Genomic DNA, 55,921 nt, shown 5'->3' with positions numbered 1-55,921 from the left:
CCCACAAAGCTTGAAATACGCGAACATGACGAAATTCAGCAAACCATCCGCCGGTATCGACCAGAAAAGTCAGGAAGCGACAAATCCCCATAGTCCCGTGGTGGATTTTGGCGTCGATAAGCCGTTGCATCTCGACAGCGGCGTTTCACTCTCTCCCTTCCGCATCGCTTATCAGAGCTACGGCGAACTCAATGCCGACAAGTCCAACGCCATCCTGATCTGTCATGCGCTGACCGGCGACCAGCATGTTGCCAATGTGCATCCGGTCACCGGCAAGAATGGCTGGTGGGAAACGCTGGTTGGCCCCGGCAAGCCTATCGATACGGATCGCTTCTTTGTCCTGTGTTCCAATGTGCTTGGCGGCTGCCTCGGCTCGACGGGTCCGGCTTCGATCAATCCTGAAACCGGCAAGCCCTGGGCGCTTGACCTGTCGATCATCACCATTGCCGACATGGTGCGGGCGCAGGCCATGCTCATCGATCACTTCGGCATCAAGCAGCTCTTCGCCGTCGTCGGCGGCTCCATGGGCGGCATGCAGGTGCTGGAATGGGCGTCGAGCCATTCAGACCGGGTTTTTGCTGCTGTCGCCATTGCCACAGGTGCGCGCCACTCCTCTCAGAACATCGCCTTCCATGAAGTGGGCCGTCAGGCCGTCATGGCGGACCCTGAGTGGAAGGAAGGACGTTATCTGGAAGAAGGCACCGTCCCGCGCAAAGGTCTGTCCGTGGCCCGCATGGCCGCGCATATCACCTATCTCTCGGAAACCGCCCTGCACCGCAAGTTCGGACGCAATCTGCAGGATCGTCAGAACGTGACGTTCGGCTTTGACGCGGATTTCCAGATTGAAAGTTATCTCCGCCATCAGGGCATGTCGTTCGTCGACCGCTTCGACCCCAATTCGTATCTCTACATGACCCGCGCCATGGATTACTTCGATCTTGCCGCAGAACATCAGGGGCGTCTCGCCGATGCGTTTGCCGGTTCAAGGACGCGTTTCTGCATTGTCTCCTTCACCAGCGACTGGCTGTTCCCGACCAGCGAAAGCCGCACCGTTGCCCATGCCCTGAATGCCGCCGGAGCGTCCGTATCGTTTGTCGAAATTGAAACGGATCGCGGTCATGACGCCTTCCTACTGGACGAGCCGGAAATGTTCTCGGCCATAAACGGCTTCATTCGCTCTGCAGCGCGTGCCAGGGGACTTCTGCAACCATGAGCGTGAATACCACTCCGCGTGTTGATTTTGACGTGATCGCCTCGCTGGTCAACCCCGGTGCGCGGGTGCTTGATGTCGGCTGTGGCGATGGCGAATTGCTAGAGCTCTTGCAGAACACAAAGAACGTCGATGGACGCGGTGTTGAGCTGTCGCAAAAAGGCGTCAACGAATCCGTGGCGCGCGGCCTGTCCGTCATTCAGGGCGATGCGGACAGCGATCTGAAATATTATCCCGATGCAGGCTTTGACTATGTGATTCTGTCACAGACGTTGCAGGCCACGCGCAATCCGAAGAATGTCCTGACTGAGCTCTTGCGCATCGGCGAGAAGGCCATCGTCTCATTCCCGAACTTCGGTCATTGGCGCATGCGCGCATCGCTGCTGGTCAACGGCCGCATGCCTGTGACGGAAGAACTGCCCTACAGCTGGTACGATACGCCCAATATACATTTCTGCACCATCAGCGACTTTGTCGACATGACGAAGGAAATCGGCGCGCAGGTCGAAACCGCAGTGGCGCTGAATGCGTTCGGCCAGAGAATCGGCTTCAATATGCCCTGGGGGTTCTGGAACCTCTTCGGCCAGCAGGCCGTATTCCTGCTCCGGCGCTGAACGCATTTATTCTGCACAGTCAAATGGTTCGTGGTTCGACAAGCTCACCAACCGTTCAATTCTCCTCGGGGCCATCCCGCCGCATCGCCGTGCCTTGCGGCGAGAGCACAGGCACGAACACGCGCCGTGATGCACGCTTGGCCACCGGCAGACCCTGATAAATGCGTTTTTGCGCTTCCACGATAAGAACACCGGAGAACACCGGCCAGAAACGCCGTCCGACCCGTTCGAACAGACTGGAAGGGCGCATAACCCAGCGCTTGGATGACGGCGGGAAGAACAGCGCCTCAGCCCATGGACCCGGCGTAAAATTGGTTTCCCGCAGCAGGCGGATCAGCTGCCCGCGGCTATAGGGCCGTCCACTGCCGAAAGGTGTGTGTTCAAAACGCGCCCAGATACCGCGCCGGTTGGGGACGACGATGACCAGCCGCCCGTTGGGGGCAAGCGCCCGCCACATCTCCTTGAGGGTTTCACGCGGGTCTTCCGCATGCTCCAGCGCATGCACCATCAAGATGCGATCCACGGCCGAATCCGGCAGGGGCAGGTCTTCCTCGAACACCAGTGCCGTGGATGAGGCTTCCGCCGGCGGCCAGCTGGCCGCACCCTGCCCGGCCGGCATGAAGGCAAAAGTCCGCTCTGTGTCACCGCGAAACCGGTCAAGATAGGGCACGACGTACCCGAGGCCGACAAGCCGCTCGCCCGGGAGTTTCGGCCAGATCGGCGCAAGTGCCATGGAAATCGCCCGCTCGGTCAGATGGCCAAGGGTGGAAGCGTAAAAGGCGCGAAGATCAATGATATCGAGATGCATGCATTCAACCTAGGTCGTACATTCGTGAACTTGGTTGAAATGGTATGCGGCCATTTGTTCGGATACAAGGAGCAAGGGCGATGGCAATGTGGTTCATTGTCGAGCCTTTGCGACGAAGTAGTCGGACAAATGGACCATATCCTTCGGACGCCGAAACGGCTGCAAGCTGCAGTGTCGAGCCCCTCGGCCGGGGGAAAGGCCCCGCCCTTCACGCCTCTCCTCGCATCTTCTTGCCGTTTCAGGCGCCATTTCAACCAGATTCATGAATGTACGACCTAACACGGCAAATCATAACATCAAGAAAATGGCTGTCAGACGGGTTGCGCCTGCCGGACAGCTGGCTATCCTGATCGCAACGCACAAACCGGACAGGCCCCATGTCAAATCTGCAGATAGAACAATTCACCGCGCTCAGCGACAATTTCGGCGTGCTCATCCACGACCCCGATGCCAATCTCACCGCATCCATCGACGCCCCGGAAGAAAAGCCCATCCTCGAAGCACTGAAGCGCCGGGGTTGGACCCTCACCCATATTTTCTCGACCCATCACCACAACGATCATGTCGGTGCCAACCTTGCGCTGAAGAAGCGGTTCAAACCCGAAATTCTTGGCCCGGAAGCGGAAAAAGCCAATATCCCCGGCATCGACCGCACCCTGAAGCATGGCGACCGCTTCCGCTTCGGCAATTTCGACGTGTTCGTCCTATCGACACCCGGCCATACGGCAGGCGAGATTTCCTATCACATCCCCGATGCCAAGATTGCCTTCACCGGCGATACCCTGTTCTCGCTGGGATGCGGACGCCTGTTCGAGGGAACACCGGCGACCATGTTCAAATCGCTGAACCATCTCATCAAGCTGCCGGTCGACACACAGATCTATTGCGGACACGAATATACCGAAAGCAATGCGCGATTTGCGCTGTCGATCGATCCGGATAATTCGGCATTGAAGGAACGCGCCAAGGAAATTTTTGCCCTGCGCGAGGCGGGATTGCCGACATTGCCCACCACCATCCTGCGCGAGATGGCAACAAACCCGTTCCTGCGCTGGCATGACCCGGCGATCCGCCGCAATCTCAAGCTGGAGGACGCCAGCGACGAAGCCGTTTTCACCGAAATCCGCAAGCGGAAGGATAATTTCTGATGACTTTGACCGCAGAGCAAATCCGTAGCGAACTTGGCCTGCAGCCCCATCCGGAAGGCGGCGCCTATATCCAGATGTTTCGCGACAATCAAAACGGCTGGCCGGTTGGCGGGCGGGGTCACTCCACGGCCATCTACTTTCTGCTCGAAAAGGATGAAGTCTCGGCCTGGCATCGGGTGAAAGACGCCGCTGAGGTCTGGCACTGGTATGGCGGCGCACCGCTGGAGCTGACCATTGCAACTGAAGGCTCCTCGCACGAAATCCATCGGCTTGGCATGGATCTCGCGGCAGGCGAGCGGCCGCAGGGTATCGTCCCCGCAGGTTACTGGCAGACAGCACGATCCCTCGGCGACTGGACGCTTGTTGGCTGCACCGTTGCGCCGGGTTTTGACTTTGCCCAATTCGAACTCGCCGAAGCGGGTTGGAAACCATAAGAAGTCTTCCAACCGGGTGGAAGCCTAGGCGGTCTTCTTCCTGAAAAGCATTTCCTTGGCGGCCAGCACGGCGCCAAGGGTGATCAGCAGGCAGGCCATAAGGACGCGGACCGTCGGTTCGGCTGCACCCGCGATAATCAGCACCAGCGTCGACAGCAGCGGCGCCGCATAGCTCGACGCTCCAAGAACTTGAATGTTGCCGCGCTTGACACCAAAATCCCAGGCATAGAAAGCCGCGCCCACCGGGAAAAGCCCGAGCCCCAGCACCGCAAGCCACTGTGTCAGCGATTCGGGCCAGACGGTCTTCTCCAGCGCCAGATGCGAGATCAGCGACAGAACGGACGTTGCCATGCAAAAACCGGTCACCGCATCGGTCGGCACACTGGCAAAACGCCGTGAGAGCAGCGAATAGGCCGCCCATGTCAGCGCGCAGAGACCGGCCATGGCGTAGCCGAATGCATTTTTTGCCTCGAAGCCAACGTTGCCGCCCTTGGTGATGATCAGAACGGTTCCGGCCAATCCCAACAGGGTTCCCAGCACATGAAACCAGCGCAGCCGCTCGCCCGGCATCAGGGCCGAGCCCACCACGATGAACAGGGGCCAGAGATAGGCGATGAGGCTTGCATCAACAGGCGGAGCATTGCGCAGGGCAGTGAAATACAGGAAGTGATAGCCGAACAGGCCGACAACGCCGAGAAGCCAGACCTTTGCCGGCTGGCGCAGATGCTGCGCCGCACCCGGCCGCCAGAGCCATGAAATCAGTCCAAGGCCGGCACCGATGGCGAATGTCATCGCCGTCAGCTGAAACGGCGGCACCTTGCCGGAGACATCGGTAAACAGCGCGAGCATCGCCCACATGATAACCGCAAGAAACCCGACAGATGTAGCCACGCGCCGCCCCCGTTCGAAAGAGCGGCGCCCCTGCCGCTTCTACTGCATTTTTTCAAAACGCGTCGCGTAAACCGTAACCGTTCCGATCTGCGTGCCGATCTTCGCCTGCACGGGCGAATAGATACCGGAACTGCCGAGGGATGCAAAGGTGAGACTGATCTTGCTCTTGTTTTTCAGATATTCAATCGCTTCCCGGCCCGCCTGATAGCCGCCGACGGGAACAAACTTGACCGAACAGGTGATGGCATCCCCCTTGAAACCCTTGGTCGAAAAAGGCTGCGCACTTCCGGAAGGAGAAAGTTTGAGATCCACGCGGGTCTGGCCATCATAGAGGTGCAATGTCTGGGTACAGACCTGTCCGATACTGTCCGCCGCCACCATGACGCCGGAAATGGGATCGGCCACGGCTTGCAAGGCGTCCGGCGTGAGCTCAACCCATTTGTCTTTCTTTCGGACAGGGGGAACATTGGTCGTCTCCGTCACGTTGCCGTTGGCAAAGGCAATAGAGGTGCTCTTGTCCTTCTTGCCGTGCCGGTACTTGACCAGATAGGAGTTCGGCACCGCGCCTGTCTTGGCAAACCGGCCTTTGACATCGATAGTGCCCTTGGTGTCATCAAACACCGTGACCAGCCCTGAACTGCGCAATCCGCCTGACACCTCATAGGTTCCATCTGCAACGCGGGTTGAAAAGTTCGCCTTGGCAATCGTCAGGCCAAGCAGGGAAACCCGGTAATCGGACTTGTAGACTTCTTCTGCGCTTGCAGGAAAAGCGTTCGCTGCGACAAGCAGGGAGGCCGCCGCCAGGAGAGTGAGTCTGTAGCCGGGCCGCTGATTGGGACCAATCATGTCCTGCTCCTTCAAATTGGATCACGCACGCGTGAATTGCCTCTCGTGAGACCGTACAAAGCAGGCAAAGTTGTGTTAAACATTGCCTTCGATCGGTTAAATACACAAAACCGGAGCAGAAGCACACTTGACGCGAGCGGCTCATATCACTATAGAAACGCGACTTCCCAATAGGCCGCCTGTCCGAAATGCGCGCCGCTGCACGGCGACGTGTGATGGTAACAAGAACATTCGGGCTATAGGTAATGAATTTTGAAGGTGAGACCCAAATGTCCCGCACATGTGAATTGACCGCTAAATCGGTACAGTACGGCAACAATGTGAGCCACGCGAACAACAGAACGCGCCGCCGCTTCCTGCCTAACCTCTGCCACGTTACGCTGATCTCCGAAGCTCTCGGTCAGAGCTTTCGTCTGCGTGTTTCGGCCCATGCCCTGCGCACCGTTGAACATCGCGGTGGTCTGGATGCATTCTTGAACAAGGCTGACGAGAAGGAGCTGTCACAGCGTGCACGCCTCCTGAAGCGTCAGATTGCCAAGAAGTCGGCTGAAGCACCTGTTGCTGCCTGATCGGCCAACACGGTTCTAAAATCGTAATCGCTTGAGGCCAGCGCTCGCTGGCCTTATTGTTGCTGGTTCCATTACCCAGGATAAAAAAATGCCGCTTTCGCGCGCCTATACCCTGTCAGATTTCATTTTCCCCGTGCTCGCCATGTGCGCGGTGGTGGCTGCATCCAACATATTGGTGCAGTACCCGTTCAGTCACTTTGGACTGGGCGAAATCCTGACCTACGGTGCCTTCACCTATCCCGTTGCCTTCCTTGTCAATGATCTGTCGAACCGACGCTTCGGCCCGCAATTCGCCCGTAAGGTCGTCTATGCCGGTTTTTTCATCGCGGTCATCCTGTCGATCTGGCTGGCAACGCCGCGTATAGCCATCGCTTCGGGCACAGCATTTCTGTGCGCCCAGCTTCTCGACATCACGGTGTTCAGCAAGCTGCGCCAGCTCACCTGGTGGAAAGCGCCGTTCGCTTCGGCTGTTTTTGGCTCGCTGCTGGATACGGTACTTTTCTTCTCCATTGCCTTTGCCACCCAGTTTGCCTGGATCGACACAGCAACGGGACAAGCAGACTCATCTCTGGCCACGCTGGTGCCCTTCTTTGGCAGCGAGATACCGTTGTGGATGTCCCTCAGCTTTGGCGACCTGATGGTGAAGATTGTCATGGCGGTGGTGATGCTGGTGCCTTACGGCGCGATCCTTGCCATTTTCGCCCCGGCGATCTACTCAGCCAACCGGAATTCCAGATAGAGATTTCTCTGCAGGATCGACGTGTTGTCGTCTGACATCATCGAGATGCGCGTCGACCCATCTCTGGCCTGCCAGACATCCAGCCCTTCCATATTGTCAATCTGGTCACGCATATCCGCTTCGAGAATGGACGGACCATCGACCGTCGCGCCCGGCTTGATATCGGTAGCGGCAATCCGGCGGATGCGCAGCGTGACGCCTGTGGCGAAGCTGAAACGCCGCTCCAGCAGCAGCAGATCGCCATTGGGCAGAAAGTCGCCGTCGCTGATATCAAAGCTATCCAGCCGTTTGATATAGAAGATACCCCTGCCGGGCCCTTCAAGCACTGCGGCATAGATATCGCCCGCTTTGTTGATACTTTTTTCCGTCACCGCAACCCGCGCACCGCGCAACGGGCTTGCCGAAGGCGCATAGGTGACAGTTTCAAAGGCGCGATTGTTGCGCAGTTCACTTTTCGGAACTGGCAGCGGCAAATCTTTTGGACGTGAGGCAAAATTCTTCAGATCCAGATCAAACTCGGCGATCCGGTGGACACGCTCGAACGAGACTGTGACCGTCCTGCCCGATACGGCCATGCCCTCCGCATCCGAATTGCGTTTGCCTTCAACGGCATTGCCCTCGGCATCCTGAATCGGCGCCAGTCGGAAATCCGTGATCGAGACGGGAACACCTTTGGCGTCCCGCTGCATGTCTCCCGCATACCAGAAGCCCGTATCGGTAATGCCGAGAAAGGTCTTGCCCGCATCGAGATAGCGAAACGCCGACATGCCGCCGAAATCACGGTTGCTGGAGCGCAGTTCCAGCCCACCGACAAATTCGAGGTCGCCAAACCGCGTTTCGGTGGAGCCTACGCGGAAGTAAGCAACGGGCCGCACCGTGACGACTATCGGCGTAACGCCGTTCGTTTGCGCCAGGGAAGGCGACACGCACAGGATGGCCATCAAAGGTAAAAGCCGCAAGCGCCGGGCAAGCAGCGCGATGCGGCTCATCTCAACGTTTCCGCGCAGATGATCTACCCGCTGCGTGGCGCTGTTCCTGTTCTTCGAACAGCGAAGCAAGCTGCTCTGTCATGGCACCGGCCAGTTCTTCCGCATCCACGATGGTCACCGCGCGTCTGTAATAACGCGTCACATCATGGCCGATACCGATGGCGATCAGTTCGACGGGAGAGCGGGTTTCAATCTCTTCGATCACGGCGCGCAGGTGCCGTTCGAGATAATTACCGGGGTTGACCGACAGTGTGGAATCGTCGACCGGCGCACCATCGGAAATCATCATCAGGATCTTGCGCTGCTCGGGCCGTCCCAGCAAACGCTGGTGCGCCCAGATCAGGGCTTCACCGTCGATGTTTTCCTTCAGCAGCCCTTCGCGCATCATCAGCCCAAGATTGCGCCTGGAACGGCGCCACGGGGCGTCAGCACGCTTGTAGACGATATGGCGCAGATCGTTGAGACGGCCGGGGTTGGCGGGTTTGCCGCGTTCCAGCCACGCCTCACGCGCCTGCCCACCCTTCCACGCCTTGGTGGTGAAGCCGAGAATCTCCACTTTCACACCGCAGCGCTCAAGCGTCCGTGCCAGAATATCTGCGCAGGTCGCCGCGACGGTAATCGGGCGTCCACGCATGGAACCGGAATTATCGATCAGCAGCGTGACGATCGTATCGCGGAAATCCGTATCGCGTTCCTGCTTATAGGACAGGGGCTGCGTGGGATCGATCACAACGCGCACGAGACGCGCCGGATCGAGATAGCCCTCTTCCAGGTCGAAATCCCATGACCGGTTCTGCTGCGCCATCAACCGGCGTTGCAAACGGTTTGCCAGACGGCCGACGACACCGGAAAGATTGGCGAGCTGCTTGTCGAGGAATGCGCGCAGACGCTCCAGTTCCGCATCGTCGCACAGCTCTTCCGCATCGGTGGTTTCGTCGAATTCCTGCGTGAAAATCTTGTAGCCGCTCTCACTGCCGAGATTGGAAAACGGCTGATTCGGACGGCGTGCCTCACCGGGCATTTCCGCATCCGTATCCGCGTCGTCGTCTATCTCGTCGGATGAGGCATCGGCCGCTTCGGTCTCGCCCGACTGGCTGTCATCGCTGGCACTTTCCGAATCATCGTCCTCGGATGCATCGCTGCCCTCGTCCTCGTCGGAGCCACCCTCGTTGTTCTCTTCGGGCTCAGGCGCATCGTCGTTGTTTTCCTGGTCCTCGTCCTGCTCGTTTTCCTGCGACAGCTCTTCGGCCATCTCCATGGAAGCCAGCATTTCGCGGACAACGCGCGCAAAGGCGTTCTGATCGTTGATCTTGTCACCGAGATGCTCAAGATCGGCCGCGGCCTTTTCCTCGATCCAGTCACGCCAGAGATCGACGACATTGCCAGCGGATTCAGGGGCTTTGCGGCCGGTCAGCTTTTCGCGCACCACAAGGGCAATTGCTTCTTCCAGCGGCGCTTCCGCCTTGTCTGTAATGGCAGGGAAATTGGCACGTGAATATTTGTCCGAAAGCATCGAAGTGAGGTTTTCGGCCATGCCATCCATGCGCAAGGCACCGATCGCCTCGACGCGGGCCTGTTCGACCGCATCGAAAATGGCGCGCGCCTGTTTGCCTTCCGGCGCCAGAGTCGCGTGGATGCGATCATTGTGGCACGCCTTGCGCAACGCCATGGAATCGCCAATACCGCGGGTGACCGCAATATCATTCGCCGTCGGGCGTTTTGGCAGATCGGGCAGACGCGCCCGGTGTCCGGTCAGCGCCGGACGATCATTGCCAAACCCGACTTCCATTTCATGGTCACCGGCAATGGCCCGCATGCAGGCCGTAACCGCGCGCTTGAAAGGCTCGGAATCAACCGGACCTTTCGGATTTGTGCGTGAATTGTCTCCCGGGCCCGCCATGCTCTGATGACGCTCAGCCTATGACCACATTGGCCGTCGACTCCGGCAGTTCCTTGCCGAACGCACGCTGATAGAACTCGGCAACGATCGGACGTTCCAGTTCATCGCATTTGTTGAGGAAGGTCAGACGGAAGGCGAAGCCGACATCCTTGAAGATATCGGCATTTTCAGCCCAGGTAATGACTGTACGCGGGCTCATCACCGTCGACAGGTCGCCATTGATGAAGGCCGCACGGGTCATGTCGGCAACGCGAACCATCTTCGAGACGATCTCCTTGCCTTCCTTGTTCTGGTAGTGCTTGGCTTTGGCCGCAACGATAGCCGCTTCATTGTCATGCGGCAGATAATTCAGCGTCGTCACGATGGACCAGCGATCCATCTGCGCCTGGTTGATCTGCTGCGTGCCGTGATAGAGGCCGGTCGTATCGCCGAGACCAACGGTGTTGGCCGTTGAGAACAGGCGGAAAGCCGGGTGCGGGCGGATGACGCGGCTCTGGTCGAGCAGGGTCAGGCGGCCGGATGATTCAAGGACGCGCTGAATCACGAACATAACGTCCGGACGGCCCGCATCGTATTCGTCGAAAACCAGCGCCACATTGTGCTGGTAGGCCCATGGCAGGATACCGTCACGGAATTCCGTGATCTGCATGCCTTCCTTGACGACGATCGCATCCTTGCCGACGAGATCGATACGGCTGACGTGGCTGTCGAGGTTGACACGCACGCACGGCCAGTTGAGGCGGGCGGCGACCTGTTCGATGTGGGTTGATTTACCTGTGCCGTGGTAGCCGGACACCATGACGCGCCGGTTGAAGGCAAACCCGGCCAGAATGGCCAGCGTGGTTTGTTTGTCGAAGAGATAATCCGGATCGGTCTCCGGCACGTAAGCATCGCCTGCCTTGTAGGCAGGGACCATCATGTCGGTATCAAATCCGAAAAGCTTTGCGGCAGAAACCGTTGTATCCGGCAAATTCGCAATATCGCGATCAACCTTATTCATCATGCCTCCAGCGCGACTGCACGCGCAGACGCAATAAGATAGTCACACCCATGAAGCCTCAATGGGGAGGCTTCGAATTCAGCCAAACAAGGTCCTTAGCAAAAACCAGCCTGTTTGAGCAATTGATAAGCCTGGATAACGTCGCGGAAACGATCCTCGGAAGCCCGATCACCGCCGTTTGCATCGGGATGATGGCGCTTCACCAACTCCTTATAGCGCGACTTGATGTCTTCGCCAGTGGCTTTTACGTCAAGACCCAGCGTATCCAGCGCTTTTGCTTCCAAAGGCTTGGCTTTGCGCAAGCGCGCGCTCGGCCGAGCATCCCCGAACACGCTGTTCGGGTCACGGAAACGATTCTGATAGGCGGCCCGGCCCGAACGCAACTTGGAAAAGTCCGGCGACGTCTTGGCACCACCGGATGCTGCAGCCGCAGCACTGGCGCCAGCACCGCTGCCCGGCAGACCTGCAACGGTCCAGGTGGGGCGATCGCCCGTCAGAGCTTCCTTCTGATAGCGCGCAACCTCCACATCGGAGAGGCCTGAAAAATAATTGTAGCCTTTGTTGTACTCGCGGACATGATCGATGCAGAAATGGAAGAACTCGCCTTCTTTCATGCGCCCGACCGGCGCGCGGTGCGGACCAGGCTTGTCACAGCCATCCCACTGGCACACGGGAACGCGCGATTTCTCCTCTTCCGCCTTTTTCGGGCGAATGCGGATGCTGTCAAAATATTTCGAATTTGAGGTCATTGCGTACGATTATCAACGGATTGGTTTACAAGACAAGAATTGACAATTGCCCATGGATCAACCTAACGCCTGAAATGGCGGTAAATTTGTGATCATGTACGGATTTGCCAAATGAAACTACCATATGGGCGCAGGAGAACGAAATGTCCACTCAGTCAGCGATCGAAAACAAACTGACGCAGGCTTTTCATCCTGTTTCACTGGCCGTCATCAACGAAAGTCATCTGCACGCCGGCCACCATCATGAAGACAGCGGGCATCATGCCACATTCGACGGATCCGGTGAAACGCATTTTCGCGTGCGCATTGTCGCACAAGCATTTGAGGGCCTATCGCGCGTTGCGCGCCATCGGGCAATCAATGACGTCCTGAAGGAGGAACTGGCGGGTAGCGTCCACGCGCTTGCGCTCGAACCCTCAGCTCCAGGTGAAGCAACCCGCCGGAAAGCCTAGAGGTCCGGACCTTAGCCTGCCTGCATCAATTGACGTTGCAGGCCGGCGATCATTTCCGCCTGCAACTCGCTCTCCTCACTGTAGGCAGCGGCAGCCTGCCGAAGCATCCCGATCAGTTGAAAACGCTCGTCCACACTCAGACGCGCCCGCAACATCGGCATCATATCCCTGGCAATCGATGGAAACGAGCCTCGACGCGTCGTGTAGCGCCAGGCTTTTCTGAACATCCTATCGGGATCGTTGATCTGCATCGGCCCTCTGACAAGCGCGATGATCTTCAGTCTTTCGTCATTGGTCAACGGCGCGCCGGTGCGCACCAGCTGGATCATCAAGACAGTTGCCGCCAGCCGCGGATCGCGAATGCGCCCGTGACGCGAACCGATGAAACCTTCAAACACGCGTTTGCCTTTGTTTCTCAGGTGATGAGTATCTTTGTCCAGTTCCCGAACGGAACGAGCGGCCGATTGCAGCCTGAAAATCAAATAAAAAAGCGAGGCAATTCCACTTAGAATAGCAACAATAATATGCATTCAACCCCAGCGCATAAGCGGGAATGCGTTTTAAAAACAATATCTTAAAATATCCAAACCAATACAGGCAGCTTAACCCGTTTTGGTTTTCTCGTCATCCTCCAAAGGTCGAATACGAAGCCGCGTAATGCGGTTTTTTTCGCGCTTCAACACTGTGAACCGCTTGCCGTGGAAGGTGAATGCCTGCTTTTCCGTGGGAATGCTCTGGGTTTCATGGATGACGAGACCAGCAATGGTTGTGGCTTCGGCATCGGGAAGGTTCCAGTCCAGTGCACGGTTCAGGTCGCGAATCGGAACGGAGCCGTCGACCAGCACCGAACCATCCGGCTGAGGACGGCAACCCTGAACGTCGATGTCGTGTTCATCCGCGATATCGCCGACAATCTCTTCCAGAATGTCTTCGAGCGTGATCAGCCCCTGCACATCGCCGTATTCGTCCACGACGATAGCTATGTGCGCCTTGCGGCGCAGGAACGCATTAAGCTGGTCCTGCAGGGTCGTTGTATCGGGCACAAACCACGGTTTCGTCGCAACCTTCATGATGTTGATCTTGGAGAAATCCCGATTTGAATCGCGAATGGCACGCACCAAATCCTTCGCATGGACGACGCCAACAATATTGTCATTGTCACCGCGCCAGACCGGGATGCGGGTATGGTGGCTCGCCAGAATCTGGCTGATGATCTCCTCGATCGGATCATCCGCATTGATCGAATCCATATCAGTCCGGTGAATCATGACGTCGTAAACTTCGAGTTCACGCAGATCGAGCAAGCCGCCGATCTGGTCGCGGTCGCGTTTCACCACCGAACCGTCGCGGTGCAGGAGATCGACGGCGCCGCGCAGTTCCTCCTGCGCCGAGAGCATCGACGTCACGGAACCAAGATCAATACCGAACAGGCCAAGGATGCGGCGCACGATCCAGTTGACGAGATCCGACAGTGGCCCAAAGATCATCACCGCAATCTGAGCAAACCGCACAAGCGCCAGCGCATTGCGGTCCGGGCTGGAAATCGCCCAGGATTTTGGCAGGACCTCGGCAAAAATAACCAGAAGCACGGTCATGATCGCGGTGGCATAGGCAACGCCCGCCTGCCCGAACAGATTGAGCAGCATGCTTGTCGTCAGCGAGGACGCGAGAATATTGATCAGGTTGTTACCGATCAGCATGACGCCGATCAGGCGATCGCGCTTTTCGATAAGGCCTTCGACAACGGTTGCGCGGTCATCACCCCGTTTGGAAAGCCGGTGCATACGGGCGCGTGATACGGCGGTCAGCGCAGTTTCGGATCCTGAAAACAGACCAGACATCAGGATCAGAAGGAAGATGATTCCGCAAAAGATCCAGAGTTCCAGGTTCATTTTGGGTGCTTCTCCTGCAAAAAGCTGAGGACTGCCGACGGCGGCACATCCCTGGCGATAAAGGACTGACCAATCCCCCGCGTCAGGATAAAGGTCAGCGCGCCGCGCGCCACCTTTTTATCCTGCGCGATATAATCCATCAGTTTGTCCGCCGGGGGCAACTCGCCTGGAATGTCACCGATGGAAACCGGCAATCCCACATGGCGCAAATGTGCTTCGACCCGCTTGGCATCGTCGTCGCTCGCCAGATTCATTTTGACCGAGAACTGGTGCGCAAGAACCATGCCGATGGCAACGCCCTCGCCGTGCACGAGGCGGGCAGAATCGTAATGCGTGGCCGTTTCCAGCGCATGGCCGAACGTGTGGCCGAGGTTGAGCAACGCCCGGTCACCGGTCTCGCGCTCATCACGGGCCACGACATCGGCCTTTGACTGGCAGGATACGGCGATAGCCTGGATGCGCTCGGGTCCGCCGTCAAAAATGCCCTGCCAGTTCTTTTCGAGCCAAGCGAAGAAATCCGGCCGGTCGATCAACCCGTATTTGGCGACTTCCGCATAGCCTGCACGAAATTCGCGCGGACTCAGCGTGTCGAGCACATCCGTGTCGGCCAGCACCAGTTGCGGCTGATAGAATGCACCCACAAGGTTCTTGCCGTGCGCCGTATTGATGCCGGTCTTGCCGCCAACGGAAGAATCCACCTGGGCCAGCAGGGAAGTCGGTATCTGTACGAAGCCCATGCCGCGCCGGGCGATGCTCGCAGCAAAACCCGCAAGATCACCGATCACGCCGCCGCCAAAGGCGATCACGATATCGCCGCGCTCCAGCCTTGCCGAAAGAATTGCATTGGTGACGGTTTCAAGCGTTGCAAAGCCTTTCGACTTTTCGCCGGGAGTGACAAGTATCGGTGTCGACTCGATCCCGCCCGCCTTCAGACTGTCCGTCAAATGCTGCAGATGCAGCGCGGCAACGTTCTCGTCGCTGACGATGGCAACGCGCCTTGCGCCCGTGCGCGCGGCAATCTCCTGCCCGGCACGATCGATCAGACCCGACCCGATGAGAATATCATAGGAACGGTCCCCGAGTTTCACCGGAACTGTCGTCTGCTCGCTCATCGCGGGAATTCCTTGTCGTCCAGATGCTGTGAAACAGCCTGCATCGCTTCAAGCGCGATGATTTCTTTCTTTTCCTCGCGGGAGAGAATGGTGAGATCCGCCCGCGCGTAGACCGGATAGCGTTCGCTCATCAGCCGCTCCATGACAGCCCGCGGATTGTCGTTCTTCAGGAGCGGCCGGTTCTGCTTGCGCACCACCCGGTTCATCAACACGTCGAGTTCCGCGTTGAGCCAGATCGATATGCCTTCCGATGCGATCGTGCCCCGCGTCTGCTCATTCATGTAGGCGCCACCGCCCGTTGCCAGAACAATAGGTCCGTCTTCAAGCATACGCGCGATGACCCGGCGTTCCAGATCGCGGAACTCTGCTTCACCATAAGCCTCGAACAGTTCAGGAATGCTCATGGTCGAGACTTTTTCAATCTCGTTATCGGCATCAAAAAACGGCAATTCGACCAGCGAAGCCAGTTTTTTACCCACAGTGGATTTTCCTGCGCCCATCAATCCGACGAGCACAATAGACCTGTGTCCAAGGCGTTCGCGGATGGATCGCGCCAACTCCGGAACCTGTGCCGCGCCAAGAATATCGTCAATGCTGTTCATAAATGCGTTTCGACAGGAAAACCGGGCTTTCGTCAAGCAAAGTCCTCCCGTCAGACCTTCATCAATTCATAAGAGTTTCCGTTGCAAGATTATGGAACACGAAAAGCAAGCTTGCAAAGTCGATTTGATGCCAACACTGACCCGATTGATCATCACCCTCGCGGTTCTCGCCGGGCTCGTCTATGCGGGGATGCTGGCGCTCGTGACGTTTGTACACCCAACGCAAACGGATCTCACCATTCGCATTCCAACCGAAAAGCTCAATCCCAAACCGGTCAATCCAAAGTGAAGCCATGCGCGCAGCAGCAGCGATAGAGACGTTTCTTGAGATGATGAGCGCCGAACGCGGCGCGGCCCAGAATACGCTCGATTCCTATCGCCGCGATCTGGAAGATGCGGCAACATTCTCCAGCGCCACCGGGGTACAGCTGACCTTGGCGGAGCCCGGAACAATCCGCGCCTATCTCAATGATATAGCCGGTCGCGGCTATGCGTCCACCTCGCAGGCACGGCGGCTGTCCGCCCTGCGCCAGTTCTTCCGCTTCCTCTATACGGAAAATATCCGCGCTGACGATCCGACGGGTACGCTGGATGCGCCCAAGAAGGACCGTTCGCTGCCAAAAATTCTCAGCGAGGCGGATGTCGAGAAGCTGCTGGGGCGTGCTGAACTGGAAACTCTCGACACGACGACACCTGCAGGCGACCATCTGAGAGCCTTGCGCCTGCACGCGCTGCTCGAAATTCTCTATGCAACGGGCTTGCGCGTTTCCGAACTGGTCGGATTGCCTGTCACGATCGCCCGTTCCGATCACCGCTTTCTGATGGTGCGCGGCAAAGGGTCGAAAGACCGCATGGTGCCTCTTTCGGGCAAGGCACGTGAAGCCATGACCAAATATCTCGCGGTGCGCGATGCTTTGCCAAATCTTGCCGACAATCCCTGGCTTTTCCCCGCGATTTCCGAAAGCGGTTTCCTGGCCCGGCAGGTCTTTGCGCGCGAACTCAAGGGCCTTGCCGCCCGTGCCGGACTTGTTACTTCGGCAATTTCTCCCCACGTGTTACGGCATGCCTTCGCCAGCCATCTCCTACAGAATGGCGCGGACCTGCGTGCGGTACAACAATTGCTGGGCCACTCGGATATTTCCACGACCCAGATTTATACCCATGTCATGGAGGAGCGGCTGCACCGCCTTGTCACGGAGCACCACCCTCTGGCAGACTGAACCCTTCCCCCCGCAAAACAGGCGGGACCATAGACCTTGGCGGGAAATTCTATGTGGCGGCTGTTGAAAAAGCTGTTTTCGGGACCGGAGCCATCGCCTGTCGAGACGGACAGCGAAGTGATCCGCTTTGACGAAAAAGGCTTCATGCGAACCAGCCAGTTGATCCGCTCCATGGGATGGCGGGAACACTGGAACTGGGACGAGATCGATGGCCTTGGCTTCTCTTTCAAACAGGCCATGTTTCCGGACCCGTGGTTCGGCGACTACATGGAGAGCGAGTGGTTCATCATCGTCGAAAACGACAATGGTCCTGAGCATATCTATTTTGACGCGGACTGGCTGAATATCGACCATCTTCCGCCTGCCCTGTCGCAAAACATGCCTGACCTTGACCCGGACGAGTTGCGCAAGGGCCTTCACAACGCATCCCTCGGTTTTCACCACTATGACGGCGCTGGCCAGTGGATCGGCTGGCAACGACCCAAGCCTGCCAAACGCACAAGATCGGCGAAGAAACCGGATCCGAAACCCAAGACAGCACCGGCCAAACGCCTGAGATCAACCAAGAAGCCAGGCGCTTAGTTGCGCCCGTACCTGTCCCCTGAATGAAAGCACGCCCTTGAACCTCAGCCTTATCCACGGGATTCCACCACACCTTCGCCGGAATTATCTCTATAACTGGCCCCGCGAACGCGCCTTGTCGGCCATGCTTCCTTGACATGAGCGTCCGCAACAGCCAGTTAGGTCGTGAAAAATCCACCGTTTTGCAGGCAGACACGTCGTCCATGTACAACTATCTCGATTTCGAAAAGCCAGTTGCTGATCTCGATGGCAAGATTCTCGAACTGAAGAAGCTTGCGGAAGAAGGCGGTGCGCTCGACACCAATGACGAGATCACTCGTCTGGAAAAACGGTCGGCAGAGGCCTTGCGCGATCTCTATCGCAAGTTGACGCCGTGGCAGAAGGCGCAGATCGCCCGCCATCCGGACCGTCCGCATTGCGTCGACTATATCGCCAAGCTCTTCACGGATTTCACGCCGCTCGCCGGCGACCGCAACTTTGCCGAAGACGAAGCTATCCAGGCGGGTCTTGCCCGTTTCAATGGTCAGGCCGTTGCAGTGATCGGTCAGGAAAAGGGCAATGACACAAAGTCCCGACTGAAGCACAATTTCGGTATGGCCATGCCTGAGGGCTACCGCAAGGCCGTGCGTATCATGGATCTGGCCGACCGGTTCAACCTTCCAGTGATCACGCTCGTGGATACGGCGGGTGCCTTTCCGGGTATTGCCGCGGAAGAACGCGGACAGGCAGAAGCCATTGCCCGTTCGACCGCCGCATCCCTCAATCTGAAAGTACCGATGGTTTCCGTCATCATCGGCGAGGGTGGCTCCGGCGGCGCCATCGCCATTGCCACGGCGAATCGCGTCTACATGCTCGAACATGCGATTTATTCGGTAATCTCACCTGAAGGTGCTGCATCGATTCTCTGGCATGATTCCACCCGCGCCAAGGATGCTGCAACCAACATGCGCATTACAGCTCAGGATTTGTACGAGCTCAAAATCATTGACGGCATTATCCCCGAGCCCATGGGCGGCGCCCACCGCGGCAAGGAAGCCGTGATCGAAGCCACCGGCAATATCATCAACGTTGCCTTGAAATCCATGGCGGCGATGGACGGTGAAGCGCTGAAAAAAGACCGGCGCGACAAATTCCTCGCCATCGGGCGCAACCTTTAAGACATGAACAAAAGCCCGGGCACGTTCCGGGCTTTTTCTTTTCCACCGAAATAGCGCGGCCAACCGCAACAGGAACCTGTATTTCCGGCATTAAGCCGCCGAATAAATCAGGGTGCGACGTTCCCGCAAAAAATTGTTGCAGTTTTTTTGCCAAAGCTGCTTGCAATTCACAGCCCAACCGATTACCAACCGCCCTGCGCAGACGAACGCGCATTTGTGGCACGCGCCCGTAGCTCAGCTGGATAGAGCACCAGACTACGAATCTGGGGGTCAGAGGTTCGAATCCTTTCGGGCGCGCCATTCCTTCCCAAAGCCTCGATATGTTTGTCCAACCCGATTGCACGTGCGGCTATGTCATTCCGGCAGCGCGGATTGATGGCAGCATCGGCACGTAAAAAAGTCCCGCGACTATGCCAGTGAGTGGCAGACTTCACAGATCAGCACCGCAATACCCACCACGACGCCGAAGGCGAGCAAATGCACCCAGACGGGTGTCGTGTAATGGAAATATTGCTTGTCATCATAATCTTCGTGCAAGGCGCCGTGCTCTCGTGGACTTCAGAAGCCTTATCCTGACGGAGACTGCCATGAACAAACAGCAAGACCATGCTCATTGCGCGGCCTTTGGAGAATTCGGATTTGCCAAGTCGGCTTGCAGGACGAAAAGTCTGCCCGTAACGGGAGATCGGCGGCTTCCAATATTGCGTCGTCGGTGACGGGTCGGGCTGGCCTAAACCGCTGTTCTTTCTCTTTGATCTCCAGTCCGGCCGGGGAACGAATATGCAGCCCAGCAGTTAAGGAAAGCCGACGATTGAACCGCGGCAGAGACTTGCCGTGGCCGGGCCATCTGATTCTCGTACACTTCAATTCTCTTCAGGATGCACGAAGGGATGGCATGATGCGAAAACTGTTCACCCAAATCGCCAACAAGGTCGCCCTGTTTGCCGGCAAGCCGCTGACGTTCATCCTCTGTTGTCTGGTTGTTGTCGTCTGGGCGGTGAGCGGACCGATATTCGGCTTTTCCGATACGTGGCAACTCGTCATCAACACCGGTACGACAATCATCACCTTCCTCATGGTGTTTCTCATCCAGAACACACAGAACCGCGACGGCGTGGCCATTCAGGCCAAACTGGATGAGTTGGTACGGGTCTCGAAGGGTGAAAATGTCTTCATCGGCATCGAGCATCTGACCGAGGAGGAAGTGGAAGAATTCCGCAACCGGTGCGAGGCTGCCGCGCGCAAAGCCGATAAGGAACTGGCAGCCCGCAACAAGAAGAAGTAGGCCACGCCTTTAGCGGGCCTATAGGGGGCACAATTGACGTGATTCCACCTGCCCCAATTTAGCCATCCACTCCTCACTTCCTGCAAAGCAGCTATGCATTCTTGTCACTGCAAGTTTTGCCGGGCATCGACTATATGCAGCTCACGATCAAGAAATGATCCAACAAACAAGAAGTTACCAAGGTGAGTGAAATGAATCTGATCCGCTCTTACAATAACTGGCGCCGTTATCGTGACACTGTCACAGAACTGAACCGCCTGTCCGCACGTGAACTGAACGACCTCGGCATCTCCCGTGGCGATATCGCCTTCGTTGCCAAGAAGGCCGCAGCTGCGCGCTAATAGAATTTAGAGTTAGCGTTCGGGATGACCTCCTCCCAGGTTCCGAACGTTCAAAGGCCGGCACTCCTCCTCCCAGTCGGCCTTTACAAATAGCACCCACCGCACCTCCTCCCGCGGTGGGTGTTGTTTTTTCAGGCCCCGCCTGATTTTGCTGTGCCTTTTCGCAGCGTTGCACCCCGCCTCCTTTCCCCGTATCAGTCACCCGGTATCAGTCGAACGACGCACCGGCGGAGGAACTTCATGGCAAGCGGCATCCATCACATCACCCTGATCACACGCAACGTTCAGGCGAACGTGGACTTTTATGTCGGCTTTCTCGGCCTTCGCCTTGTCAAGCGTACAGGCGGCTATGAAGATGCGACCCAGCTGCACCTCTTCTACGGTGACGCCGCGGCAACCCCCGGCTCCCTGATCACCTTTCTCGTCTGGGAAGACGGATCACTTGGCCGGGTCGGGTATGGCCAGCCTAGTGAAATCTCGCTTGCCATTACGCCCGAAGCCATCGGCTTCTGGCTGACCCGGGCACTTCAGCACAATGTTGCCACGACCGGCCCCGCACAGGAATTCGGTGAACCGGTCCTGCGCCTGAAAGATCCGGATGGCGTTATCGTCAAACTTGTCGGAACATCGGCGGTGAAGAATGCTGCGCCCTGGACCGGCGATGGCATTTCCGGGGCTGACGCCATCCAACGCATTCGCGGCGCTACCGTCCTCACCGAACAGCCGCAGGCCACCTGCACATTTCTGGAAAGCTATTTCGGTTACAGCGTCGGCGAGCGTACCGACACCATTGTCCGAATGGTTTCAGCGTCGGGCGATTGTGTCGACGTGCGAGATGCCACCGGCTTCTGGAGTTCGGCACCCGGGACGGGAACGATCGATCACATCGCCTTCCGCGCGCCCGACATCGCCCGCATCCAAAAGACATATGACCGCCTGGTCAAGGACGGGTCGGACGCAACAGCTATGCATGACCGCAAGTACTTTTATTCCATCTATGTGCGGGAGCCCGGCGGCACGTTGTTTGAGATGGCAACGGACGGGCCCGGCATGCTGATTGACGAGCCGCCGGAAACGCTCGGCACAAAACTGTTCATTCCGCCGCATTTTGCCGAAGAAACTGAAAACCTCAAGGTGATGCTGCCGCAGTTCGGCCTGCCCGGCGAGGACAGGTTCATCTACCGCGAGCTGCCATTCGTGCATCGTGTCTACACACCCGATCAAGCCGGTGACCTGACTCTTGTGCTTTTGCATGGCTCCGACGGCAATGAGACCATGCTGCTGCCACTTGCCGCCAATGCCGCTGCGCTCGCGACTCTTATTGGCCTGCGCGGCCGCAGCACCGAGGAGGGTATCGGCCGCTGGTTCCGCCGCTTCGGACCGTTGAGCTTTGACCAGCAGGACATCCGCGCGGAAGCCGATGCTCTCGCGGGGTTCATCGAGGGTGCAGTCGAGGCCTACCATCTCGATCTGCAACGTACCGTATTTCTGGGTTATTCCAATGGCGCCAATATGCTGGTTGCAACCATGCTGCTGCATCCAGGCGCAATCAGGAACGCGGTGCTTCTGCGTGCCATGAATGTTCTCGAAGAAACGCCTCGCGTTGATTTGAGCGATGCACGCATTCTGATGGTGAACGGCGAACACGATCTGTTCGGTGCGCAGGCGCCGGATCTGGAAGCGTTGCTGCAGCAATCCGGGGCGGACCTCACCGTTGAGCGTGTTCATGCCGGCCATGAAACCGGCCAGCATGATATTGACGCCGTGCGGCAGTGGATTGCAGCTACTCTTGATCAAGAGGCCTGAAATGCAGGAAGGCCCGGCACTTGAGAGCCGGGCCTTATTCATTCTGGTCAGACCAGAGGCTTCAGGTTGGCCTCGATGGAAGCCCGCTTTCCCTCGAGGAACGGCGGCAAGGACAATCCCTCACCCAGCGTTTCCAGAGGTTCATCCACAGTGAAGCCCGGGCCATCCGTGGCAATCTCGAACAGAATACCATTGGGTTCGCGGAAATAAAGCGAGCGGAAGTAGTAACGCTCGACCTCGCCGCTGGATGGCATGCGGAAGCCTTTCAGCCTTTCTGTCCATTCATGCAGTTGCTGCACATCCGGCGCCCGGAACGCCACGTGATGTACGGCGCCCGCACCTTGACGGGCCACGGGAAGGTCTGGCTGGGCCGCGACATGCAATTCAGCAGCAGGGCCACCCTCACCCATGGAGAAGACGTGGACATGACCCGCACCGTCTGGAGATGGATAGGTGCTGGTCTGCCGCATGTTCATCACATGCAGAAGAATGGCCTCCGTGTTGGTGATGTCAGGCACGCTGATCGTGATCGGACCAAGACCTCTGATCTGGTGTTCGGCTGGAACGGGGCTTTTCTCCCACGGATGCGACGGTGCCGCCCCGCCGTCATTGATCAAACGGAACCGCTGGCCTTCGCCGTCCTCGAAATCGAGCGCGTCACGGCCACCGATTTCGGTGACGTCATCTGACTTGACGCCGAGTTCATCAAAGCGTGCTTTCCACCAGGCGAGGCTGCCCTTGCTGCCAACGCGCAAACCCGTGCGCGAAATACTGTGCGTACCGCGCCGTTCCGGACCGACAGGCCAGTCAAAGAACGTCAGGTCCGTCCCCGGCGTTGCTTCGCCGTCGGCGTAAAAGAGGTGATAGGCACTGGTATCATCCTGATTGACTGTCTTTTTGACGAGCCTCAGGCCAAGGGTCTGGGTATAGAACCGCAGGTTTTCCGGTGCGTTCGCCGTAATGGCGGTCAAATGATGAATACCGGTCAATTGTAAAGACATGGAAGCCTCCTGAACTGGTTGCTTGGCGCTCATGCGCCGTTGGAGTGAATATCTGCGCTCCCGGCTCCTCTATAAAGACAGCTTCGTTGCAACCTATGTTCGATGAAACAGAACAATAACATCTGCAATGCCTTCATTGCCGCCGCATAGTCCGCTATAAGAGAACAATGAAATGGCGTTTTGACGATTTGCTGACTTTTCTGGATGTGATGGAGACCGGCAGCATTACTTTGAGCGCGGCACGGCTCAATCTGTCGAAATCCGTTGTCAGCAAGCGCATCACCGATCTTGAGGCGGCGCTTGGCACGGAACTGTTCCAGCGCTCGCCGCGCAAACTGCTGGCTTCGGACAATGCCCACGCTTTTGTCGAGCGTGTCCGGCCTCTCGTGCGCGAGATCATGGATGCAGCCGACACCGTGGGCGAACGTTACAGCGCCATTCGGGGCACCTTGCGCATTACGGCACCGATGACCTTCGGAACATTTTACCTCAGCCGGATGATCGCGGACTTTGCCCGCCAGTACCCCGAACTTGAAATCGCCGTGGAACTCGATGACCGCATGGTCGACCTCGTGCGCGGCGGCTTCGACGTTGGTATTCGCATCGGCATCCTGAAGGACTCAAGCCTGATCGCGCGCAAACTCTGCACGGACCGGCGCGTCATATGCTGCAGTCCCACCTTTGCGGCAGCGAACGGTTTGCCGAAAGATCTTGAAGACCTGGGGCGCTTTGCCTGCATCGATTACTCGAACGTCAACACCAGTCAACTCTGGCAATTCGAGAACGCCTCTGTACCCAGTGAGCCCGTCTCGGTCGCCATGCACGGACGCATCGTGGCCAACAATGGCGAGGCGATGCGCGACATGGCCATATCAGGACTCGGATTGGTCCTTTTGCCCATGTTCATCGCGGCCGATGCCCTGCGCAACGGAACGCTCATCACAGTCCTGCCCGAAGCCCGGCCGCTGCCTTACCGGATCTACGCGGTCTACCCGCCAACCCGGCACGTATCGGCCAAGGTGCGCGCTTTTATCGACCACCTCGCTCGCCATATCGGCGAGCCGCCGATATGGCAAATGCAGGACACTCTGCGTCCCGCCCAGCCCTGATCAGACAGAATCAGAGAGCGAATCACCTGACGGAATTTGCGGGGCTGATCTGGTCATGATCCCAAAATTCATAGCCGGTTTTGCAAAAAACCCTGTAAACACTGGGTATAAACCCCGAAAATGCGCGCTATTCCTGATGACAGAGGCGGCAACGCGTGCCATACAGACGCCTTCGATCAACGAATATACTGAGGAAACCGCCAACATGAATACGTCCGATCTTATCGAGAAGCTCGTCGCTGATCAGGGTCTTACAAAGGTTCAGTCCAAGGCGATTGTTGATAGCGTTCTTAAGGGCATCACCGATGCCGTCGTCGCTGGCGACGAAGTTTCGCTGCCAGGCTTCGGCAAGTTCAAGGTACAGTCGCGCGCCGCTCGCGAAGGCCGTAACCCTGCAACTGGCGCAACGATCAAGATCGCAGCCTCCAAGAAGGTTGCCTTCCAGCCTGCAAAGGCTCTGAAGGATGCCCTCAACGGCTAATCCCCGTTGGTGCTGATTTCTTGAAAGGCGGTGCTCAGGCGCCGCCTTTTTTATTGTCATTGTTGTTCCGATCGAACCTGAAGAGGATAACGTGGTCCTCATCCTCTTCAAACTCATCAATTGGTCTAAAGCCTGCAGATTCCGATATCCGGATCGCATCGAGGTCATCGGCCTCGTGCGAGATATAGGCAAAATGCTCGCCCGCGAAATGCGGAAAGGCGATCTGGGACAGATATTCCTTCAGCATCAGGGCCCCAAGGCCCCTGCCCGCATATGCTGGCTCACCGATAAAAAGATCGACGCTGATGCCCTGCCTGGATTCGGGTAATTCGTCTTCGTAATCGGCATTCCTGTAGCATTGCAGATAACCGAAAGGCTGTTCGCCGTAATAGGCGATGTGGCAGATATCCGGCGTCTCGCCTGTGAACATCGGGCCATATTCTTCTGCCACTTCGCGCGGTGTTATTGGGTCCGGCTGATAGAACGCACGCACATGCGGCTCCATCAGCCATCTTGCCATCAGGGGCAGATAGGACAGCGATGCCGGGTGGAAGGTGATTGCAGGATTCTCAGTCACGATGATCCACCGCCTGTTGGTTGACAAATTGCTCCAGACTGTCGAGCGCACCGCTCCAGCCCTGTCTATGACGGTCACGCGCCGCTTCATCGTAAAACCGCTCGTGAATCAGTGTGAGCAACGTACCGTCCTCCACCTGTTCCAGCACCAGCGTGACCAGCGATTCCCGATCGGGCAGTGTAATCCAGACCCACGTGAACGCCAGACGCTGCTCGATCAGCACTTCGCAATAAACGCCGCTGACATCATGTTGCTCGCCGTCAGGTGTGACAAAGATCACCCGGAATGTGCCGCCAACGCGCGGATCGGCTTCAGCCTTGAGGGTTTTGGCCCCTGCAGGGCCCCACCAGCGCACGATCATGGCAGGATCGGTCCAGGCCGCCCAGACCAGCCGGGGCGGCGCTTTCAAATGGCGTTTCAGCGTCAAGGAAGGTGCAACAGCCATGCTTTGTCCTCGCCAAAAGGGTATTGAACCACGCACGTGATGTGAGAAACAACGGGTCGACAAGCAACAATTGACGAGCGCAGATGCTTCCTGTCAATGGAGCATTGTGAAACGTCTTTGCGCGAATACGATGGGCTGATTGGGCAAAAACAGTGCATTTCGCCATAAATCCGCCCTGTCTTCATTGCAGGTGACGATTGCGTGATTGAGCAATTTGACTCATTGCGGTAAGGCTTTATCAACTATAACGGATGCAAATAGGGGGTTGTGGACAGCAATCCACACAATTTCGACGAAGCGAACTGGTAACAGCTGCGAAGATGAAAATACCGACACATATCCTTGCCCCGTTATTGCTGACCCTGTTTCTGGCAGGCTGCCAGGGTGCGTCAGTAACAGACCTTGCGCCAAAATCGGAAAAGCAACTGTCCGAAAAACTGGTCAAGCTGATGAAGACCAAGGGCATGAGCATGACTGCGCCGATCATGGTGCGCATCTTCAAGGAAGAGAATGCCCTTGAAGTGTGGAAGCGCAAGGACAACGGCCGCTACGATATCGTCACGAGCTACCAGATCTGCAAATGGTCGGGCAAACTTGGCCCGAAATTCATCGAAGGCGACCGTCAGGCACCGGAAGGTTTCTACGCCGTACGCCCCGGGCAGATGAACCCGAAATCCAGCTATTACCTGTCCTTCAACACAGGCTTCCCCAATGCGCTTGACCGGGCTCTGAACCGCACGGGTGCCAATCTGATGGTGCATGGCGCCTGCTCGTCATCCGGCTGCTATTCGATGACGGATGCGCAGGTTCAGGAAATCTATGCCTTCGCCCGTGACGCGTTCAAGGGCGGTCAGGACTCCATCCAGCTTCAGGCATATCCGTTCCGCATGACCGCAGCCAATATGGCGCGCTACAAGGACGATCCGAATTACGCCTTCTGGAAGAATCTGAAGGAAGGCTACGACCACTTCGAGATCACCAAGGTGCCGCCGAAGGTCGACGTGTGCGAGAAGAAATATGTCTTCAACAACACAACCGATCCGAATGCGCCGATTGCAGCGACCGCGACATGCCCGCCCATGCAGCAGCCGGAAACGCTGAAGATGGCCTATCAGAGCTATCAGACCACATATGAGGCGACATTTTCGTCCATGGTCGGCAAGGGTGGCATCCAGCCGCCGAGCCGCTCGATCCAAGGTCTGAACGAAGCCAAGATCATCGCGGAGTGGAGCGCCCGGCGCGCGCGCGGCGAACGGGTAACCCAGGAACCGCCATCCCTGTCGCCGCAGGACAAGGATGCTGCCCTGAAGCCGCAGGTCATGGTGCGCCTCGCTTCCGCTGTGGCTGCAGACAAGGAGCGCGAAGAACGCGACGTCAGCAAACGGCATCGCATGACGACTGTGGCAGCATTGCCGACCGCTGTACCGGCGGCAACGCCAACGGCCAATCAGGTTGCAACCATCGTACCTGTACCGGTTGCCCAGACCCAGACAACCGCTTCCGTACCGGCGGCGACAGCCGCGCAGGTACAGGACGTGGTAGCTCCAGCAGCCGAGCAGCCGGCAAAGAAGGCATGGTGGAAGATCATTGGCAACTGAGCATGTGGCATTCACTCACTGGGAGTGTCCGGCATGACGGCTGATGTTTATGATCTGCGCGGACTGAACTGCCCGCTACCGGTGCTCAAGACCCGCAAACGTCTGGAAACCATGCCGGAAGGCAGCCGCCTTTGGGTTGCAACCAGCGATCCCCTCGCCGTTATCGACATGCCGAACTTTTGCATGACAGACGGGCACAGGCTCATCGAGACGGTGACCATCGACGGAGGCCACCGCTTCCACATCGAACGCGGTTAATCCATAATTGCAGAGAGACCAATTCGTGGTTCGTGGTTCGACAAGCTCACCATGACGGAGAGGGAAGCTGCAAGGATAATCGCAAAGATTGCGGTCTGAACAGTCTCGCAGAGTATAGCTCCCTGCAACCCTCCATCTCCCTCATGGTGAGCTTGTCGAACCACGGACTCATGGTGGGCTTCCCGAGCTTGTCAAGGAGCGAACCACGCATAGTATGATGCGCAGTATTTGACCGTCTGTTACTGCCCGAATGAGCGGCTTCCCGCCTAGACCTTCAGTCCCGGTATGGCCAATGGATTCTCGAAGAGCGCCGCACGATCCGGCGTATCGACCTTAGGCTCGTTGAGGAACGCGCTGAAAAGCTGGGTAACGTAGCTTTCCGGCAAATCCTTCACGATCATCACCAAGCGGGTCTCCCGCCGCCCCTCAGGCCAGGCAGCAAGCCGCGCCGGCGGATGGAAAATCTGCTGCACGCCGTGAATGACCAGCGGACGCTCCGGATCATCCGCCAGTTGCACGATGCCTTTCACCCGCAGCAATTTCTCGCCATGCGCAGAACGCAGCAGATCGAGAAACATCTCAAAACCGGCCCGCGGCACGGGCGCGTCATGCGTCAGCGAGAACGAGCGTATCGCCGCATCGTGGCGGTTGACATCATGGTGGTGGTGATCATGAGATGCATGATCGTGATCATGATGATGCCCATGATCGTGGTTGTGATGATCGTGGTGGTGGTGATCCGCGTGATGCTCAGCCTCTTCACGTTCATGCTCGCGGTCGCGGTAGGCTTCCGCTTTCAGCCAGCGCTGCACATCGATGGTCTTTGTCTCGGGATTATAAACACCGCATTCGAACAGCGCCGCAAATCCGGTGCGCGCGTCCCCCACATCAATGAGATCAGCGCCGGGATTGAGCGTGGCAAGCCGAGCACGCAGCGCCGGCAGCCCCTGCGCTGCTTCCGGCATGTCGGTCTTGGTCACGACTATACGATCGGCGACCGCAGCCTGCTTGACGGCTTCTTCGTGGGCATCGAGCGTAGCCATGCCATTGACCGCATCAACCGTGGTGATCACACCGTCGACGCGGAATGCCTGCAGCAGAACGGGATGCCCCATGATCGCGTGCAGTACCGGCGCCGGGTCGGCGAGACCCGTTGTCTCAATGATCACGCGCTTCAGTTTCTTCAATTGCCCCGTCTGCAGACGGTCAATCAGATCTGCAAGCGTATCAACCAGTTCACCCCGGACTGTGCAGCACAGGCAGCCATCCGAAAGCTCGATAACGCCTTCACTCGCCGTTTCCACCAGAAGATGATCGATACCTACATCACCAAATTCGTTGATGATCACAGCCGTATCGGCGAGCGCCGGATCTTTCAGCAACCGATTGAGCAAGGTGGTCTTGCCTGACCCCAGAAATCCCGTGAGTACAGAAACCGGAATGGGGGCATGCAGGCCACTCATGATGATATCCTAATCTTGGCTGGGTTAATTCACTGTCTTCGCGGCATTGGCCGCATCGGTGACCGATGCGCGGTCGGGCCGGGGAACCGGAACGGGGATGCGGCTCAAATCCTTGCCTTTGGTCACGATCTTGGAAGGCAGCAGGGCGACGAGTTCCGCCTGCGGTTCGTGATCCATGCGATACATGTAGGGCGAGCCCTGGACGATGTGGCCCTCGACATCCTTGCCGTCCCAGCTGTCGGAGGCCGCAGCCTCCTTGGAACAGACCGTCGGACGCATGTTCACCGCGACATCGCGGGTCGCCGGGCCGTAAGGCTGCAATGCGTCGAGCGTGTTGCCGGTACCGCGTGTTTCAAAACCCTTGGCCAGCAGCTCGGCTGCCTTGGTGGCACGCCCCTGCTGCTTGAGTTCGCCCAGAACAACAGTGATGATGTTCCGGCCATCGCGGGTGGCCGACCCGACAAGATTGAAGCCGGACGGGCAGACAAAGCCGGTTTTCATGCCGTTTGCGCCTTGGAACCGGCCGATCAACGCATTGAAATTGGCCTGGATTTTGTTGCCGGAATCGATGGCTTCAATATCGAAATAATGCATGTACTGCGGAAATTCCCGCCGCATCTGCACGGTCAGGATCGCGAGGTCACGCGCCGTCGTATAGTGATCATCCGAATGAAGACCATTTGGATTGACGAAATGCGAGCCGTACATGCCCAGGCGTTTGGCTTCCTCATTCATCAGAACGGCAAATTTTTCCGACGAGCCACCCAAAGTCTCGCCGACAGCCATGGCGACATCGTTGGCGGATTTGACCATCAGGATCTTCAGCGCATTGTCCAGCGTCAGTTCGGACCCGGCCTTGTAGCCCATTTTACTCGGCGGCTCTTTTGCCGCACGGGCGGTCATCTTGATCGGCGTATCCAGTGTGATCTGCCCTGATTCGATCATGCGGAACGCCACATAGGCCGTCATCAGCTTGGTCAGCGATGCCGGGTACCAGCGCTGGAACGCATCTTCCTGCGACAAAATCTCGCCCGTCCCCACATCCACTGTGATGTTCGGGCCAGCAAGTGCTGCTGTCGACAGGCCTGCAATGGTTGACACCACGCAACCTGAAAGAAAGAGTGCTACAGTTTTCCGCATTCCAGATATCCAGCCTGTCTGTATAAAGAACCAGGGAAATGGCCTTGTGAATTTATTGCCGGGCTTCCCGCCGGGCCGCAATGGCCTTATCTATCCTATGTGGCAGGCAAAAGGCAAAACACCTTTAAACTGTTCACTGAATTGTCAGAAGTAATCAGCACGTTTGGAGTTGAACCAATATGCCCTTGCTCAATCGCGCCATCGAAATGCAGGAAGAAGTCTCACAGTGGCGCCGCCATCTGCATGAGAATCCGGAACTGATGTTCGATGTCCACGAGACCGCAAAATTTGTGGCCGACAAACTGCATGCCTTCGGCGTCGATGAGGTGGTGACCGGCATTGGCCGGACAGGCGTTGTCGGCATTATTCACGGACGGCATGGCGAAGGACAGACGGTTGGATTGCGCTCCGACATGGATGCGCTCCCTTTAAGCGAAATCACCGGCAAGCCCTATGCGTCGAAAAATCCCGGTACGATGCACGCCTGCGGCCACGATGGCCACACTGCCATGCTGCTCGGAGCAGCGCAGTATCTCGCAGAGACGCGCAACTTCAAGGGTTCAGTCGCCGTAATCTTCCAGCCGGCGGAGGAAGGGGGCGGCGGCGGTCGTGAAATGGTCAAGGAGGGCATGATGGAACGCTTCTCCATCTCCGAAGTCTATGGCATGCATAATATTCCCGGCCTGCCCATCGGTCAGTTTGCCATCCGCAAGGGTCCGATCATGGCCGCAACGGACGAATTCAATATCACCATTGAAGGCCGCGGCGGCCATGCAGCCCAGCCGCACCGCACGATCGACCCTGTTGTGATCGGCGCCCAGTTGGTGAACGCCCTGCAGACCATCGTCTCGCGTGGCACGGATCCGCTGGATTCGGTTGTACTTTCCGTCACCAAATTCCACGCGGGCGATGCGCACAATATCATTCCGCAGAAGGCCGAACTTGCCGGCACCGTGCGCACGCTGCGTCCGGAGATGCGCGACTTTGCCGAAAAGCGCTTGCGTGAAGTGGCTGAGGGCGTGGCAACCGCTTTGGGCGCGGTCGCCAAGGTGGATTATGATCGCAATTACCCCGTTACATTCAATCACGATAACGAGACGGAATTTGCCGCCCGCACGGCCCAGAGCGTGGCCGGCAACAATGCGGTCAATCTGGAGGTCGCCCCGATGATGGCGGGGGAAGATTTCTCCTACATGCTCGAAGCGCGGCCGGGCGCATTCATGTTCATCGGAAATGGCGAGAGCGCCTCGCTGCACAATCCGGCCTATGACTTCAATGATGATGTCATTCCCCATGGCATCAGCTATTGGGTGCAGCTGGCCGAAAGCGCCCTGCCCGCCGCGTCCTGACATTTTGCGACTTGGCCCCTCAAGATGCGTGCATTTCACGCATCTTGAGACTTGGCGTTACCGATGAAAAACAGTATGTCTGGCCGCATGGTCCCGTAGCTCAGTAGGATAGAGCGACAGATTCCTAATCTGTAGGCCACTGGTTCGAATCCAGTCGGGATCACCACTTTCTCATCTCCCTGCACGAAACAATTAAACTGCCGCCGGATATTTTCTACATTTTTGCAGCGGACGTTCCATGCCTGCCCGCGGTTGCCCAACTCGCCTGATTTCATTGAACCATTTGTTTTCATTACGAAATCGTAATGCGGCCAGTCATCTCCGGTTCATTTTCGCAACGCTACCTTGGTTTCACGGGGCGGAACAAACCGCTCGCGATACCAAGGAGACCACCATGAAACGTATCACAGCGCTTGTTCTTTCCGGCACGTTCCTGACCGTTTTCGCTGTAGGCGGAGCCCTCGCTCAAACTGAAACGCCCGCAAAGGATCCAGCACCCGCAGCATCTGATGCTCCAGTGAAAGTCGAACATTCGAAGCACGCGAAAATCGACGCCAACGACGATGGCGTTGTTGATCTTGCCGAGTTCACCAATATGGATCGCCTGAAGCAGGCCGATACGAATGGCGACGGCACATTGTCGAAGGATGAGATCGACGCCATGGCATTGAAGCAGCTGGTCGAACAGCGCGCGCGCCGCATTACCAACCGCCTCGACGTCAACGGCGACGGTGTGGTCACGATCGCGGAAGTTGAAAAGCAGAAGGCAAAGCGCTTTGCAGTGCTGGACCGCAACGATGATGGGAAGCTCGAAAAGAGCGAACTTCGGCATGGCTGGAAGCACCACAAGGGCGGTGAACATGGCCATAAGCATCGCCACCATAACGATGGCGAAAAAACTGCGCCAAAGGAATAAGACCTGGTGAAACCGATGACGGCCGCCCATTGCGGGCGGCCGTCAGGATCATTGCGCTAGGTCGTACACTCATAAATCTGGTTGAAATGGTATGAGGCCATTTCAACCAGATTTATGAGTGTACGACCTAGAGAGATCAGAGCGCCGTGTGTTTCAGGACCGCATTGTAAATGCTCAGGGTCTGGTCAGAAATACTGAGCCAGCCATATTCCTTCTCTACCTCACTGCCCTGCTGTGCTGCCCTGTCGCCATCGAACGGCGCGGCAAGCTTTGATCGCATTGCGGCTGCCAACTGCTCGACATCGCCAAGCGGAAAGTAATCCCCGGCGGGCAGGCCTATCTCAAGGTTCGCGGTGATATTACTGGCGAGAACCGGCAGCCCCACGCCCATTGCCTCCAGCAGGGCAATCGGCATGCCTTCGTGACTGGACGGCAGGACGAAAAGACCGGCATTTTCGTAGAGAAGGGCAAGGTCATCGCCCGTCTGCATGCCGGCGAGCACAACGCCCGGCACATTCTCCGCCAGCGTTTTCACTTCCTGCGAATACGCCGCCATATATTCGGCTGATCCCACCAGAACCAGCTTGACGGTGGGATCGCCAAGTTTGGCAAAAGCCGCAATAAGATCATGCTGGCGTTTTTCCGGCACAATGCGCGCAACCATGATGACATAGCGGTGCGGGGTCAGTTCGAGCTTTTGCAGAATACCGGTATCCATTCGGCTCCGGCGGACTGTCACACCGTTCGGCACACATTGCACAGGCACGCCATAGCGCGTTCCCATGGTCCTGGCGATATCATTCGATACGGCAATGCGTCCATTGGCAAACCGCATTCCCGCCTGCTCACCCAGTTTCAATATCCGCTTGGCAAGCCCGCCCCATTTTTGCCTGTCATAATCATAACCGTGATGCGTCACCACCACCTTCAGGCCGAGCAGACGCGCAAATGGCGTCATGAGTGCTGGTCCAATGGCATGAATATGCAGGATATCGGGACGATGACGGGCCGCGTAAAGCACCCCCAGCGCCGTGTGTACGACCGCTTCGAATTTCATGGAGGCCGGTGACCACAGCGGGAAGACCTTCACGCGTTTCCAGATATAGGGATCTGGCGTGAGCAGATAACGCTTGCGGCCAATAACCGAGACATCCCAGCCCTTGTCGACAAACTGCTGGCTGAGTTCTTCAACATGCTTTTCCACACCGCCCTGCACATCGGGAATGCCGCGCAAACCCAGCATCATGACCTTTGGCTGCTTTCCTGTGCCGCTTCCCTCCGCCATCATGATACTCCGAGCGTTGCATAGAGATCGACCATACGGTTGCGGTAGGCATCGGCAGAAAAGTCGCGGGCAATCCAGTCGCGGCCATTCATGCCCATACGCGCACGCGCCGCCGGTGTCAGGTCGGCCATGGCAGCGATGACACGCGCCAAATCATTCGCATCACCGGCAACAGCGGTCATCCCCGTTTCGCCTTCACGGATCATCTCGGGAATGCCGCCAATGGCCGCGCCGATGACGGGCCTGCCCAATGCATAAGCTTCCAGGATACTGACCGGAGCGTTTTCATACCATTCGGAGGGAAGGATCAGAGCTCTCGATTCACCGATCAGCCGGGTCAGATTTTTGCCGGACACGTAGCCGGCAAACGTAACGTCCGCATCCAGTTCCCGCACGAGTGCCTTGAGCATGGCTTCATCGGGACCGGTGCCAGCAATAACCAGCCGCTGCTTTGCCAGTGCCGCGGCGTGGATCAATGTTACCAACCCTTTTTCCGGCGCAAGCCGCCCGGCAAAAACGAAGTAATCCCCCTCGTCCCAGCCGGTGGCAAATGCCTGCGTGTCGACAAAATTCGGGATGTAGACGAGCTGGTCCGCCGGCCATCCCCATTCCATCAGCTTTTCGCGGTAGAACTTGCTGGGCACGACAAATTTATCGACCTTGTTCCGATAAAGGCCAAGCCCGCGGTGCACGATCGTCTCGAGAAAGACGAGGCCGCTCAAGGCGAGCGACCCCTTGATGCAGCGGTGCCGGACGACATTGTAGATCTTGCCCCCACGGCATTCTTCACAGACATGTCCGTCAACGAGCATCTTGTAAGCAGGACAGGCGAGTTTCAGATCATGCACCGTCATGACAGTCGGAATGCCTGCCTTGTGCAGCGTCGCAAAAATCGATGGCGAAAGATGGTGATAGACATTGTGTGCATGGGCGATATCCGGCCGGGCCTGCGCAATCAAAGCCTCGATGCTGCGCTGGGATTCGAAGGAATAGATGATCTTCCCGGCTTGAGCCACCTTGGTCAGCGGACTGCTTTCCCGTCCGTACTCGATCTCGGAAACGAAATATTCCGACCACGGTGAATTGTTGTTATCAGGGTGCTGCATGGCAAACGGAATCACATCCCAGCCGATCTCCGAGAACAGCTGCATGTGATCGAGAAAGATCGTTTCCGCACCGCCGCGCCGGTAAAAGTAATTATTGATCGCAAGCAGACGTTTGGGGGATGCAGAAGTTTTCAGGATAATCTCCCCGCTCCGAAGCAATCCAGCGCATCCCTTACGGTCAGCACCGTACACCCGCGCTCCAGCGTATAGGCGACAAGGCGTTCGAATGTTTCCGGCGTACAACCAAAATCGGTTGGCCGGGGTGCGATATCGTGGGTGAAGAAGATGAGCCAGCCGGGCTCAGCGATCAGGGTATCGACCCAGGTCGTCAGACCCTGCGCATGGCTCTCCGGCTGCCGAATTTCCACACCGGACAGAAAGACTGGATTGACCGGTCCGCGATTGATCCGCTCGCCGCCGGCGCGGCAGGTCTGGAAGCGGCTCTGGAAAACACCCCGCCCCCACAGCGAACCGGCATTGTAGGGATAGGCGAAATTTCTTCGTGCGTCGCGCGGATCGACCGCGTCGAGATAGTCCTTGTTCTGCTGCAGATCAGCACCAAGCCGCTGGTTTCCCATATGGGAAACCTTCGTGTGCGAAAAGGTATGGCAGCCGATTTCATGGCCCTGCTGTGCCAGCGCGCGGCATCCCTCCCGCGAAATCAATGTCCGCTTCGGTTCCACCTGCCCTTCAAGCGATCCTGCGATATAGAATGTACCGCGTACTTCATGATTGGCCAGTATGCGGGCGCCATTGGTCAGCGCCGTGTCGGGCACATCATCGAAGGTGAATGATACGACCGGCCGTGACGTGGGTATCCGGATACGGGGACCCGGCAGGCGACGCATCAGCCTGTCGGTGATCCGGTCCGACCAGTAATCCAGTTTGTTCAGAATGTCAGGCATAGGCTACCGTCAGTTTGGCCTGTGAAAGCGCTGCGCTCGCCTGCGCATGCGGACGACAGGCCGTAAACAGATAAACACCCGGACTCACGAATGTATCAATACCACCTGTTACAGCGGTGCCCGGTTGTGCATTGTTTTCGCTTCTATCCATAAAGGAACTAGCCCTACGCCTTCTTTGTCTTCCGGTCGTCCCGCATTACACCCAGCAAGCCCATACCAATGGCGAGGATCACGCCAACGCCCAGCCCGGCAAATGTTCCACCCGCTGCGAGCACCGCCGTCCGCGGTGGCCAGCTGCGGCGCATGGGCGGAACGGCAGTCGAGATCACCCGGATATTGGTACTGTTGAGCTGCTGCCGTTCGGTCGTTTCGCCAGCGCGGGTCAGAAACGTCTGATAGATGGCGATCTTGGTCGCCATGTCCCGCTCCAGATCACTCAATCGCACTTGCGCGTCATTGTCCATGGACACCGACGACCGCGCACTGGCAGCCTGCTGCTTCAGGGCATCCACAACGGATTTTGCCTGCTCGAGGTCGACCTGCGCGGCACGCAGGATACGGCCCGTCTCCTGTGAAATCTGCTGCTCGAGACCGCTGAGCTGCGAACGGGCCCGGATCAGCCCGGGATAGCGCGCGCCATAGGTGATCGACATGGAATCCACGGTTTGCTTGACGGTGGCGTATTGCGAACGCAGGCTCGTCAGGGTCGCCGATTGCAGCGTGCCCGAGGGATTCGTCAGATTTGGCTTTGAAGACGTCAGTTCATCGTAGCGGGACTGGGCTTCGGCAAGGCGCGCATTGGCGTCAACCAGCTTTATGTTGATCTGTGCCATGGATTGCGAACTCATCAGCTCGCCCGATGTTGTCTGCAGCCCATGGTCGCGCTTGAACTCCGCTACCTTGGCCTCAGCCTCCGATGCGCTCTTCTTCAGCTCGGCAAGGCGATCGGTCAGGGCGGATGCCGCACGGCCTGCACCATCAGCTTCAGCCTGCGCAACTTCCTCTTCAAATGCCTTGGCAAGCGCGTCGGCAATCCGCACCGCCATGTCGGGATTGTTGGCCCACGCCGAGATCGTGATCATATAGGACCGCTCCTGACGGCGGGCCGCTATTCTTTCGCCCAGACTGCGCATTGCCGCCAGAGTCTTGTCGGCCACGGGCGGCTTGCTTGAAAACAGCGCGCCAAGACTAAAGCCCGATGCGCCTTTACCGACAAATTCAGGGTCATTGACCAGGCCGAGTTCATTGACAACACGGCGCAACACATTGCCGGATGTCAGCACCAGCATCTTGCTCTCGACGTCCAGCAGCTGGCTGTCGCTCTGCTGATTCTGCAAGTAAATATCATTGGGTAACACCTGCAGGTTGGCAGGCGGTACAAGAAGATCCGTATAGACGGTGTAGCGGGGCTTGGCGCCAATTCCATAGCTGATGCCAATCAGTCCACCAATGATCGCCGCTATCAGAATCCAGTGCCAGCGGGCAAGAAGCCAAGCGATCAAAGTACTTACGTCAATCTGCGGCAAGGAAAAAGTATAAGCCGGCTTTTGATCCGGCTCGCGGCGTACACGGCTCTCAACCACCGGCCCGTTGATGGGTACCGCCGGTTGCGCTTTGCCTGCCGCGTTGCGTAATTTGTACATTCAGCAATACTCTGTAAGCATCAATCAAACCGTAACGGTTTGCCAGTAATGTATATCTAAACCATAGATTGCAAAGTTTGGTTAATAAATGGCTATCTCCCAGCAAGGCGTTTAGCGATATAGATGCAAATTTCAGTCTTTCGACCAGATCGTAGAACGCAATGAAACTGAATATTACCGAGATCATCGGTGCATTGCCGCGGCTCTTTCCCATGGTGTTGTCCTATGCTGCTTCAAGCGGCAGTCTGCTGATCGCCAACGCGGCGCAGCTGGTGACATTTGCTATTCTGGCGCGCTCGTTCGGAGCGGTTGAGTTCGGCGTGTTTGTCTCGGTTACCGCCGTCACGAGTATTGCGGTGCATCTGTGCGGCCTTGGTGCGTCGGAATGTCTGGTGCGCCGCGTCGCTCGCGATCATTCCATGTATCCGGTCATGCTGGGCCACAATCTTATTCTGACACTGACAAGCGGCATCGCGCTGGTCATTCTCGGCGCCATTATTCTACCGTTCTGGATGAAGCTATCGCCTGATCCCGTTGAGAACATCGTCGCGATCCTGCTGATTCTCATCACCAATATCATTCTGGTGCGCATTATCCTGTTGACCGAGCAAGTCTTCATCGGCCATTCGCAATTTCCTGCAGCAAACCGCTCAGTCGTTGGTTTCGCTTTTGCGCGCACGGCAGCGGCAGCGCTCGCCTGCCTCGTTTTCGGAGTCACAAGTCTGGTCGACTGGGCAGTCTGGCAATTCGCAACCCATGTGCTGGTGACGATTGTCTATATGTGGTCATTGCGTAAGCTCGGGCGGCCACAATACCGGATCGTGCGGGAAGAAATCCGACTGGGAATCCTGTTTGCAACGCCCTTCATCTTTCGCGCCATCCGCCAGAATGTCGATCTTCTCATGCTCGGCATCATGGCCAATCCTGAGGTCGTTGGCAGTTACGGCGTCGTACGGCGCATCGTGGACAGCAGTTACCTTTCCATCGACGCGATGAACCGCCTCGTCTATCCCAGCCTTGCACGCCTGAGCGCGGACGGCATTCACAACGCAATCGGCCAAACCAAAAAAATTCTGCTGGCTGCTCTGGGCATCGGCTTTGGCTCAGCCCTGATCATCTACATCGCAGCACCCTTCCTACCCATTCTGTTTGGCCATGAATATGTGTCGCTGGTGTCATTCTGCCGGATATTGAGCGGCACGGTGATCTTTCTCGCCGTATGGTCGGTGGCCATCGACGCGCTTGGGGCAGCTGGCTATCACGGTCCACGCGCGATCATTCTCAACACCGGCAATGCACTGGGTGCGGGATTGATCGCTTGGGCCACGTGGATAGCACCGCCTCAGGGCACATTCATTTCGATCTATCTGATCGAGATCAGCATTATGATTGCAGCCTGGCTTGTCCTTCTGCGATTGGCGCGAAACAGCCGCACTGCAGCGCAGGAAAGAGTATTTACCAAGTAGATATTCTTTTAATGGCAAATATAAAAATGGTGATTCGATTGCATTGCATGTTCATGCCGGCAATCGATATATCCTGACAAATAATCTGAATAATTCATGCGGGGGCGATGATGGAAGGGAGAAGACAGATACGTCCTATGACTGTGGAAGATATTCCGCAAGTCGGACGGCTGTTCTACAAAATATTCCGCAAGAAAACCGGGGATTCATCCACCGCCTTCAACAACTATTTCAAAGATCTGTTTTTTGGCAGCCCTTTTTACGAGATCCAGTACGGAAGCTTTGTTCACGAAACGGAAAATGGGAGTATAAACAGCGCTATTCTGGCTATTCCCATGCAGTACAGTGTCGATGACAGAATCGTAACTGCCCGCCTGCTGTGCGCTTTCATGACCGATCCTGATATGTCCCGTCGCGGTGCCGCCGAACTGGCGCTCACAATGCGGCCACGCCATCAGGATCTTTGCTTCAGCGACAGTGCTTCCCCGGTGAGTGCCGATCACTGGAAGGCGGTTGGCGGAACATTGATGCCTTTGCATGGCCTTGACTGGTACCGTGTTTTCCAGCCGGCAGGGTTCCTTGCCCAGACCGGTGGCAAACATTCAGCGTTTTTGCGCTTTACGGCGCGGCTTCCCCTCGCACGCCCCGCCGATCGGCTGGTGAAGCGAATGGTTGCCTCCTTCAATACCGAACACACGCACGGCATGCATGACGAGACAATGTCATCGGAGCTTTTTCTGGCGACGGTCCCGGAATTTCTGGCACCCTATTCCGTCCGCCCGGTGTGGTCAGAACTGGAACTTGGCTGGATTCTGGGAATTGCCCGGCAAAACAGCTCGCTTGGCCCCCTGCATATTCGCTCCGTCTGGGACAGCAAAGCTGAACTGAACGGGTGTTTTGTCTACTTTGGCCAGCCGGGATCCATTGCGCAGATTATGAATGTCTTCAGCCAGAAGAACAAGGAACATACCGTTGTCAACCAGATGATGTACCATCTGGAACAGTCCGGGTTTGTCGGTGCCAGGGGGCATGTTCAGCCCCGGCAGCTGGAGGCCCTGTCCCGTCACAGGGGCATGTTCTACAAGCACAGAGCCCATACCTGCGTCTCGACACGATACAGCAGCGTCACGGATGCCATAGCGCGCAATGAGATGTTTATCGGCGGGCTTGCCGGAGAGTCGTGGAGCCGTCTTGTATCGGACTTCTTCTAGAGACGTGTCTGCTCGCGAGCCTACGGTTGCCGTTCGACCAGAAAATAGGTGGTAGGTCCCTCGGGTCCAACGTTGGAAAGACGCGTCGAAAGGATACCGTTTCCGTCCGCCACAACCGGCTTTACCTTGCCGTCCAGGCCAACCGGCGAGACAGTCCAGCGTCCTTCGCCGGGCAGGGAAAAATCGATACTGCCCGCTTTGATGCGCACCGGCAAATGGCCGAAATCGGCGATGACACGTTCCTGATTGTCCGAAAACCGCATATCACTGTTCTGGGCATCCGTCGCATAGATCACCAGCAGCCGCCGGCTGGCCCTTATGGGCTGATCATCGAGGGATGATACGGCAAAAAGGCCTTTGGCCGAAGCATTTCCCACTGTCAGAGCACCGAGTGTGACCGTATCCGTGAGATCGGCAAAGGCAATCGCTTCTGTGCGTTCGGTCTTGACAGTGATACGAAGTTTGCTCTGGTCAAGAGCGATCTGGTTTGTGTCGCTCTCGAAAATGCCTTTGTCCGGATTGGTGATATTGGCCGGGCCGAGCAACTGGCCGTCGCGCAGAACTGCCATGATTTTGGCAGCGGATGCGGTCTTGCGCGGTGATGGGACCACCAGATTATTCGGTGGCAAGGGGTCCTTTTGCAGCCCGATCGCACCCAGAAGAGCGAGACCCGTCAAGACGTCGGGCTCACGTTCCTGCGTATTCTGCGTCAAATCGTCAATCCCGTTGACCACGAACGGAATGGAAACCGGCGACCCCCTTACATCGCCACGCCTGAACAACAGCGCCGCCAGTGTTTCGCCTGCGCGTGCCACCGGATCGAGGGCAATGGCATAGGGAAGCATCTGGCGTTTATGCGCAAAATCCTCGCCATAGGCGAGCACGATCGGACCGTGACCATGCCGGCACAACACATCCCAATTCTGCAAGGCTGCATAGGCTGGCATGACAATGCCTGCCTCATAGCGGTATCGGCTCCAGAACAGGTGATCATATTCCGTGACAATGAAAGGCCGATTGAGCCAACGGGCAGCGGCAATGACACGCACGTAGGCGGCGGCATCGGCAATCGAACTTTTTTGTCCCATCGTGCTGCCGGGCTCATACGATCCGACCCAGTCTTGATAGGTGTTCATCGCCACCGCCTGTTGCCCCGCCCGCGACAGACTCGTCTGGATACTCGGCCAATTATTGTAGGGTATAATCACGCCCTTAAAGCCAAGATCGCGAAGAGCCGCGGTCATCCGTTCCGCCGAGCGCGTTTCAACATCGATAAAGAAGGCCTGCAAATCGCGCATCCTCGGCGTCTTTTCATAGCGGCTCGCCGGGAGGCTGATCGTCCCGTCTTCCAGCCGCTCGCCGGCTTTCACCCATCCCCAGACATCGGCGAGTGCTTCTGTCGACGGGTAGCGTGATTGCAGCCATGTATTGAAAGCGGGTGCGAGCAATGTCGAATAATGCGGCTGTCCGTCGCGCTGATGCACGATGCTGTCAAATTCGATACCATTTTCATTGAAGGGGACGATGACAACCAGCGCCGGATCCCGGATCGGCGCAATCCCGGTGTAGGGATTGACCGTTGCCAGAATTTCCTTCTGGAAACGCAGCCAGTGTTGGAATGATTTCTCGTCGATCTGAACTTCTAGTTTCAATTCGCCAGTAAGCTCCCAGCGATCGTCGAACCCGCCATAGGCGCCTCGCGACGAACTCAGACCATCCATGATCCAGTAGATGCCATTCCGTTTCAAAGCAGCCATCAGATAATGGAAACGGTCCAAGATCTCCGGATTGAAGTCAAAATCGGCACTGCGTCCGAACATCAGTGCCGCGTCAACGAAATGAAAACGGGCAATGTTGTATCCGTGCATTTTCAACTGTCGCGCGTAACGATCAGCACCGTCATGATCCGGGAAGCCGCCGGAAGCAGGACTCCAGCCCAGCGACGCACATAAAAACCGCACCGGCTGTTCCGGTGCATCGGCGTGCGTCAGTCGTCCATCCTTGTTGATGACGATGCGGTTTTCCTCACTGATCGGAGGATTGGAAAGCAAGACTGAAAAATCGAGCGGGCTCCCGCTCTGAAATTCGAGCGAGATCTCCCGTACCGGCGACCAGACATCCTCCGCACGGGCCGGAAATGCAAACAGCAGGAAACCCAAGGCAAGTAGGACAGAGAATCTCCGCGTGATCGAACTGCACATCGCAATGAATCCGGTTCCCTCCCGTTCGAATATTTCTCTTCGGCGAAGCTGGTTCTGCATGTCTTAGCCTCAAGGGTCTTTCGAGACGACCTGACTCTCGATCCAGTCATCGGGCTGGCGCCTGGGATGGAAAAAGCCGAGCGGCAAAGCCGCCGCATGGAAAAACCAGGCGACAACAGCATAAAAACCCAGCGAAAGACTACGCTGCTTCAGGCTCATTGCGGCAACGACAAGAATGATCAAAGCCACGTCGATCCCAAGGGCAAGCTTTTTGTCGGGCAAGAAAATCACGAGAGCGATCATCGCCAGCCACCAGACATACACACCGGCCCAAAGGCGCAACTCCGGCAATTCCTGCACGAGTTTGTTCCAATGCGGACGGCCGAGCGCCGCCCGAAGCAACTCGCCGACACCCCGCAGATATTTGGACTGCCAGCGTCGCACCAGCAATTTATAGGCGTTGATCGAATGACCGAAATGCTCGACGAAACGCCGGTCCATCCGGTACAGCTCCCACCCCAGCGCGCGCAACCTTACGCCCAGGTCGAATTCTTCGTAGCCGTGCAGATTACGATCTGAGAAGTACCCGGCCTGCTCGATGGCGGTGCGGCGGTAAAGGCCGCCGCCATTCATCCTGTCAATTGATCCGATGCGGTTTTCCGGCGATGCGCGACGCACGCGGCGGGTGAATTCGAGATTGTCGACATTCATTTCAGCCACGTGCCCCGTGACACCCGCCACCCTTGGATTGGCCTCGAGAAAGGCGATGGCTTCGCCAAGAAAATCCTTGTCGAGCAGCATGTCGCCATCCATCAGGCAGATGAGATCGTGGTGGCTGTACTGGAAACCCAACTGCGGTCCGATCCCGCAACTGGGTCTTGCCGGATTCATGATCTGTGCAACGATAACCGGATACTTCATTGCAATTTCAACGGTGCGATCCGTCGATCCGCTATCCGCGACGATGATTTCAACCGCACCATCAGGCAGAGCCTGCAACGCACTTTCGATGGCTGCCGCGATGCGTTTTTCTTCGTTGAGCGTTTTCATGATAATCGAAACGGTCATCAGTCAGGTCCTGTAGAAAAGCGCCGCCATGACGATGGCAAAGCGGGCCTAAGTTGTTAGACTTACACTATAAAGAAAGCATTTTTTTATAAAGTTATGAGATATACAAACCGTTACGGGTTAGAAACAAAAACAGTCACCGGAGCCAGTCAGGGGTGGATCAGTCGATTGGCCAACTTTTCTGCGCACATTCTGGAAAAGACCACAGGGTCAAGTTATCGTCGTGAATATAGATTTCACCATCCACGTCCATGACAGTCTGGATAATCTGTCGGCAGAGTGGCCTACCGGATCAGCAAATCCGGCGGCGGCCCCGCGATACCATGTTTTCCAGTCCCGCACGTTTCTGGAGGTGTGGTGGTCCACATTCGGCCGGGCGGGCAGTATTCAGGCCTGTTTCGTCGAAGTGCGCGACGATGCCGGAGCCCCCCTCATTTTCATTCCATTATGCATTACCACGCGCAAGGGCACAAAGATTCTGGGTTTCGTCGATGCAGAAGCCGCCGATTACAACGCACCAGTCCTCTTTCCGGGTTCACCGGACTGGACCTACGATACCGCCGTCAATCTTTGGGAAAAAATAACAGCCGTACTCCCTGATTTCGATGTGATCATGCTGGACAAGATGCCCGCCCGCATTGGCGGGTTGATCAATCCGCTTGATCTTCTGGCGGATGGTGCCAATGACGTCTTCTGTCATGGCAACAATCTTCAGCGCCCTTGGGAAGAGATCGACAAGGCGCAACCCTATCGGAAAACGCTGCTCAAGAAAATGCGCGGGCTCGATCGTATTGCACCTACCCAATACATCATTGCGACCGACAGGAGTGAACAGGCGGTTTTTGTCGATCGGCTGCTCAAACAGAAACAGCGCCGCTTCGAAGACACACAGGTACCGGGCTTCGATGCCGAACCGGAAAAATATGCGTTCTTCCATGAGGGGACCGCGCATTTTTCCAAAGCCGGAATGTTGCATCTGACTGCCATGAAGGTTGGTGACGAGATTGTCGCGACCCTGTGGGGGCTTGTTCAGGCAAAGACCTATTATGCCATCATGATCGGCTTTGAAGGAGACGATTGGGCAAAGTATTCAGTCGGCCGTATTATATATTACAGGACGCTTGAATGGCTGCACAGAAACGGCTTTGAATATATGGACCTCGGTATCGGCAACGAACCGTGGAAGCTCGAGCATTGTGACACAACTGTTCCACTTTCCAGAATGACGAGCATCGTCAGCTGGAAAGGCCAAGTATTCATACGGCGTATACAGGTGATGGAATATCTCCGCTCCACCGCGGCTTGGCAGAAACTACGACCGTTGAAATGGACCATCTTGCGGGCGCTGCGTCAAAAGCGCAGTCAAGACTGACGTGTAAGAAAGTAGCGAAACAGGCATGGCTGAAACCGAACTGCCAACACGGGATGCACAGACAACGGTCCAGGAGACTGACGTGCTGATTATCGGCGGCGGTCTGGCCGGTACCTGTGCAGCAACAGCCCTTTCCCGCAAGGGCTACGACGTGACCCTCATCAGCACTCATGACCGCCACCCCCCGGATTTTCGCGCTGAAAAGATTGGCGAGGATCAGATGGTTCTGTTTGAACGCATCGGCCTCAGCGATGCGGTCCGCACCCAGATGACGGCATTTGACGGTGTCTGGCTGCATCGTTTTGGCCGTATCGTCGAGCGCGGCACCAAACGCGAATATGGCAGTGATTACTCCGACCTCGTCAACGCGTTGCGCCGTGCATTGCCGCAGGAGGTCCACGCGGTGATCGGCCGGGTGGAAGATATCGAGACAACGGCTGACCGTCAGAATGTCGTTCTTTCCGATGGGCGCAAGTTCAGTGCGCGCCTGCTTGTTGTCGCGACGGGCCTTGGCGATGCTATCCGTAAAAAGCTCGGTGTCGAAAGAGATATCATCAGCCCGCAGCATTCACTTTGCTGTGGTTTTGACCTGGCGAAACCACGGGGCGATTTTCCGTTTCCGTCTCTGGTCTGGAATGGAGAACGTTTCAATGATCGTGTCTCCTACCTGACGCTCTTTCCCATAGAGAACAAGATTCGCGCCAACTTTTTCGTCTACCGAAATTCTTCGGATGAGTGGACGCGGTCGTTTCGCGACCACCCCGAACAGAGCATGCGTGTGCTGATGCCGGGTCTCGAGCGCATGTTCGGCGAGATGAAAGTGACCGGACCGGTTATCGCGCGGCCTATCGATCTCGTACGGGTCCACAATCATGAACGGGATGGCATGATTCTGATCGGCGATGCATTTTGTGTCGTCTGCCCCATCACCGGCACCGGCATCGACAAGGCGCTCACGGACGTCGACCGGCTGTGCAATGTGTATATTCCCCGCTGGTTCGAAAGCCCGGGTATGGCCGCAGCGAAGATCAGTGAATTCTATGCGGATCCCGTCAAGACAGCGCGGGATGAATCGGCGATGAAAATGAGCCTCCATTCCAAAAGCATCAAAACCGAGACCGGTTTTTACTGGAAGCTCCGCCGGTTGCGCAGCAGCACACTCGGACGCGCGCGTTACGTCGTCCGCAGCGCGATAAAGCGGCTGAAATCTTAGGTCGTGCACTCATAAATCCGGTTGATATGGCGTAAACATCAGGGTTGGGATTCACCAAGATCAGTCATAGCGGCTGTACGCGCAAATTTTCCTAGACCCTTTGTCGGGATTGACCATAGTGGTTCGTCTTTAGGGAGAAGGAGTACCGCGATGCTTTACGCCATACTTTGCTACAACATGGAAGATGTGGTCGGTTCATGGTCCAAGGAGGAGGACGACCTTGTCATGGAAAGGCTTGGTGTCGTGCAGGAAAAGCTCGCCAAAGCGGGCAAGCTCGGACCGGTCGCCCGGCTGTTACCCACAACAGCGGCAACGACCCTGCGCAAAGCACGCGGGGAACCCTTGATTATCGACGGCCCCTTTGCCGAGACCAAAGAACAGTTTCTTGGTTTCTATGTCGTGGACTGTGATTCGCTTGATGAAGCGCTCGACATTGCTCGGGATCTGGCGAAGGCCAATCCCGGACAGGGTTCCTATGAAATACGCCCAATCGGCTTGTTCAGACCCGGATCGACCTCCCAATGACCGACCCATCCTGGATAGACGCGGCACTGACGGCAGCGCGCCCGCAGGCGGTGGGGGCCCTGCTGCGTTATTTTCGCAACCTTGATACGGCGGAAGAAGCGTTTCAGGAGGCATGCCTGCGCGCGCTCAGGAACTGGCCCAAGAACGGCCCGCCGCGCGATCCGACGGCATGGCTTATTTTTGTCGGCCGAAACAGCGCAATCGACACGGCACGGCGCCAGACCAAGCAGCAGCCTCTCCCGCCGGAGGATGTACTGTCCGATCTTGAGGATGCCGAAACAGCCATCGTCGAAAAGATCGACAGTGCCGACTATCGTGATGATATTCTTCGGCTGCTGTTTATCTGCTGTCATCCCGATCTTCCAGCCACGCAGCAGATTGCACTGGCACTGAGAATTGTTTCGGGGCTTTCGGTGCGCCAGATCGCCCGGGCTTTCCTGGTCGGTGAAAGCGCTATGGAACAGCGCATTACCCGCGCCAAGGGTCGCGTTTCCTCCGGCGAAATTCCGTTTGAGACACCCGATGCATTCGAACGGGCCGAACGGCTCGCGGCCGTCAGTGCCATGGTCTACCTGATCTTCAACGAGGGTTATTCTGCCGGCAGCGCCGAAGTGGAAGCGCGGTTTCCCCTCTGTGACGAAGCGATCCGGCTGGCACGATTGCTCCTGCGCATCTTTCCGGCCGAACCGGAAATCATGGGCCTGACTGCATTGCTGATGTTGCAGCACGCCCGCGCCAAAGCCCGCTTCGATGCAGACGGCGCGGTCATTCTTCTGGACAATCAGGATCGCCAACTCTGGAACCAGACGATGATTGCCGAAGGTCTCGCCCTCATCGACAAGGCCGTGCGTCACCGGCGGCCCGGTGCCTACCAGATTCAGGCGGCGATTGCCGCCTTGCATGCACGGGCCCGGAAGCCGGAAGATACGGATTGGTCCGGCATAGACCTGCTTTACGCCACGCTGGAACAGATCACGCCCTCACCCGTCATTACGCTCAACCGCTCCATCGCAGTGGCGAAAGTGCGCGGTCCCGAGGAAGCGCTTGTCCTGATCGAACCTCTGGAAGATCGCCTTTCCGGCTATTTTCACTTTTTCGGCGTCAAGGGCGGCCTGCTGATGCAGCTTGGCCGCAAAGAGGAGGCACGTGTCGCTTTCGACCGGGCGATCGCGCTTGCCAATACGCCGGCTGAAGCTGCCCACATCCGCATGCACCTCGACCGCCTCAGCCAGAACTGATTGCGTAAAAAACTCAAAAAATTTTCGATATGATGTCGGACTGGCCGGTTGCGGTTCGTCCTTGGATCAGGAAACACAAACGCAGGAGAACACCATGACTTCCACCACCGACACGACAGACCGTGAACTCGTCCTTACCCGGATCATCGATGCGCCGCGCGAGAACATCTTCCGGGCCTGGACCGAGGTTGAGCTTCTAAAGCAATGGTTTGCTCCGCTGCCATACACCACGCCGCATGCCGAACTCGACGTGCGCCCCGGCGGGAGCAGTCTCGTCGTCATGCGCGGTCCAGACGGTACGGAATTTCCCAATCCGGGTGTCTACCTTGAAGTCGTCAAGAACGAGAAGATCGTGTTTACCGATGCCTTCACCAGCGCCTGGGTACCATCAGAAAAGCCATTCATGACCGCTATCATCACACTGGAAGATCTCGGCGGCGGAAAGACAAAGTACACCGCGCTCGTGCGCCATTGGACCGTGGCTGACCGCGAAGCGCACGAGAAGATGGGCTTTCACGAGGGCTGGGGTATCTGCACCGATCAGCTCGCTGCCCTCGCCGCCAAGCTCTGATCCCGCCAAGACTCCCAATCAGCTGCGCCAACAAAAAAAGCCATCCGGAAACCGGATGGCTTTTTGCTGACCCTTTGCACCAGATCAGGCGTGTCCCACCTCTTCCGGGTTCCGGCGCCGGTAACGGATCGACGACCAAAGCGAGAAGATGATCAGAGCTGCACCGATGAGACCGGTGATCACCTCGGGGATGTGGAACAGCGTCTGGCAATACATGATCACGGCCAGAACGAGGATCGCGTAGAACGCGCCATGTTCGAGATAGCGATACTGTCCCAGCGTTTCCTTTTCCACCAGCATGATTGTCAGCGCGCGGACATAGAAGGCACCGATACCAAGGCCGATCGCAATGACGAACAGGTTCGTCGACAGCGCAAACGCACCGATAACACCGTCGAAGGAGAAGCTTGCATCCAGCACTTCCAGATAGAGGAACGCGCCGAGCCCGCCTTTGTGAACGGTGTCCATCTGCTCCTGCGTGGCATCGAGAACAGCGCCCAATCCTTCAACCAGAAGGAATGTCAGCAGACCGTAAATGGCCGACGTCAGGAATGTGACGGACTCTGCGCCCTCAAGCTGCCTGGAGACGAAGATAATCAGCGCCAGAACCACACCAACTTCAATGCCCTGTATCGAGGCGAAGCGTGAGGCGCGGCTTTCGATGACGCGGATCCAGTGCACGTCCTTCTCATGATCGAAGAAGAACTTGAGGCCAACCATCAGCAGGAACGTACCGCCAAAGGCCGAGATACCCACATGGGCATCCTGCATGATCCGGGCATATTCTTCCGGATTCGAAACGGCGAGTTTCAATGCCGAAATAGGATCAATCCAGGCGGCGATTGCAACAATGGCCAGCGGGAAGATAATCCGCATGCCGAATACCGCGATAATGATGCCCCATGTCAAAAAGCGTCGCTGCCAGACCGGGTCCATGTCCCGAAGTATCTTGGCGTTCACGATCGCATTGTCGAATGACAGCGAGATTTCGAGAATACCCAGAACCGCACAGATGAAAAGGACTGATAATGTGCCTTCAACCGTTCCCGAATAGATGAAACCTATCCACGCGCCCAGAGCCAGGCCAAACACCGTGAATAGAAACGGCCAGGTGAAATACTTATAAGTTGCCATACTTGTTTCCAGCTAGAGTCTCCCAGATTGCCATTCAGGGCGGAAAGTCAAAACGGCTGTGACGATCAAAAGATCGAAACTTATGGACCGTTTGAACAGGAATTCCCGCCAAATAGCAATCACCCGCATTCCTTAGACTGTAGAATCCTGTCTCTATCCTGTCGCGCCGTTGATCCGGCTCTCAATCGGCGGGTTTCAGGACAGAATAAACGACGACAGGCAAAGCAGAGCGCCACGCATCGAACGACCCGAGCGGCTGTGCCTGCGAAACGGCAAGTTTCGTCAGGTCGCCACCAAACTTGTCCCGCCAACCGACCAAGACCATTTCGCTCTGTATGGTCACGGCATTGGCGACAAGCCGCCCACCCGGTTTCAACGCGGTCCAGCAGGCATCGATCACACCGTCGTTGGTAACGCCGCCGCCGATGAAAATGGCATCGGGACGTTCCAGACCGTGAAGCGCTAACGGTGCCTCGCCCCGTACGAGTTTCAAATCCGGAACACCCAGCGCCCGGGCATTGCGCTCGATAATTCCTTGCCGATGATCATTGGCTTCCACGGCGATCGTCCGGCATGAGGAATGCGCGCGCATCCATTCGATGCCGATGGAGCCGCAACCTGCTCCAACATCCCACAGCAGCTCTCCGGGGCGAGGCCCGAGCCGGGCCAGTGTAACAGCTCTGACATCCCGCTTGGTCAACTGACCATCGTTTTCATAGGCTTCATCAGGCAGGCCGGAAAGAATGGAATAGGACCGCGCCTCTTGGTCGGCCGGTCCGCAATCCACCGCGAGAACGTTGAGATCGGCCCTGCGCGGATGCGTCCAGTCTCTGGCCACTCCGTCGACGCGATGTTCCGCTTCGCCACCCATATGTTCCAGAACCGTAAGCTTGGCCGAACCAAATCCGCTGTCCACCAGCATCCGCGCGACCTCCGCGGGCGTATCGCCATCATTGCTCAAGATGAGCAGCTTGGCTCCCGGTGTGAACGACTTGAACAATGTCTCAACCGGACGGCCGTGCACGCTGAGCAGATGCACGTGCTGCACCGGCCAGCCCATCGCAGCCGCTGCAAGCGAGAAGGATGCGGGGGCCGGCAGAATGCGCATCTCGGCCCGATCGAAGAAGCGCGTGAGGGTTGCACCCATGCCGAAATGCATGGGATCGCCGCTGGCCAGCACCACGACATCAGTACCGCGCAGGGCTGTGAGGGTTGGATAGACATCGGAAAAGGGCGTTGGCCATGTCATCCGCTTCGCGGTGATCGTATCGGGAAGGAATTCAAGATGCCGCTTGCCGCCGAAAACCGTCGTGGCCTGCCCGAGCGCGTCACGGGCATTGACACCAAGCCCGCCATAGCCATCCTCACCAATTCCGATAATTGTCAGCCAAGGCGTCATGTCGCATCCCGTTGATTGCACAGGCTATGCATGCCCGAAAGCGCCGAAGGGGTCAACGAAGCGTAGTCAGGTTGCAATTCCGGATCATATTTCTTCCCTCGCCAGCAGCCATCCTGTAAAACCTGATCCGATGAGCCAGTTAAGCACCATGGAAGCTGCACCGAGCAGAGTAGAAGACCGGCGGTCCGCCTGTCCTGGATTGTTTCGCATGGCCAAGGCACGCGACGGTTCGATCTGCCGGGTCAAACTGACTTTTGGCAATCTGAGCGCCGAACAGGCGCATGCCGTTGCCGACGCGGCACGGCGTTTTGGCAACGGTGTCATCGAAATCACCAATCGGGCCAATCTGCAGATTCGCGGCGTATGTCCCGATACGGAAAATCCGTTGATCGCGGTATTGCTGGCCGCCGGGCTCGGGCCATTGACCGACCGCGGCGACGATGTACGCAATGTCATGGTCAGTCCGATTGCGGGCATCCTACCGGGCAAGCTGGATGTACGGCCCCTCGCATTGCATCTGCTGGAAACCTTGCAAACCGATGCCTCCTACCAGACCCTGTCGCCGAAATTTTCCATTCTGGTCGACGGCGGCGAAAGCGTCGCCATGGTGGAACATCCCCACGATATCTGGCTGAGCGCAATCGATGCAGACAGTGATCATCCACGGTTTGCCTTTGGCGTTGCAGGAACACCGCCCACAGCGGCAGGCGACATGCCCGCCCTCGGTATTGTCGGCTCGTCACAGGCCATGCATCTGGTTACGGCGATTCTCGATGTGTTCATCAGCTGGAATGCGGCCAATCCGGCCGCGTCGCGTGTCAGGCACATGATTGCAGCCGTCGGGTGCGAAACGTTCATCTCCCATCTGCAAGCACGTTTGAATTTCCCGGTGCGCGGCGAGAAAGCCGATGAATGGCACAGAACGTTACCTCGCGTGAATGGCCATCTCGGACTTCTGCCGGAACACCACACCAATCGCCGCCTCGTCGGTGCCATGCCGCCACTCGGGCGGCTTGATCCGGACAGGCTGGACGCCTTGGCCGCGCTGGCTGCAAAAAACAGCAATGGAAAGCTGCGGATAACACCGTGGCAGAGCATATTGCTGCCTGAAGTGCCTGAAGCCACGGTATCCCAAACAATGAGGGAGCTCGAAGCCCTTGGGTTTGCCACACGACCGGACAATCCGCTTGCAACCATGATCAGCTGTTCCGGCTCGGCAGGTTGCGGATCGGCGCTCGGCACGACGCAGGCCGATGGATTGAGGCTCGGCGCATTGCTGCGTGGGAGAGCCCCTGATCTGACAGTGCACCTGACCGGTTGCGTCAAGTCGTGCGCCTCGCCGTCGGCAAAACCAATCACGCTGGTTGCAACCGAACCGGGGTATTACAACATATTTCTGCGTGCGACCAATGGACCGTCGCGTTTTGGCAAGCTATTGGCTGCACACGTAACTATCGAAGAAGCTGCCGAGTGGATCGGCAACCTTCCGTTGAATTCCCGGCCATCCATGCAAAGGCCGCTCAATTCCGGCTCTGGGGGGCCAACGCATGCTTGACTATATCCGCGACGGCCAGGCGATCTATGATCGCTCCTTCGCCATCATCCGCTCCGAGGCCGATCTCAGCCGCATCCCCGCCGATCTGGAAAAGCTGGCGGTGCGTGTCGCCCATGCCTGCGGCATGGTTGATGTCATTGAGGATCTCGCCTTCTCTGCAGGCGCTGGAACAGCGGGGGTGACCGCACTCGCCAACGGCGCTCCCATTCTCTGCGATGCCCGCATGGTGCTCGAGGGGGTAACCCGCGCCCGCCTGCCCGCCAACAATGACGTCATCTGCACGCTCTCGGACCCTTCCGTCGTCGCTCTGGCTCGCGAAACGGGCAACACCCGCTCGGCGGCCGCGCTGGAACTGTGGCGCCCGCATCTCGCCGGTGCCGTGGTGGCATTCGGCAATGCGCCGACTGCCCTGTTCCGCCTCCTCGAAATGCTTGATGAGGGCGCGCCGAAACCGGCGCTCATCCTCGGCTTTCCCGTCGGCTTTGTCGGAGCGATGGAATCAAAGGCCGCGCTTGCCGAAAACAGTCGCGGTGTTCCCTTTGTGGTTGTGCACGGGCGGCGTGGCGGAAGCGCCATGGCCGCCGCCGCGCTCAATGCACTCGCTTCGGAGAAAGAATAATGCCGCAGCCAGGACGGCTTTTTGGACTGGGCGTTGGTCCCGGCGATCCCGAACTTATTACCTTGAAGGCCTTGCGTCTGTTGCAGGCAGCCCCTGTTGTCGCCTACCACGCGGCCAAAGGGAAAAAGGGCAATGCACTGACAATCGTCGAGACCTACCTCAACGACAACCAGTTACTCGTACCACTGGTCTATCCGGTCACGACGGAAAAGCTGCCGGCACATATGAACTACGAAGCTATTGTCAGTGACTTCTATGGCGAGATCACCGAAGTTCTCAAAGCGCATCTGGATGCGGGCAAAGACGTCGCCGTTATCGCCGAGGGAGATCCGTTCTTCTATGGTTCCTTCATGTATATCCATGACCGGCTGGCCGAACACTATGAGACGGAAGTCGTGCCCGGCGTGTGCTCGATTCTGGGTGGTGCAGCTGTTCTCGGCGCACCACTGGTCTACCGCAATCAGACATTGACGGTTCTCTCCGGTGTGCTTCCGGCGGGTGAGCTGAAAACTCGGCTTGCCGCGACGGAAGCGGCAGCCATCATGAAGCTCGGCAAGAATCTGGCGAAAGTCCGCAATGTTATCGCCGAACTCGGGCTGATGGACCGTGCGCTTTACGTCGAGCGTGCCACCATGGAAGCGCAGCGCATTGTGCCCTTGCGCGATGTCGATCCTGACGCGTCACCCTATTTCTCGCTTATCCTTGTGCCGGGCGAGAAATGGCAGGGCGGCAGCGAATGACAGCCCCGCTTGTTCTGATGGTTTTGAGCGCGCAGGGCATGGAAACGGCGCTGCGGATCAAGGCTGGCTATCCCGGTGCGACCATTCACGGGCTGGCGGGCCGCGTGCAGGGCGCCGACCAGACCTATACCAATTTTGGCGAAGCCCTACGCGAGCGTTACCGCAGCGGTGATACCATTGCGGCCCTGTGTTCGGCCGGCATTACCATCCGCGCGCTCGCATCTCTATTGGAAAACAAGGGCGGCGAACCGCCCGTGCTTGCTATCGCCGACGATGGCAGCGCTGTGGTGCCGCTGCTTGGTGGAACCACCGGCGTCAATGTGCTGGCGCGGCAGCTGGCAAAAATTCTCGACGTGTCTCCGGCGATCACCACATCAGGGGAACTGCGGTTCGGCACCTGCCTGCTCAATCCACCGGCGGAATTCCACCTGAAAAATCCCGAAGACGGCAAGCGCTTCATTGCCGATCTTCTGGCTGGAAAGACCGTGCAGATCGATGGTCCGGCCCCGTGGCTGCAAGATGCGCGCCTGCCTGTTGATGGCAATGGCACGATGCATATCCGCGTCACGCCGTCAGATATTGTCCCGCAGAAGAACGAACTGGTGTTTCATCCCAAGGTGGTTGTGATCGGTATATCCGGTGACGTCCGAGCGGACGAGGTACGGGCAGCGCTTGCAGCAGAAAACATCGCGATTGCAGCGGTCGTCTGCCTCGCCGCCAGTGTGGAAAACAGTGGACACGCGTCGCTGCACCATCTCGCAGCTGAGCTTGGTCTGCCTCTGAGATTTCTTCCAACAAGCGGAACAACCGCCGGGGATGTGGTATCGGCCTTCATCAAAGCGCCGGTGGGTCAAAGCGGCAGCGAAAAACTTGCTGTCGCCGTTGCGGCCACGCCCGATGCCGTGACACTCGCGGGGCACCGTCGCGGACGTCTCGCGGTTATCGGCCTTGGACCGGGTGACCCCGACTTCATGATCCCGGCCGTCAGGCAGGAACTGCAGCGTGCTGAGGACGTGCTCGGTTATGAGACTTATGTGCGCATGGCCGGGTCTTTCCGCGCCGATCAGGTCATTCACATGACCGATAATCGCGAGGAAATGCAACGCGCGCGCCATGCGTTCGAACTTGCCGCTTCGGGCCGCTCCGTCGTGATGATTTCATCAGGCGATCCCGGTGTGTTCGCCATGGCAGCAGCGGTGGTTGAAGCCTTGCACGAATCCGATAATCCAGCCTGGCACGGCGTCGACCTGCAGATTCTTCCCGGCGTCTCCGCCGCGATGGCAGCGGCCAGCCGTAGCGGCGCACCACTCGGCCACGACTTCTGCATCCTGTCCCTGTCGGACAATCTGAAACCTTGGGACATTATCGAGAAGCGCATTGCACTGGCAGCCGAAGCGGATTTCGCCATGGCTTTTTACAACCCGATCTCCAAACCGCGCCCGTGGCAACTGCCGCGTGCTATCGAGATTCTGCGCCAGCACCGCGCACCGGACACGCCCATCGTGCTTGGCCGCGATATCGGCCGCCCGGCGGAAACCCTGCGCGTCATCACTCTGGCGGAGCTTTCGCCCGAGCAGGTGGACATGCGCACCGTCATTCTCGTGGGATCGTCCCTCACCCAAAGCTTTGACCGCATGGATGGCGGCAAATGGGTCTACACTCCGCGCTGGTATGGATCCAAACCCGTCAGTTAAGTGAAATCTCATCGCCCGGTGATGAAAGATCATTTGACCGGGCGGCTGAATGCCGGAAAAAGGACTGAGCGCTTCGCATTTGTGTCGACGCGCTGCAACCGTCCTCACTATGATCCCCGTCCATTGTCGCCCGTATCCCTGGAGTTTCTCATGTCAAACAAGAACTATGTCCTCACCCTGTCATGCGAAGACAAGCCTGGGATTGTGGCATCGGTGACGACGGAGCTTGCGGCGCTGGATGCCAATATCGCCGAGAGCAACCAGTTCTGGGACCGCCAGACCAACCGCTTCTT

Annotated in this window: 58 protein-coding genes and 2 tRNA genes; 34 read left to right on the top strand and 26 right to left on the bottom strand. The window is 57.4% G+C overall.

The features are described 5' to 3' along the window. The first annotated feature begins 25 nt into the window (after positions 1-25). Positions 26-1,213 (top strand): homoserine O-acetyltransferase MetX, encoded by a 1,188-nt coding sequence (metX, locus tag FHW16_RS25745; protein ID WP_182552130.1) that lies wholly within the window; start codon positions 26-28, stop codon positions 1,211-1,213. Continuing rightward, the gene (gene metW, locus FHW16_RS25740) at positions 1,210-1,824 is read left to right on the top strand and encodes a methionine biosynthesis protein MetW (RefSeq protein WP_182552129.1); all 615 of its coding nucleotides are present in this window, start codon (positions 1,210-1,212) and stop codon (positions 1,822-1,824) included. The genes metX and metW overlap by 4 nt, the downstream gene beginning before the upstream one ends. A 55-nt stretch (positions 1,825-1,879) precedes the next feature. Here the strand turns inward: metW and FHW16_RS25735 are convergent, their stop codons facing one another. Continuing rightward, positions 1,880-2,632, bottom strand: coding sequence for a class I SAM-dependent methyltransferase (locus tag FHW16_RS25735; protein WP_182552128.1), 753 nt, complete (start codon positions 2,630-2,632; stop codon positions 1,880-1,882). A gap of 377 nt (positions 2,633-3,009) precedes the next feature. Here FHW16_RS25735 and gloB point away from each other — a divergent pair, with 377 nt between their 5' ends. Together gloB and FHW16_RS25725 are read left to right on the top strand one after the other, a co-directional pair. Beyond that, positions 3,010-3,780 carry a hydroxyacylglutathione hydrolase gene (gloB, locus tag FHW16_RS25730; protein ID WP_182552127.1) on the top strand — a complete coding sequence of 257 codons (771 nt, stop codon included), beginning with the start codon at positions 3,010-3,012 and terminating at the stop codon, positions 3,778-3,780. After that, the gene (locus tag FHW16_RS25725; protein ID WP_182552126.1) at positions 3,780-4,214 is read left to right on the top strand and encodes a cupin domain-containing protein; all 435 of its coding nucleotides are present in this window, start codon (positions 3,780-3,782) and stop codon (positions 4,212-4,214) included. The genes gloB and FHW16_RS25725 overlap by 1 nt, the downstream gene beginning before the upstream one ends. Positions 4,215-4,238: 24 nt before the next feature. On the opposite strand, the gene yddG is transcribed toward FHW16_RS25725, so the two are convergent. Both yddG and FHW16_RS25715 read right to left on the bottom strand, forming a co-directional pair. Next, the gene (yddG, locus tag FHW16_RS25720) at positions 4,239-5,105 is read right to left on the bottom strand and encodes an aromatic amino acid exporter YddG (RefSeq protein ID WP_182552125.1); all 867 of its coding nucleotides are present in this window, start codon (positions 5,103-5,105) and stop codon (positions 4,239-4,241) included. Positions 5,106-5,144: 39 nt separating this feature from the next. Next, the gene (locus tag FHW16_RS25715) at positions 5,145-5,951 is read right to left on the bottom strand and encodes a DUF3108 domain-containing protein (RefSeq protein WP_182552124.1); all 807 of its coding nucleotides are present in this window, start codon (positions 5,949-5,951) and stop codon (positions 5,145-5,147) included. A gap of 269 nt (positions 5,952-6,220) precedes the next feature. On the opposite strand from FHW16_RS25715, the gene rpmB reads away from it, so the two are divergent. Together rpmB and FHW16_RS25705 are read left to right on the top strand one after the other, a co-directional pair. Beyond that, the gene (gene rpmB, locus FHW16_RS25710; RefSeq protein WP_091879976.1) at positions 6,221-6,520 is read left to right on the top strand and encodes a 50S ribosomal protein L28; all 300 of its coding nucleotides are present in this window, start codon (positions 6,221-6,223) and stop codon (positions 6,518-6,520) included. A gap of 88 nt (positions 6,521-6,608) precedes the next feature. Next, positions 6,609-7,259: a VUT family protein gene (locus FHW16_RS25705; protein ID WP_182552123.1), complete on the top strand. Its 651-nt coding sequence runs from the start codon at positions 6,609-6,611 to the stop codon at positions 7,257-7,259. Here FHW16_RS25705 and FHW16_RS25700 read toward each other — a convergent pair. The 4 genes from FHW16_RS25700 to FHW16_RS25685 form a co-directional block, all read right to left on the bottom strand. Next, complete coding sequence (locus tag FHW16_RS25700) at positions 7,232-8,248, bottom strand: esterase-like activity of phytase family protein (protein WP_182552122.1); 1,017 nt, start codon at positions 8,246-8,248, stop codon at positions 7,232-7,234. The genes FHW16_RS25705 and FHW16_RS25700 overlap by 28 nt on opposite strands. 1 nt (position 8,249) lies before the next feature. After that, the gene (gene cobT / locus FHW16_RS25695; protein ID WP_182552121.1) at positions 8,250-10,148 is read right to left on the bottom strand and encodes a cobaltochelatase subunit CobT; all 1,899 of its coding nucleotides are present in this window, start codon (positions 10,146-10,148) and stop codon (positions 8,250-8,252) included. Positions 10,149-10,161: 13 nt separating this feature from the next. Further along, the gene (gene cobS, locus FHW16_RS25690) at positions 10,162-11,148 is read right to left on the bottom strand and encodes a cobaltochelatase subunit CobS (protein WP_182552120.1); all 987 of its coding nucleotides are present in this window, start codon (positions 11,146-11,148) and stop codon (positions 10,162-10,164) included. Between the two features lie 95 nt (positions 11,149-11,243). Further along, complete coding sequence (locus FHW16_RS25685) at positions 11,244-11,897, bottom strand: J domain-containing protein (protein WP_182552119.1); 654 nt, start codon at positions 11,895-11,897, stop codon at positions 11,244-11,246. A 143-nt stretch (positions 11,898-12,040) separates the two neighbouring features. Here FHW16_RS25685 and FHW16_RS25680 point away from each other — a divergent pair, with 143 nt between their 5' ends. Next, complete coding sequence (locus FHW16_RS25680; RefSeq protein WP_182552118.1) at positions 12,041-12,349, top strand: BolA family protein; 309 nt, start codon at positions 12,041-12,043, stop codon at positions 12,347-12,349. An 11-nt stretch (positions 12,350-12,360) separates the two neighbouring features. On the opposite strand, the gene FHW16_RS25675 is transcribed toward FHW16_RS25680, so the two are convergent. The 4 genes from FHW16_RS25675 to FHW16_RS25660 all read right to left on the bottom strand — a co-directional run bounded on the left by FHW16_RS25675 (position 12,361) and on the right by FHW16_RS25660 (position 15,955). Next, a complete protein-coding gene (locus FHW16_RS25675) occupies positions 12,361-12,879 on the bottom strand; it encodes a TerB family tellurite resistance protein (RefSeq protein ID WP_182552117.1) in 519 nt (172 codons plus the stop codon). A gap of 72 nt (positions 12,880-12,951) precedes the next feature. After that, a complete protein-coding gene (locus FHW16_RS25670; RefSeq protein WP_182552116.1) occupies positions 12,952-14,241 on the bottom strand; it encodes an HlyC/CorC family transporter in 1,290 nt (429 codons plus the stop codon). Beyond that, positions 14,238-15,353, bottom strand: coding sequence for a 3-dehydroquinate synthase (gene aroB, locus FHW16_RS25665; RefSeq protein ID WP_182552115.1), 1,116 nt, complete (start codon positions 15,351-15,353; stop codon positions 14,238-14,240). Before aroB ends, FHW16_RS25670 begins: the two co-directional genes overlap by 4 nt. Then, a complete protein-coding gene (locus FHW16_RS25660; protein ID WP_182552114.1) occupies positions 15,350-15,955 on the bottom strand; it encodes a shikimate kinase in 606 nt (201 codons plus the stop codon). Before FHW16_RS25660 ends, aroB begins: the two co-directional genes overlap by 4 nt. Positions 15,956-16,082: 127 nt before the next feature. On the opposite strand from FHW16_RS25660, the gene FHW16_RS25655 reads away from it, so the two are divergent. The 5 genes from FHW16_RS25655 (at position 16,083) to FHW16_RS25635 (ending at position 19,214) form a co-directional block, all read left to right on the top strand. Beyond that, a complete protein-coding gene (locus FHW16_RS25655) occupies positions 16,083-16,244 on the top strand; it encodes a histidine kinase (protein WP_182552113.1) in 162 nt (53 codons plus the stop codon). 4 nt (positions 16,245-16,248) lie between these two features. Beyond that, positions 16,249-17,175 carry a site-specific tyrosine recombinase XerD gene (xerD, locus tag FHW16_RS25650; protein WP_182552112.1) on the top strand — a complete coding sequence of 309 codons (927 nt, stop codon included), beginning with the start codon at positions 16,249-16,251 and terminating at the stop codon, positions 17,173-17,175. Positions 17,176-17,226: 51 nt separating this feature from the next. Beyond that, positions 17,227-17,757 (top strand): hypothetical protein, encoded by a 531-nt coding sequence (locus tag FHW16_RS25645; RefSeq protein WP_182552111.1) that lies wholly within the window; start codon positions 17,227-17,229, stop codon positions 17,755-17,757. Between the two features lie 203 nt (positions 17,758-17,960). Then, on the top strand, positions 17,961-18,914 hold the full coding sequence (locus tag FHW16_RS25640; RefSeq protein ID WP_182552189.1) for an acetyl-CoA carboxylase carboxyltransferase subunit alpha: 954 nt from the start codon (positions 17,961-17,963) through the stop codon (positions 18,912-18,914). Positions 18,915-19,137: 223 nt separating this feature from the next. Then, positions 19,138-19,214, top strand: a tRNA-Arg gene (locus tag FHW16_RS25635). A 108-nt stretch (positions 19,215-19,322) separates the two neighbouring features. Here FHW16_RS25635 and FHW16_RS29125 read toward each other — a convergent pair. Continuing rightward, positions 19,323-19,451: a hypothetical protein gene (locus FHW16_RS29125; protein WP_281410139.1), complete on the bottom strand. Its 129-nt coding sequence runs from the start codon at positions 19,449-19,451 to the stop codon at positions 19,323-19,325. 358 nt (positions 19,452-19,809) lie between these two features. Between FHW16_RS29125 and FHW16_RS25630 the strand changes: the two genes are divergently transcribed. From FHW16_RS25630 to FHW16_RS25620, 3 genes are all read left to right on the top strand, one after another. Next, positions 19,810-20,199, top strand: a complete 390-nt coding sequence (locus FHW16_RS25630; protein ID WP_182552110.1) for a low affinity iron permease family protein — start codon at positions 19,810-19,812, stop codon at positions 20,197-20,199. Positions 20,200-20,390: 191 nt separating this feature from the next. Then, complete coding sequence (locus FHW16_RS25625; protein ID WP_091879951.1) at positions 20,391-20,540, top strand: DUF1127 domain-containing protein; 150 nt, start codon at positions 20,391-20,393, stop codon at positions 20,538-20,540. A 240-nt stretch (positions 20,541-20,780) separates the two neighbouring features. Next, the gene (locus FHW16_RS25620) at positions 20,781-22,346 is read left to right on the top strand and encodes a VOC family protein (protein WP_182552109.1); all 1,566 of its coding nucleotides are present in this window, start codon (positions 20,781-20,783) and stop codon (positions 22,344-22,346) included. 47 nt (positions 22,347-22,393) lie between these two features. Here the strand turns inward: FHW16_RS25620 and FHW16_RS25615 are convergent, their stop codons facing one another. Next, entirely contained in the window at positions 22,394-23,347 is a 954-nt protein-coding gene (locus tag FHW16_RS25615; protein WP_182552108.1) for a ring-cleaving dioxygenase, read from the bottom strand. 167 nt (positions 23,348-23,514) lie between these two features. On the opposite strand from FHW16_RS25615, the gene FHW16_RS25610 reads away from it, so the two are divergent. Continuing rightward, positions 23,515-24,456, top strand: a complete 942-nt coding sequence (locus FHW16_RS25610) for a LysR family transcriptional regulator (RefSeq protein WP_182552107.1) — start codon at positions 23,515-23,517, stop codon at positions 24,454-24,456. A 205-nt stretch (positions 24,457-24,661) separates the two neighbouring features. Next, entirely contained in the window at positions 24,662-24,937 is a 276-nt protein-coding gene (locus FHW16_RS25605) for an HU family DNA-binding protein (RefSeq protein ID WP_091880272.1), read from the top strand. 34 nt (positions 24,938-24,971) lie between these two features. On the opposite strand, the gene FHW16_RS25600 is transcribed toward FHW16_RS25605, so the two are convergent. Continuing rightward, a complete protein-coding gene (locus FHW16_RS25600; RefSeq protein ID WP_182552106.1) occupies positions 24,972-25,514 on the bottom strand; it encodes a GNAT family N-acetyltransferase in 543 nt (180 codons plus the stop codon). Then, positions 25,507-25,959 carry an SRPBCC family protein gene (locus tag FHW16_RS25595; protein ID WP_182552105.1) on the bottom strand — a complete coding sequence of 151 codons (453 nt, stop codon included), beginning with the start codon at positions 25,957-25,959 and terminating at the stop codon, positions 25,507-25,509. The genes FHW16_RS25600 and FHW16_RS25595 overlap by 8 nt, the downstream gene beginning before the upstream one ends. 320 nt (positions 25,960-26,279) lie before the next feature. Between FHW16_RS25595 and FHW16_RS25590 the strand changes: the two genes are divergently transcribed. Together FHW16_RS25590 and FHW16_RS25585 are read left to right on the top strand one after the other, a co-directional pair. Continuing rightward, entirely contained in the window at positions 26,280-27,557 is a 1,278-nt protein-coding gene (locus tag FHW16_RS25590) for a L,D-transpeptidase family protein (RefSeq protein WP_182552104.1), read from the top strand. 33 nt (positions 27,558-27,590) lie between these two features. Continuing rightward, positions 27,591-27,815, top strand: a complete 225-nt coding sequence (locus FHW16_RS25585; RefSeq protein WP_182552103.1) for a sulfurtransferase TusA family protein — start codon at positions 27,591-27,593, stop codon at positions 27,813-27,815. A 266-nt stretch (positions 27,816-28,081) separates the two neighbouring features. Here FHW16_RS25585 and FHW16_RS25580 read toward each other — a convergent pair whose 3' ends face one another. Together FHW16_RS25580 and FHW16_RS25575 are read right to left on the bottom strand one after the other, a co-directional pair. Continuing rightward, positions 28,082-29,269, bottom strand: coding sequence for a CobW family GTP-binding protein (locus FHW16_RS25580; RefSeq protein ID WP_182552188.1), 1,188 nt, complete (start codon positions 29,267-29,269; stop codon positions 28,082-28,084). A gap of 33 nt (positions 29,270-29,302) precedes the next feature. Further along, positions 29,303-30,418, bottom strand: a complete 1,116-nt coding sequence (locus FHW16_RS25575) for a D-alanyl-D-alanine carboxypeptidase family protein (protein WP_182552102.1) — start codon at positions 30,416-30,418, stop codon at positions 29,303-29,305. A 179-nt stretch (positions 30,419-30,597) separates the two neighbouring features. Between FHW16_RS25575 and FHW16_RS25570 the strand changes: the two genes are divergently transcribed. From FHW16_RS25570 to FHW16_RS25560, 3 genes are all read left to right on the top strand, one after another. Further along, entirely contained in the window at positions 30,598-31,767 is a 1,170-nt protein-coding gene (locus FHW16_RS25570; RefSeq protein ID WP_182552101.1) for a M20 aminoacylase family protein, read from the top strand. 89 nt (positions 31,768-31,856) lie between these two features. Next, a tRNA-Arg gene (locus FHW16_RS25565) sits at positions 31,857-31,933 on the top strand. Positions 31,934-32,161: 228 nt separating this feature from the next. Then, positions 32,162-32,683, top strand: coding sequence for an EF-hand domain-containing protein (locus FHW16_RS25560; protein WP_182552100.1), 522 nt, complete (start codon positions 32,162-32,164; stop codon positions 32,681-32,683). Between the two features lie 136 nt (positions 32,684-32,819). Here the strand turns inward: FHW16_RS25560 and FHW16_RS25555 are convergent, their stop codons facing one another. The 5 genes from FHW16_RS25555 to FHW16_RS25535 are packed head-to-tail and all read right to left on the bottom strand — an operon-like array spanning position 32,820 to position 37,622. Further along, positions 32,820-33,971, bottom strand: a complete 1,152-nt coding sequence (locus tag FHW16_RS25555) for a glycosyltransferase family 4 protein (RefSeq protein ID WP_246711964.1) — start codon at positions 33,969-33,971, stop codon at positions 32,820-32,822. Then, a complete protein-coding gene (locus tag FHW16_RS25550; protein ID WP_432652091.1) occupies positions 33,968-35,212 on the bottom strand; it encodes a glycosyltransferase family 4 protein in 1,245 nt (414 codons plus the stop codon). The genes FHW16_RS25555 and FHW16_RS25550 overlap by 4 nt, the downstream gene beginning before the upstream one ends. After that, complete coding sequence (locus FHW16_RS25545) at positions 35,206-35,979, bottom strand: polysaccharide deacetylase family protein (protein ID WP_182552099.1); 774 nt, start codon at positions 35,977-35,979, stop codon at positions 35,206-35,208. Before FHW16_RS25545 ends, FHW16_RS25550 begins: the two co-directional genes overlap by 7 nt. Next, positions 35,972-36,130: a hypothetical protein gene (locus tag FHW16_RS25540; protein WP_182552098.1), complete on the bottom strand. Its 159-nt coding sequence runs from the start codon at positions 36,128-36,130 to the stop codon at positions 35,972-35,974. Before FHW16_RS25540 ends, FHW16_RS25545 begins: the two co-directional genes overlap by 8 nt. A 13-nt stretch (positions 36,131-36,143) precedes the next feature. Further along, positions 36,144-37,622 (bottom strand): GumC family protein, encoded by a 1,479-nt coding sequence (locus FHW16_RS25535; protein ID WP_182552097.1) that lies wholly within the window; start codon positions 37,620-37,622, stop codon positions 36,144-36,146. A gap of 161 nt (positions 37,623-37,783) precedes the next feature. Between FHW16_RS25535 and FHW16_RS25530 the strand changes: the two genes are divergently transcribed. Together FHW16_RS25530 and FHW16_RS25525 are read left to right on the top strand one after the other, a co-directional pair. Beyond that, positions 37,784-39,088: a lipopolysaccharide biosynthesis protein gene (locus tag FHW16_RS25530; protein ID WP_182552096.1), complete on the top strand. Its 1,305-nt coding sequence runs from the start codon at positions 37,784-37,786 to the stop codon at positions 39,086-39,088. A 137-nt stretch (positions 39,089-39,225) separates the two neighbouring features. Continuing rightward, complete coding sequence (locus FHW16_RS25525) at positions 39,226-40,299, top strand: GNAT family N-acetyltransferase (RefSeq protein WP_182552095.1); 1,074 nt, start codon at positions 39,226-39,228, stop codon at positions 40,297-40,299. A 20-nt stretch (positions 40,300-40,319) separates the two neighbouring features. Here FHW16_RS25525 and FHW16_RS25520 read toward each other — a convergent pair whose 3' ends face one another. Together FHW16_RS25520 and FHW16_RS25515 are read right to left on the bottom strand one after the other, a co-directional pair. Then, positions 40,320-42,500: a glycoside hydrolase gene (locus tag FHW16_RS25520; protein WP_432652090.1), complete on the bottom strand. Its 2,181-nt coding sequence runs from the start codon at positions 42,498-42,500 to the stop codon at positions 40,320-40,322. 69 nt (positions 42,501-42,569) lie between these two features. Then, positions 42,570-43,568 carry a glycosyltransferase gene (locus FHW16_RS25515; protein ID WP_182552094.1) on the bottom strand — a complete coding sequence of 333 codons (999 nt, stop codon included), beginning with the start codon at positions 43,566-43,568 and terminating at the stop codon, positions 42,570-42,572. 223 nt (positions 43,569-43,791) lie between these two features. On the opposite strand from FHW16_RS25515, the gene FHW16_RS28960 reads away from it, so the two are divergent. The 5 genes from FHW16_RS28960 (at position 43,792) to FHW16_RS25490 (ending at position 48,487) form a co-directional block, all read left to right on the top strand. After that, the gene (locus FHW16_RS28960; protein ID WP_182552093.1) at positions 43,792-44,940 is read left to right on the top strand and encodes a GNAT family N-acetyltransferase; all 1,149 of its coding nucleotides are present in this window, start codon (positions 43,792-43,794) and stop codon (positions 44,938-44,940) included. 25 nt (positions 44,941-44,965) lie between these two features. Continuing rightward, on the top strand, positions 44,966-46,153 hold the full coding sequence (locus FHW16_RS25505; protein WP_182552092.1) for an FAD-dependent oxidoreductase: 1,188 nt from the start codon (positions 44,966-44,968) through the stop codon (positions 46,151-46,153). Between the two features lie 150 nt (positions 46,154-46,303). Next, positions 46,304-46,678, top strand: coding sequence for a YciI family protein (locus tag FHW16_RS25500; RefSeq protein ID WP_182552091.1), 375 nt, complete (start codon positions 46,304-46,306; stop codon positions 46,676-46,678). Beyond that, on the top strand, positions 46,675-47,916 hold the full coding sequence (locus FHW16_RS25495) for an RNA polymerase sigma factor (RefSeq protein WP_182552090.1): 1,242 nt from the start codon (positions 46,675-46,677) through the stop codon (positions 47,914-47,916). Before FHW16_RS25500 ends, FHW16_RS25495 begins: the two co-directional genes overlap by 4 nt. 94 nt (positions 47,917-48,010) lie before the next feature. Beyond that, entirely contained in the window at positions 48,011-48,487 is a 477-nt protein-coding gene (locus FHW16_RS25490; protein ID WP_182552089.1) for an SRPBCC family protein, read from the top strand. 84 nt (positions 48,488-48,571) lie between these two features. Here FHW16_RS25490 and FHW16_RS25485 read toward each other — a convergent pair whose 3' ends face one another. Beyond that, entirely contained in the window at positions 48,572-49,621 is a 1,050-nt protein-coding gene (locus FHW16_RS25485) for a DUF475 domain-containing protein (protein WP_182552088.1), read from the bottom strand. A 181-nt stretch (positions 49,622-49,802) separates the two neighbouring features. After that, on the bottom strand, positions 49,803-51,020 hold the full coding sequence (gene cbiE / locus FHW16_RS25480; protein WP_182552087.1) for a precorrin-6y C5,15-methyltransferase (decarboxylating) subunit CbiE: 1,218 nt from the start codon (positions 51,018-51,020) through the stop codon (positions 49,803-49,805). Here cbiE and cobG point away from each other — a divergent pair. The 5 genes from cobG to FHW16_RS28955 all read left to right on the top strand — a co-directional run. Further along, positions 51,019-52,575 carry a precorrin-3B synthase gene (gene cobG, locus FHW16_RS25475; protein ID WP_348643936.1) on the top strand — a complete coding sequence of 519 codons (1,557 nt, stop codon included), beginning with the start codon at positions 51,019-51,021 and terminating at the stop codon, positions 52,573-52,575. The two genes, cbiE and cobG, sit on opposite strands and share 2 nt — an antisense overlap. Beyond that, positions 52,568-53,194: a precorrin-8X methylmutase gene (locus FHW16_RS25470; protein WP_182552086.1), complete on the top strand. Its 627-nt coding sequence runs from the start codon at positions 52,568-52,570 to the stop codon at positions 53,192-53,194. The genes cobG and FHW16_RS25470 overlap by 8 nt, the downstream gene beginning before the upstream one ends. Then, positions 53,194-53,934, top strand: a complete 741-nt coding sequence (locus tag FHW16_RS25465) for a precorrin-2 C(20)-methyltransferase (RefSeq protein ID WP_182552085.1) — start codon at positions 53,194-53,196, stop codon at positions 53,932-53,934. The genes FHW16_RS25470 and FHW16_RS25465 overlap by 1 nt, the downstream gene beginning before the upstream one ends. Beyond that, on the top strand, positions 53,931-55,628 hold the full coding sequence (gene cobJ, locus FHW16_RS25460; RefSeq protein ID WP_210278279.1) for a precorrin-3B C(17)-methyltransferase: 1,698 nt from the start codon (positions 53,931-53,933) through the stop codon (positions 55,626-55,628). The genes FHW16_RS25465 and cobJ overlap by 4 nt, the downstream gene beginning before the upstream one ends. A 150-nt stretch (positions 55,629-55,778) precedes the next feature. Then, positions 55,779-55,921, top strand: a 143-nt coding sequence (locus FHW16_RS28955) for an ACT domain-containing protein (RefSeq protein ID WP_182552083.1), incomplete at its 3' end; no start/stop codon positions are given.

Origin of the sequence: Phyllobacterium myrsinacearum (assembly GCF_014138285.1) — a bacterium.
GTDB lineage: Bacteria > Pseudomonadota > Alphaproteobacteria > Rhizobiales > Rhizobiaceae > Phyllobacterium > Phyllobacterium myrsinacearum_A.
Note: the sequence above shows the minus strand (reverse complement) of the source record. Positions and strands in the feature narration are given on the sequence as shown.

Excerpts from the sequence above, each read along its gene's own strand:
- FHW16_RS25470 (WP_182552086.1), top strand. The coding sequence starts at position 52,568 with ATGCTTGACTATATCCGCGACGGCCAGGCGATCTATGATCGCTCCTTC.
- FHW16_RS25500 (WP_182552091.1), top strand. The coding sequence starts at position 46,304 with ATGCTTTACGCCATACTTTGCTACAACATGGAAGATGTGGTCGGTTCA.
- FHW16_RS25570 (WP_182552101.1), top strand. The coding sequence starts at position 30,598 with ATGCCCTTGCTCAATCGCGCCATCGAAATGCAGGAAGAAGTCTCACAG.
- FHW16_RS25560 (WP_182552100.1), top strand. The coding sequence starts at position 32,162 with ATGAAACGTATCACAGCGCTTGTTCTTTCCGGCACGTTCCTGACCGTT.
- aroB (WP_182552115.1), bottom strand. The coding sequence starts at position 15,353 with ATGAGCGAGCAGACGACAGTTCCGGTGAAACTCGGGGACCGTTCCTAT.
- metX (WP_182552130.1), top strand. The coding sequence starts at position 26 with ATGACGAAATTCAGCAAACCATCCGCCGGTATCGACCAGAAAAGTCAG.
- FHW16_RS25540 (WP_182552098.1), bottom strand. The coding sequence starts at position 36,130 with ATGGATAGAAGCGAAAACAATGCACAACCGGGCACCGCTGTAACAGGT.
- FHW16_RS25595 (WP_182552105.1), bottom strand. The coding sequence starts at position 25,959 with ATGGCTGTTGCACCTTCCTTGACGCTGAAACGCCATTTGAAAGCGCCG.
- FHW16_RS25575 (WP_182552102.1), bottom strand. The coding sequence starts at position 30,418 with ATGCGGAAAACTGTAGCACTCTTTCTTTCAGGTTGCGTGGTGTCAACC.
- FHW16_RS25645 (WP_182552111.1), top strand. The coding sequence starts at position 17,227 with ATGTGGCGGCTGTTGAAAAAGCTGTTTTCGGGACCGGAGCCATCGCCT.
- FHW16_RS25535 (WP_182552097.1), bottom strand. The coding sequence starts at position 37,622 with ATGTACAAATTACGCAACGCGGCAGGCAAAGCGCAACCGGCGGTACCC.
- FHW16_RS25585 (WP_182552103.1), top strand. The coding sequence starts at position 27,591 with ATGACGGCTGATGTTTATGATCTGCGCGGACTGAACTGCCCGCTACCG.
- FHW16_RS25715 (WP_182552124.1), bottom strand. The coding sequence starts at position 5,951 with ATGATTGGTCCCAATCAGCGGCCCGGCTACAGACTCACTCTCCTGGCG.
- FHW16_RS25465 (WP_182552085.1), top strand. The coding sequence starts at position 53,194 with ATGCCGCAGCCAGGACGGCTTTTTGGACTGGGCGTTGGTCCCGGCGAT.
- FHW16_RS25615 (WP_182552108.1), bottom strand. The coding sequence starts at position 23,347 with ATGTCTTTACAATTGACCGGTATTCATCATTTGACCGCCATTACGGCG.
- cobS (WP_182552120.1), bottom strand. The coding sequence starts at position 11,148 with ATGAATAAGGTTGATCGCGATATTGCGAATTTGCCGGATACAACGGTT.
- FHW16_RS25675 (WP_182552117.1), bottom strand. The coding sequence starts at position 12,879 with ATGCATATTATTGTTGCTATTCTAAGTGGAATTGCCTCGCTTTTTTAT.
- gloB (WP_182552127.1), top strand. The coding sequence starts at position 3,010 with ATGTCAAATCTGCAGATAGAACAATTCACCGCGCTCAGCGACAATTTC.
- FHW16_RS25700 (WP_182552122.1), bottom strand. The coding sequence starts at position 8,248 with ATGAGCCGCATCGCGCTGCTTGCCCGGCGCTTGCGGCTTTTACCTTTG.
- FHW16_RS25685 (WP_182552119.1), bottom strand. The coding sequence starts at position 11,897 with ATGACCTCAAATTCGAAATATTTTGACAGCATCCGCATTCGCCCGAAA.
- FHW16_RS25605 (WP_091880272.1), top strand. The coding sequence starts at position 24,662 with ATGAATACGTCCGATCTTATCGAGAAGCTCGTCGCTGATCAGGGTCTT.
- cobG (WP_348643936.1), top strand. The coding sequence starts at position 51,019 with ATGTCGCATCCCGTTGATTGCACAGGCTATGCATGCCCGAAAGCGCCG.
- cobJ (WP_210278279.1), top strand. The coding sequence starts at position 53,931 with ATGACAGCCCCGCTTGTTCTGATGGTTTTGAGCGCGCAGGGCATGGAA.
- FHW16_RS25625 (WP_091879951.1), top strand. The coding sequence starts at position 20,391 with ATGAATCTGATCCGCTCTTACAATAACTGGCGCCGTTATCGTGACACT.
- FHW16_RS25640 (WP_182552189.1), top strand. The coding sequence starts at position 17,961 with ATGTACAACTATCTCGATTTCGAAAAGCCAGTTGCTGATCTCGATGGC.
- FHW16_RS25530 (WP_182552096.1), top strand. The coding sequence starts at position 37,784 with ATGAAACTGAATATTACCGAGATCATCGGTGCATTGCCGCGGCTCTTT.
- FHW16_RS25655 (WP_182552113.1), top strand. The coding sequence starts at position 16,083 with ATGCCAACACTGACCCGATTGATCATCACCCTCGCGGTTCTCGCCGGG.
- FHW16_RS25545 (WP_182552099.1), bottom strand. The coding sequence starts at position 35,979 with ATGCCTGACATTCTGAACAAACTGGATTACTGGTCGGACCGGATCACC.
- FHW16_RS25610 (WP_182552107.1), top strand. The coding sequence starts at position 23,515 with ATGAAATGGCGTTTTGACGATTTGCTGACTTTTCTGGATGTGATGGAG.
- FHW16_RS25485 (WP_182552088.1), bottom strand. The coding sequence starts at position 49,621 with ATGGCAACTTATAAGTATTTCACCTGGCCGTTTCTATTCACGGTGTTT.
- FHW16_RS25495 (WP_182552090.1), top strand. The coding sequence starts at position 46,675 with ATGACCGACCCATCCTGGATAGACGCGGCACTGACGGCAGCGCGCCCG.
- FHW16_RS25680 (WP_182552118.1), top strand. The coding sequence starts at position 12,041 with ATGTCCACTCAGTCAGCGATCGAAAACAAACTGACGCAGGCTTTTCAT.
- metW (WP_182552129.1), top strand. The coding sequence starts at position 1,210 with ATGAGCGTGAATACCACTCCGCGTGTTGATTTTGACGTGATCGCCTCG.
- FHW16_RS25490 (WP_182552089.1), top strand. The coding sequence starts at position 48,011 with ATGACTTCCACCACCGACACGACAGACCGTGAACTCGTCCTTACCCGG.
- FHW16_RS25620 (WP_182552109.1), top strand. The coding sequence starts at position 20,781 with ATGGCAAGCGGCATCCATCACATCACCCTGATCACACGCAACGTTCAG.
- cobT (WP_182552121.1), bottom strand. The coding sequence starts at position 10,148 with ATGGCGGGCCCGGGAGACAATTCACGCACAAATCCGAAAGGTCCGGTT.
- FHW16_RS25660 (WP_182552114.1), bottom strand. The coding sequence starts at position 15,955 with ATGAACAGCATTGACGATATTCTTGGCGCGGCACAGGTTCCGGAGTTG.
- FHW16_RS25670 (WP_182552116.1), bottom strand. The coding sequence starts at position 14,241 with ATGAACCTGGAACTCTGGATCTTTTGCGGAATCATCTTCCTTCTGATC.
- FHW16_RS25725 (WP_182552126.1), top strand. The coding sequence starts at position 3,780 with ATGACTTTGACCGCAGAGCAAATCCGTAGCGAACTTGGCCTGCAGCCC.
- cbiE (WP_182552087.1), bottom strand. The coding sequence starts at position 51,020 with ATGACGCCTTGGCTGACAATTATCGGAATTGGTGAGGATGGCTATGGC.
- FHW16_RS25705 (WP_182552123.1), top strand. The coding sequence starts at position 6,609 with ATGCCGCTTTCGCGCGCCTATACCCTGTCAGATTTCATTTTCCCCGTG.
- FHW16_RS25505 (WP_182552092.1), top strand. The coding sequence starts at position 44,966 with ATGGCTGAAACCGAACTGCCAACACGGGATGCACAGACAACGGTCCAG.
- FHW16_RS25555 (WP_246711964.1), bottom strand. The coding sequence starts at position 33,971 with ATGATGGCGGAGGGAAGCGGCACAGGAAAGCAGCCAAAGGTCATGATG.
- FHW16_RS25515 (WP_182552094.1), bottom strand. The coding sequence starts at position 43,568 with ATGACCGTTTCGATTATCATGAAAACGCTCAACGAAGAAAAACGCATC.
- xerD (WP_182552112.1), top strand. The coding sequence starts at position 16,249 with ATGCGCGCAGCAGCAGCGATAGAGACGTTTCTTGAGATGATGAGCGCC.
- FHW16_RS25735 (WP_182552128.1), bottom strand. The coding sequence starts at position 2,632 with ATGCATCTCGATATCATTGATCTTCGCGCCTTTTACGCTTCCACCCTT.
- FHW16_RS25590 (WP_182552104.1), top strand. The coding sequence starts at position 26,280 with ATGAAAATACCGACACATATCCTTGCCCCGTTATTGCTGACCCTGTTT.
- FHW16_RS25525 (WP_182552095.1), top strand. The coding sequence starts at position 39,226 with ATGACTGTGGAAGATATTCCGCAAGTCGGACGGCTGTTCTACAAAATA.
- rpmB (WP_091879976.1), top strand. The coding sequence starts at position 6,221 with ATGTCCCGCACATGTGAATTGACCGCTAAATCGGTACAGTACGGCAAC.
- FHW16_RS25630 (WP_182552110.1), top strand. The coding sequence starts at position 19,810 with ATGATGCGAAAACTGTTCACCCAAATCGCCAACAAGGTCGCCCTGTTT.
- FHW16_RS25520 (WP_432652090.1), bottom strand. The coding sequence starts at position 42,500 with ATGTGCAGTTCGATCACGCGGAGATTCTCTGTCCTACTTGCCTTGGGT.